A 57,671-nucleotide genomic window follows, 5' to 3' on the forward strand; every position below is an offset into this window, starting at 1 on the left:
TCATCAAGCAAATATCACATTACAAAGCAAGCTAGGAGAGGGAAGCGAATTTGTGATTGAATTTATGACTGTGATATGATAATTACCTTTTTTGTGTGGCGTAGGGTAAATTTTAATTGTATTATTTAAATAATACCCTAACAATATACAAAACATAAAACAATACAAAGTATAGTTTAACTTTCTATTTTAAAGTCTTGAGCTTTAAGATTACAAGATGTTATAAATTTTTCAAGATTTTTCCCTATGTTTTGCAGTGATGCTCCTGATATAAACCAAAACTTCCCTTCTTCACACCCTATTTCTATACTTATGCTCCCATCGCTATTGGCTTTATGTGTAGCTTTGGTTTCATCAAATGTAAAAAATGGTGGATTTTCATCACCTATAAATTTTTGGGCTTTTTCTTTATGATTTTTATAAATATAATCACAAATCGCTTTTGCTAATTCTCTCCCTGTTTTTACATTGCACTTTTCTCCATTAGGAAAATGTAAAATACGTAAAGGATAATTAGTTAAATTATCAGCTAGTGTTTTTAATAGGGGCTTTATGCGATATTCTTTTGATATATCTCTAAAAATATTTACTTCACAGAATTTTTCAGCCAAGTAAGCACTTCTTTCTTTAATATTCTCTATTCCCCAAGTATCCATATTTGTAAAATATTCATTAAGTTTTAAAGAGCCATTTTCAAGTAAAAGTTCTACTTTTTCTTTAAATGGCTTATTACCAAGTTTTTGATTCTGTCCGCTAAGAGATAGATTTCCAAAAGTATGAAGATATATACTCTCTAATCTTTCATATTCTTCCCCTACAAACTCACGCCACTCTTCTACTGGATTTTGTGGATAAAAATGTTCAATTTCAAGGTTTTCGTCTTTTGGTGGTTCAGCATTGATAAGTTTTTCTATCTCATAAAGAATAAACTTACAGTGACTTTTTAGAGAATATGCACTACATTCTTCAAAGGCTCTTTTTACTCTCTCATTATTTGGGAAAATTTCTCTTCCATCTCTTTGACCTAAAAATCTCTCTAAGCCTTCAGAACTAACATCATAGCTATTTAAAAGATTTTTATAAAGTTCATAAGTTACTTTATTTAACGCATTACTCTCAAAATTACATATCGCACGACGTGCATGATAGCTTATTAGCAATTCTAACATAGCATTAAAATTTTCAAAATCTAACTTTTCTTGCTCAAAATCATTGGCTAATTGCATAATAAATGGATAAGATACACCAAATTTTAAATTTACTATATTACTAATTTTTTGCCTTAGAATTACTAATTTTTTATCTAAAATATCACTTCTTGCTAAATTAAAATGTTCATCAATAAAAATTTGATAAATTCTAGAATAATTGCATAAGTTTTTCATAAGCCCTTCTATATCATTGCTAAAATGTTCTTTATAATGTTGCTTAAATGTATAGTAAGTATCATTTTTTTTAACTTTTGCTCCATAATAGATTCTTAAATATGCTTCAATAAAATCTTTTATTACACTCTCTTTAACTAAACATTCTTCTAATGGCTTCCAGTATCTATCATATAGGTTTTGCTGTCTATTAGAATCTTCTCCCATCATTAAAAAATTGCGTATTAAATCCACTCCTTCTAAATGCACACCCGTAGCATTTATACTCTCAAATACTACTTGTGGATCATCATCACCTTTCTCTAAGCCAATTCCTACTATTTTAAGGCGTAGAAAAGCACTATAAATTTCTTCTATGCTATAACCTTTTTCAATATATCCCCTAAGCTCTTTTATAAAAAAATGATAATTTTGCTTTATATTTGAAAAACCTGTAATTTCATTCCAACGACCCTCCATAACTAAAGCAAAAGCTTCTCTATCTCTTTTGATAGGTTTTAATCGCAGTCTATTGCTTATGCTACCATCACTTAAAAATCTAGTAATCTCATTTTTTATTTGTTCATTTGTGGATATTTGCTGCATAGCTTTAAGTAAAAGCATTATAGTAGTAATTCTTTGTTGTCCATCAATAATTACATATTCTTGAGTATTTCTTAGACTATTTTCTTCTGACACTAAGTGAATGATAAAAGTAATAGTTCCCATAAAATGTGTTTTATTTTTATCTTTTGTAATTGCCACAATATCTTCTAGCAGTTTTGCACAATGCTCTGTTGCCCAAGTATAATTCCTTTGATAAACAGGGATAGCAAATCTTGTGCTATTTAGTGAGAAAAAATTATTTATTGTATCTTGTTGAACTTTCATAAAATCTCCCTTCGTATATAATTTATCCTATAGGATATATAAAATTGAATTATATCTGTGTAAAGTTTAACAATTTATTAATCCTATAGGATAAATAGTGGGTAAAATGCAAGAAAATTTTGGTAATGCTACGCAAGATGAGGTTTTAGCATTTCATAAGCGCGTATCACACAAAATTAGAATCTTACGTGAAGAACGTGGTGTTTCTCAACTTGATTTAGCCCTTGATATTGGTATTAAATCTGTGGCGTTTTATTCTAACTGTGAAAATAATCGTTATGGTAAGCATTTTAACCTTGAACATTGTTATAAAATCGCTAAATCACTTAATGTCGATATTAAAGATTTTTTCTAAATATTTATTATTCTTGCTTTTAATAAATACAAGTTTAAAATAAATGAGTTTATCACTATGTAGTAAAATTTTAAGTAAAAACTTAATTCTAATTATTTGTTTGTATTAGCATTAAATATAGCTTAATATTTAGAGGAAAGCTGTTTTTATTTTAAAAAACTTTTAAAATTTATAGGAGGGAAATAAAAATTTTATTATAACTCATAAAATTAGATTTAAAAACTATAAAAAATTATCTAAATAATCTATAAAAAAATACTTGATAACTTTAGAGATTTAAATATCTTTCTAAGATTATCATAGCAGATAGGCTATCTAATGTACCATTTTTGCGAAGCTTCTTGCTGTTACTTCTACCTTGTATGTGATTTTCAGCTTCTTTTGTGCTTAATGTTTCATCTATAAATATTATTTCTCCACTAAATTTTGCTTGAGCAATAAAGTCATTTAAATTAGCCATTATTTCATCTTTTACTAAGCCAATTAACAAAGTTTTAATATTTTTTTGCTCTATTATAATTTTTAATTTATTTGAAGCATTAGAATCATTAATTATTGCAGGTAGAGGCAGTATTATTTTATGGCAATTCCAAGCAATTCCAATTCTCTTTAAGCCAAAATCAATAGCTAACATTTTGTCCTAATAATATTTGCTTCACGAATTAAAAGCCCTCTAAATTCATATTCTAAAATTTTATTTCCAAATTTCTCTAATGCTACTTCAAAGCTAGGAGAATCTTTACAAAAATCTAAAATTTCATCACTGTTATTTTGTATTTTATTTATACTATCTTTAAAATGTTCTCTCATAAAATCATCAATATTATATATTGCTTTTGCTTTATTTTGTGCTAATAGTGAGTTTGTAAGTTTAGATTCATTATATCTTTGAGGGATTGTAAAAATTGGTTTATTTAAATTTATTGCATATCTAGCACTTGAGCTTGTCCCGCTATTTAAATCGCCCTGTGGTAAAATCACCATATCACTTATGGCAATTACAATTCTATTTCTTTCTAAAAAACTATGTCTTTTTGGATGATATTTATTCTCATACTCACTAATTATCAGAGCCTCATTTGTAATATTTTGTATCATTTTTTTATTTTCTTTAGGGTAGATTATATCTAGGCTTGATGGAGAAATCATAATTGTATTAGGAAATGAATTTATATGTGCAATAGAATCTACTCCAATAGCCCCACCACTTATTATTACTGCATACTTTGATAGCGATTTTACTAAAGAGGCTGTAATATTTTTTGTATATTGATTTGGGTTTCTAGTGCCAACAACCGCAATTTTAAACTTTTCTAATAAACCAGTATTGCCAATATAAAAAAGTTTTTCTGGTGGATTTTCAAGCTTAGAGAGATTATTTTTTATATTAGGAAATTTATTAAATTGTAGAAGCTTTTGCATTATATAGCTTTACTTAATAGCGTTTTTTGAAAACTAAAGATTTGATTTGTTAGATTTTCAAATTCATATTTAAAGCCAAATTTTTCACAAAATTCTATAATATCATCATCTCTACCAAAAATTTGAATGTAGTTTATAATACTTTGTTCCCAATTTATAGAGGCTTTTTCAAGTTTAGCTTTTTGTTTAAACTCCTCTAAATATCCAATTTGAAATATGGATTTAATCTTATCACTCCAATAAGGTATTTTTATATAATCGCCAAAAATCTCTCCTAAATTTTCTACTTTGCCACTATATGCAGCAAATTTAGCTTCATTATAGACTTCATCAAAATCTTTGCTCATATTTTTAAACTTAGCTAGATACTGAAGATCTTCAAAATCATCTGCTAATTTGTAAGCTTCAATCTTCTTATTTTCTCTAATTAACTTTAATATTTCTAATTTTTTATCTACAATGATAATATTGTTTGTAATACTTTCTTTATAAAGTGGGAAGTTTAGTAGGAATTTTGAAAGCTTGTAGAACTCATCATAATCATCAGTATTTTTTGCATTAATTGCTTTTTCAAATAGATTCTCTCCAAGCATAAGGACTTTTTTATAAAGTTCACTATCTTTTAAATAAGCAAATTTTGAAGTTAAACTAAAATATTCTTTGAAGTTTTGCTCTTTTATAAAATTATCTGCATCTTTAAAAATATGAATATTGTTTAAAAGCTGCATAATAGCATCTTTTTTTGGGGTTCTCATAAATGGCTCAAGATAATTTTTAGCAGTTTCGATATTGGTAATATTTTCTTCCAAAAGTTTTTTTGCATTATTAAAAGCCTTATACCATAGGTTTTCTAGCTCTTCAAATTGTGTAGTTTTGTCTAAAAATTTAAATTGTAAAGACATATTGTAAGCCTCCTCAAAGGCTCTTTTATCAATCAATTCTTGAAATTTTTTAAGATAATCTTTTTGGCTTAGATAAACGCTAAAAGCATTTTTCTTAGTAATATCTTTGATAAATGGATTTACCAATTCAATTGCCTCATTAATTTTATTTTTGCTTAACATAATGACTGCTTTTTTTAAAATATCATTCCAATCTTCATCAAATACTTTAGCACAGGGTAAAAGAGATAAAAAAATATTAGATTCTAGCATTTTGCTTGCAAGAGCATAATTTTTACTATTACAAGCATTTTTAAAACTATCATTTTCATCTTTATAACCTATTATTAAAATATCTCCATTAATACTTCCTACAAATATATATCCCATATCAATGCAAATAGAGCTAATTCCAGCAATTTCTTCTAGTTTTATATGGAAAAGTAAAGAGTTTTCTTTAAGATGTATTAAATAAATCTCACTATCTCTTGAGCCAATAATTGCAATTTTTTCATCACTATCTATACAGAAAACATTTGGCCATGAGTTAAAGTGATTTTGTGTATTTATTATTTGATTTGCTCTTACATCATAAATTATTGATTGAAAATCTCTAGTAATCAAAAAAAGTTTTGAATTATTTTCAAAGAATCCTCCCCATTCAACTACTTCATTTGTATTAAAAATACTAATAGTCTTAGCTCTCTGGCAATCAAAAATCATATTTGATTTATTAAAGCAAGATGAAAACATAAATCTAGAATCATTAGAAAAATTAATAGATGATATATAATCAGGACGATATGGTAAAGATAAAATTCTAAGAAATGAGGAAGTGTCATATATATATACTCTACCATCTTCGCCACCTGTTGCAAGTAGAGAGGAATCTTTTGAGAAGTTTGAAGCACTAATATCTCTTTTATGGCTGGTGATTTTTATAATTGGCTTTATATTGTCTTGTATTTTTGCAATAGTAGCTCTCTTTGAGCCAACTTCGCATAAACATACAAAACTATCGCTTGAGCTAGATGATTTTGAGTATTTATGTGGAATTTCATTTGATATAATTAGTCTATTTAGCTTTTGTATGCTAAGAGAGGTAGAATCTATAATACAAGCTTGATAATCTTGTGTAACAACACTAACACCATCGGCAGTTTTGCTAATACTAAGAATAGAACTATTTAGGTTAAATCTATTGATTATTTTTATGTTTTCGTTCATTTAAGATTCTTTGGGCATATTGTGTTACTTTTTTATTTTTTAATATAGAATCTAATTCATCTAAATATATTACATCAACATCTTTTAAAATATGATTTTTAGCTATCTTTATAGCCTCTAAGCTTTCTTTATGAGGGTGTGCTATAAGTATTGCATATCCTCTACTTTTAGCTATATTTACACCCTCTTTTATTTGCTTATTTAATGAAGTAGAATCTAATTTATTATCAATAAATACATCCCTATATAATATTAATTTATTTTGTTCTTTTGCAATATCATTTAATACGCTATTTGGTGTAGTTTTGCTATCTACAAATTCAATTAAATAAGAATCTAAAATTGATAATAAAGTTTCTGTGCTAGTTTTGTTCTCTGTAAATTTTGAGCCTGTGTGATTATTAATATATTTTGTTTTTGGCATAATTTGTTTTATATCTTCTATTTTTGCTTTTATTCTCTCAATGCTATCATTTGTTTTTATTGTATCCAAGTCATCTGTGTATTTATGTGCTTCAAGCGGTAAATGAACCATAAAAAAATCTAGTTTTGATACTGCCTCAATCATAGCACTATCATTTTTTGCAATTGGAAATATTGATGGTGTTAGCTTTAGTTTTATATTTAAAATATCATTAAGCTGTTTTTTATTTGCAATATCATCTATTATAATTACTAATTTTGGTTTAGGCGTCTTTAAAATTTTATTATAAGATGGTTTTCTATTAGAGCGACTTTTGTTTTCTTCATTTTTGTTTTGTTCGGTTAGTATGCTATCTTGGTAGTCATTAGATTCTGATGAAATTGGTTTATTATAATCTATTCTTCTTTTGTATTGTTTAGTGTATTCATCTATGTTTTTGTTAGCTTCTTCTAAGCTTTGTATTTCTTTATCAAATGTAATTGCCTTATCATTTACTACCACTATTGTATCTGCTTTTAAAGAGGTTATAAAGGTAAATAAAGCAAAAAATAAATAAAACATTTTATATTGTTATACTAGAGTGATTTCTATTTCTAACATATTTATATTTTGATTAGAATCTGTTTTGAAATTAATTTTGTTTGCTTTGGTGTATTTTTTAATTACCTCAATTATTTCATTTCTCATTTCATTGATATATGGTATATTTGAACTTCTTTCGTGTGCTAATATTATCTTAAGTCTTTCACTTGCTTTTGAAGCAGAGTTTTTTTTATTAAAAAAGCTAAGAAAATCCATCATTTAAACAACCTTTTAATAGAATCTAAAATGCTATCATTGGGAATCTCTATGGGAATTTCTTTACCTAGAATCCTATCACAAATATCTTGGTAAGATTTTGCACTTTTTGTATTTTTATTATAAATAACAGGCACACCACTATTTGTTGCACTAATTATTTTTTCATCTTCTGGGATTAACCCAATTAGTGGAATCCCAAGTATATTTAGTACATCATCACTGCTCATCATTTCACCTTTTTTAACTAGGTCTTGCTTAATTCTATTAATAATTAATGATTTTTCTACTTCTTTCCCATCTCTTGCTTTATCACTTTTTGCATCAATTATTCCTATTACTCTATCAGCATCTCTAACGCTACTAACTTCAGGAGTAACAACTATTAAAGCTTTATCAGCCCAAAATATTGCGTGTTCAAATCCACTTTCAATCCCTGCTGGGGAATCTATCAAAATAAAATCAAAATTATTCTTTAATTCTTCAATTAGAATTTTTACCTTGTCTTTATTTAAAATATTTTTATCTTTGCTCTGTGAGGCAGGAAGAAAGTAGAGATTTTTTGATTTTTTATCATTTATTAGGGCTTGATTAAGATTGCATTTTTCTTCCATAACATCAATCACATCATACACTATTCTATTTTCAAGTCCAAGTATCATATCAAGGTTTCTAAGCCCTATATCAAAGTCAATAGCAACTACTTTTTTCCCACGATTCGCAAGCCCAACAGATATATTCCCAACAGCAGTAGATTTACCAACACCACCCTTGCCAGAAGTTATAGTAATAACAATTCCCAATTTACCACCTTATAAGTTTTTTATTGTATTATTTTTAAAGTTTTTATTAATAATGAGAATAGTATATCAAATTTTAGCTTCTTAAAGGATTAAAATTAGATGATAAATTAAGCTCCATAATTATAAAATTACAAAATCTAATCTTAAAGAGAAATAATGCAAATTAGTAACACAATTAAAATAAATAAAGCAGATTTTATTAATAATTGTCCAAAGATTAAAGCAAAAGTCCACTCCATAGAGACTTTTGGGGCAGTTGATGGACCGGGAATTCGTTTTATATTATTTCTTCAAGGTTGTCATTTAAGATGTCTTTATTGTCATAATCCTGACTCTTGGGAACTAAATGCTGGAAATGAGTTAAGTTTAAAAAGTATATTAAAAAATATTATGGCTTATAAAAAATTCTACAAAAATGGTGGTGTTACTATATCAGGGGGAGAACCACTAATTCAGCATCAATTTTTATTTGAATTTTTAAGCGCATTAGAAGTTTTAGGATTTCATAGTGCCATTGATACAAATGGTTTTATTGATTTAAAATATTCTAAAAAATGTATTGATAAGGCAAATATGCTACTTTTGGATATGAAAGAAGTTGATGAAAATGATTGTATAACACTTACAGAACATAGCAATACTAATATGTTAAAGACACTACAATATTGCCAAAGTGTTAATAAATGTGTTTGGATTCGCTATGTATGTGTGCCAAACTATACTCTAAAAGATGAAAAATTACATAAACTAGGGAAAATGATAAAAAATTATTCTTGTGTAGAAAAAATAGATTTAATCCCCTTTCATCAACTTGGTGCTTATAAATATAAAGAATTAAACATTAAATATAAACTAGAATCTACCCCAACTCCAAGTAATGAAGATATGAATAATGCAAGAGCAATTTTAAAAGAATATGGATTTTGACTAATAGTTTATAAAAGGAGAGATATGAGAATTTTGAATTTTAGCGTATTTGGCGTGGTATTTCTATTTTTATTATTAATAAATATTTTACTTCCTAGACAAAGTGATGATTTTGATGCTTTTTTTAACTCACAAAAAGGTTTTGAATCAGCAAAACGCTTTTATCTTACTTGGAATGCTAGAATAGGTGAGCTTTTTTATCAAGGATTTATTGGTGGGATAAATCCATATCTCTTTGATTTTTTAAATGCTTTAGTTGGCGTTATGTTTATATTTTCTTTTTTTATACTAGTGTTTGCTAGAGTTCCTAAAAGCTCTAAAGATGTTTCTATGCTCTTTTTAACTCTTCTTATATTGATGTTTTTTAGTGCATTTGGTTCAGATTTTGTTTGGGGAGCAGGTAGCCTAAATTATATGTGGGGATTGTTTGTAATAATAATATTTTTGCTTCCCTTTAGATTCTATTTTGCTAGGTTATTTATGGGGGGGGGTCGCATACTAATTTAGAATCTAGTTTAGAATCTCAAAATACTTTTATATTTATAGCAAGCATTTTTAAGAAGCTAAATTCCTATAAATTTTTAAAAATTATATTTTATATTTTATTTTTATCATTTTCTTTTATGGCTGGTATGGCAAGTGAACAAATTGGGATTCTTAGTATTATTAGCATTGTTTTATTAAATACAATTTCATTTTATAAAAAATATAAGCCTCCTTTGTTTTTGAATATTGCATTTATATTTTTTATAGGTGGTTGGCTTTGTCTATATTTCTCCCCTGGACACGCAAATAGAGCAAATTTATATTTTAGTGATTTTTATATGAGTATTGCTCAAGTTTTGCATTTAGATTTACTTAGTTTTTCAAAGCGTCTTTATCTAACTATTTCAAACTTTCAAAATAAAATAATAGTATTAATAGATTTTTTACTCCTTTGTTTGATATTTAAAAAACAAAATATAAAAAATATTTTTATATTTATTATTATGGCAATTTTGATATTAGCGTTATACAATAATTTGAAATTTGCTTGGTTTATTAACCTCTTTATCCTAGCAGTAATTTTTTTAATTTTATCTCTCAAGGATAGTTTTTATCGAATCTTACTTGCATTATTTTGCTTATTTATCCTTTGTATGCTATCAACTATACAATTTCCGGGTCTCCCTCATAGGGCAAGGCTTGGAGATAGCTTAATTTTAATATCTATAATTTTATTACTTTATAATAGATTTATACAAAATAAATATATGCAATTATTGACAATATCTTTTTGTGGAATTTATGCTTTATATGTTAGCTTTACATATTTAGAGTATAGAATAAAGTGGAATAATATGGTTAGCTCTATAATAGAGCAAAAGAGTAGAGGTGTAGAATATATTGAAGTAGAAAATATATTTCATAGTAGATATAAGAATTTTGGGGATTGGGTAAATCCCTCTAGTAGCGATTCTAGTATTTGGCCAAATCCTAATTATGCAAGGTATTTTGAAGTAAAAACCTTTAGTGTTAAAAAATAAGCTAGAATTTTAAAAAATTATTTAATATTTAGTTGAAAGATTATAATGGAAGATGATAGATATAAATTAGTTATGTTTGGCTTTGGTGTAAAACTAAGAGATTTAGATGAAGTGAAACTTAGATTGTCGCAGATTCCAACTCAAAGAGCAAAAGTTGAGGGACTGGAACAATGCTATTTAATAGATTTAAGTAATGCTAAAAAGTTTAATATAAATTACGATGAAAATGGATTTTTTGTAGAGTTTTGATAAAAATTAATAAATAAAGATTATAAATAATTGTAGTAAAGAATAATTTATTCTAAAAAGCTCTAAAGAGCTTTTTAGATATTAATTAAAACTCAATAGTTCCTGTTGAAGCTAGAGGAATACTTTTGTTTCCATAACCTGCAGAGTTAGCATAAGATGCACTCAAAAGCTGACAGAATGTCCCTGAACCGCTGGTACTTCCTCCTTTTCCATTAGCATTTTGTGGTTGGAATTCTAATGTTCCATTATTTGTGTTAATACCTAGTATCATACCACAACCAACTTTTCCACTTGTGCCATTTGCTAGAGTTCCATTACCTAAAGGCTCAATTCCATTGTTTTGAGTTACTCCTGTTATAGCAGTTCCACCAACTTGCCATCTGCTTCTATCTAATCCACCAACTTCAAGCAACCATTCACCCCAAGTTATTAGACCACTTTTACCTTTTGTAGGGTCATTTGGAGCTGGAACACTTGTAGCTTTTGGGTCAAGATTATCTGCAAAAACTTTAGCAACAACTGCCTTTTGAACTGAAGCTAAATCACTTCTTGCTGTTGCAACTTGTGCATCTGTCCTTGTAGCAACAAATCTTGGCACTGCTACTGCTGCTAAAACTCCTAGTATTACTATAACAAATACTAACTCTATCATACTAAAACCACTTCTTCTTTTCATCATATTGTCTCCTTTTGATGACGTTTATTTCTCTAAATATTTATTTGGCATAAAAGTTAAATAAATATTAAAGTAAATGAATTATAAATATATTTTTTGAATCTTTGCTTAAAATAACAAGAATGAATAGTAAAAATATCTAATTTGTTATGAATATGTAAGTATTAATGGGTAATCTAAATATATTATTATGACCAAAAATTTCATTATTAGATTTTAAAGTTAATGTATTTATATATTTTATAATTGACTTAAGGCTGATATATGGGATTGTGCTAAAGTTAGTTTTATAAAGCAAAGTATGAGAGTTGATAAGATTTTTTATATATTGAGTGTTGTGTATAGTAACATTACTTAATATAATCAAATCTTTGCTTTTTGGACTACTAATTTCTATGCTGTTTTTATAAGAATATGGACTTTCTTTATTTATTGCCAATATATCTTTACCATTTTTTTCATATGACCTAATATCAAAGTCATATATTTTATAAATTTTATTTAAATATTCTATAAAATATCCAACATAATATTCTGCATATAATTCTCTTCCTCTGCCTATGCCATCAAAATATATAGTTGTATTTGGTTGTTTTGCTAAATAACTTGCACTAAATTTAAGAATATCATTAAATTGAATTCCAATTGCTTTTAGATTTATAGCATTGTAGATTCCAGAAGGAATTGACGATGTAATAAAGCTAGAAATACCCAAAATAAAGCAAATTTTAATAAATAGCACTTTGATGTATTTTTCTGTGATTAAAAAATATACCATAGGCACACCACCTAAAATATAGCAGGGTAATAAATAATAACTCTCAAATATCATAAGAGCTATAAATACACATAGATATGTAAAACTAGCAGCTAATAATCCATCAAAAAATGCTAAAAATTTTTCTTTTTTAATAAATATCTTATATATCCTATAAATAAACACAGAATTAAGTAAAAATATAATTATTCCGTCATTTAACGCATAGTTTAATATTCCTCTTAAACTCTCTAAGGCTATATTTGTGTTTTCTGTATATCTAGTGTATTTTGCAGTGATATTTCCAAAAATAAAAACTATATACATTATAGGATAAACACTAGAACTAATAATGATACATAAAGAATAATAAAATTTAATTTTTTCTCTAAGATTGGAACAAATCAATAAAATCCCAAGTATAAACATTGAGATAAATATAGGTTCTTTTAAATATAAACTTAAGTTTAGTGTTAAGATTCCAATAATAAATGATGTTTTAGAGGGGTTATTTAGCATATAAAAACTACATAAAATAAATATACTTAAAAATAATATTAGCATTCTCTCTGGGTAACATATACCAAACATAACTACAACAAATCCAAGGCTTAAAGTAAAAAGTGCAACTATTAAATTGTTTAACCTTTTATTATCATTTACTAGATTTAGTATTTTTAGATAGATTAAACAAAAGCTAAACACTATTAAAGCATTAAAGCTAAAGAATAAATATGGTGAGTTAGATATTTGCATAAGGAGATTTAAATCCATACTAGCTAAAGGGAATAGCCTTCCATTTGCTGGATTAAATCCATTGTAAATTGGCTTTTTTTGATATATATCAAGCCACATCCAAATATCATCAAGATTAAAAGTATAGCGACTAAATGAGATTATAAAAGCACAATAAATAAATAAAAATAATATAAAAACTAGACTTGATTTATAACCTTGCTGCCCCCCCCTATTTAGCATTTTTACTCCTTAAAATTATAATTAAATTATGAATTTTATCAAAACTAGATTTTTTAGGAGGTAGTTATTTAAGGTTCAAATCCTTAAATGTTAGCTCTTTAATAATATATTTATATTAATTTTTTGTTAGTTTTCTTAGTTTTATGTGCATTTTTTGCCACTCATTTAATTCCATTAGAGGATGCCCTCCCCATTTTGTATTTGGAGGGAGGTTTTTCCCAACTGCTCCTCTTCCTGCTACTTGCACAAAATCACCTATATGAATATGTCCTCCTGTGCCTACCTGCCCTCCGCAAATTACATTTCTGCCTGTTGTTGTGCTTCCAGCAAAGCCAACTTGAGATACCAATATCGTATGTTCTCCAATGACGCAGTTATGTCCTATTTGAACTAAATTATCAATTTTTGCTCCATTTTTTATTATAGTGCTTTCAAATACAGCTCTATCAATGGTTACATTAGCACCAATTTCAACATTATCTTCAATTATTACATTTCCAAAATGCTCTATTTTTATATGTTCTCCTGTTTTTGTATGTGCATATCCAAAGCCATCAGAGCCAATAATACTTCCAGCATGTATTATTACATTATTGCCAATTATGGTATTTTTATAAATCACTACATTTGGATATATAGTGGTGTTATCTCCTATTTTTACATCATCGCAAATCACTACATTTGGCATAATAGTTGAATTTTCTCCAATCTCTACATTTTCTCCAATAAATGTTCCACTAAAAATTCTTACATTCTTGTTTGTTTTTGGAGTTTTATAGTTTGTATTATTAATTTGTGTGGTTTTAAAGAATTGCGAGGTATAAGCAAATGCTAGGTGAGGATTTTCTACAAATATTAAATTACTATATTGTATTTTACCTTTTAATTTTTCATTTACATAAACCGCCCCTGCATTTGAACCTTCAAGTAAGTTTAAATATTTATCTTTATCAATATAACTAATGTCATTTTTCCCAGCTAGATTTAATGGTAAAAGTGAATGCACTTCAAAGTCTTTTATATCACTTTTTATTTTGATTTTTTCTAAAATTTCATATAACCTCAAGCTTCACTCCTTCAAAATCTCTTCAATATCGTTCAATTGCTATTACACCGCTTCTAACAATCTCTTTTGGTTTAAATTTTTTTAGTGATAATATTAGGCTATCAAGTCTAGAAGGTGCGTCTGTGGCAACTATTATTATGTATTTCTCATTTGCATTTGCAATTCTTCCATTGTATGCCTTACAAATTACATCAATATCAGCTAAAGCCTCATTTATTGGAATCTTAACTAGCAAAGTTTCTTTTTCAAGCATATTTTCATCTTCTATGACACTTAAAACAGGTATTAGCTTATGTAATTGCTTTACAATTTGTTCTAAAACTTTTTCATCTCCACTTGTTGTGATAGTAATTCTTGAGAGGTTATTATCTTGCAAAGGTGCCACAGTTAGAGATTCTATATTATACCCTCTTCCTGCAAAAAGACCAGAAATTCTTGCTAAAACGCTATGTTCATTTAATACATTTACTAATATTACTCTTCGTTTTTTCACTATACTCTCCTAATTTAATATCATATTATATATAGCCTCACCACTTGGCACCATAGGGAATACAGATTCCATTCTATCTACCTTTACATCAATTAAACATACTTTATTTGAAGCTATGGAATCTTTTAGTGCTTTTATGAACTCATCTTTATTTGTGGCTATATAACCATTTGCACCAAATGATTGTGCTAATTTTATGAAATCTGGCTGCATTGATAAATCTACACTAGAATATCTCTCTTCATAAAAAAAAGTTTGCCACTGTCTAACCATACCCAAATAATTATTATTTAATATGATGTTAATTACTGCAATATTTTGTTCTACACAAGTCATTAATTCTTGAATATTCATAAGTATTGAGCCATCTCCCGTAAAATTTATAGAAGTAAGATTTGGATTTGCGATTTTCACGCCCATAGCAGCAGGTAAGCCAAAACCCATAGTTCCTAATCCACCGCTTGTTATAAATTCCCTTGAGCGAGTAAATTTATAAAATTGTGCTACCCACATTTGATGCTGCCCAACATCAGTAGAGATTATCGCCCTATCACCCAATATTTCAGAGGTTTTTTCTATAATCCATTGAGGTTTTAAAACTTTCGTAGAATCTTCATATTTAAAACTATGTTTTTTTTGATAAGATTTTATAGTATCAATCCAAGCTTTGATTTTATCATTATTAAAATTTGATAGTTTTGTAATTAAGCTACTACAAACACTTTTTATATCTCCAACTATTGGGTAATCAACGCTTATTATTTTGCTAATTGAGCTTGGATCAATATCAATATGTGCAATTTTTGCATTTTTTGCGAATTCACTTAGCTTTCCTGTTATCCTATCATCAAATCTAGCTCCCAATGATATTAATAAATCACACTCACTAATTGCCATATTTGAGGCATAGCTACCGTGCATACCAGCCATTCCTAAAAATAATTCATTATTATCATCACAAATTCCTCTAGCCATCAATGTTTCAATGCAGGGAATATTTGTTAATTTGATTAAAGTTCTAATTTCATTTGATGCGTTTATTGCACCACCACCTATATAGAATAGTGGTTTTTTAGCATTTTCTATTGCATTGCTTAGTTTTAGAATCTGCCTTGCATTTCCGTCACTAATTGGCTTATAAGTTTCTAAGTGAATTGTTTTTGGGTAGTTAAAATCGCCCATTGTATTACTTATATCTTTTGGTAAATCAATAAGCACAGGACCAGGACGTCCGCTCCTTGCAATATAAAACGCCTCTTTTATGATTCTAGGTAGCTCTTTTATGTTCTTAACTAGGTAATTATGTTTCGTGCAAGGGCGTGAAATTCCAACAGCATCAATTTCTTGGAAAGCATCTGTTCCTATTTGAGTAATTGGCACTTGTCCGCTAATTATAACAAGAGGGATAGAATCTGTGTAGGCAGTTGCTATCCCTGTAACAGCATTTGTAAATCCTGGTCCACTTGTAATAATTGCAACTCCGACTTTTCCGCTAGATCTTGCATACCCATCAGCTGCGTGTAAAGCACCCTGTTCGTGGCGAGATAATATGTGTTTGAAATATGTTTGTTTGTAAATTTCATCATATATATTTAGCACAGCACCCCCCGGATAACCAAATACTACTTCAACTCCCTCTTCTTTAAAAGCCTCTATTAACATTTTAGAACCTGTTATTTTACTTGCACTCATCTTTGGATTCACTCCTTAAAAACATTTAAAAAAGTTAGATTGTATTAAAAATAGTGTAAATAAAGCTTAAAAAAAATAAAATTTTAAATCTAGTTTATTTTAAAAGGATAAAAATGCCAAAAGCATTATCACTTAAATATCGTCCATCAAAATTTAGTGATTTAATAGGACAAGAGTCTGTATCTCAAACTCTCTCACTAGCACTTGAATTAGATAAAGTATCTCACGCATATTTATTCTCTGGGCTTAGAGGAAGTGGTAAAACCTCTAGTGCTAGAATCTTTGCTCGTGCTTTGCAGTGTGAAAAGTTTCCTACTTCTACACCTTGTGGGGAATGTAACTCTTGCTTAAGTGCTAAAAATAACTCACATATGGATATAATTGAAATGGACGCTGCATCTTCTCGTGGTATTGATGATATTAAGAATTTGATTGAGCAAATTCAATATCCACCTGCGTATGGTAGATTTAAAGTTTTTATTATTGATGAAATTCATATGCTAACTAAGGAGGCTTTTAATGCTTTTTTAAAGACTTTAGAAGAACCTCCAGAATATGTCAAATTTATCCTTGCAACAACTGATCCATTAAAACTTCCAGCGACAATTTTAAGTAGGACACAGCATTTTCGTTTTAAGAAGATTCCACAAAAAAGCATTGCAAATCACTTAAAAAATATATTAAATAAAGAGAATTTAAAGTTTGAAGATGAGGCTATTGAGCTTTTATCTAGGAATTGTAGTGGAAGTTTGAGAGATGCTATAACTATGTTGGAACAATCAATAATATTTTCAAAAGAAAATTTAACGTTGCAAAATATTTCAAGTATGTTAGGTTCCCTTAACCCTACCAAAATAGAGGCATTTTTTGAGGCGATTTTACTAAAAGATGAAAAACTTATAGATGAACTTTTAGTAGAATTTGAAATGTATGAGGTGGAAAATGTCTTAAATGAGATGATTGATTTTTTAAAAAATAAAGTCCTTGAAAAAAATCCAAAATATAATCTAGTTATAGTTGAAAGATTTTTTAAAATTTTGGGTGAGGCAAAGGTTATGTTGGGGCTGAATGCAGATTCTTCATTTGTATTACTTTTAGCTTCACTAAAACTAAAAGAATCTTTAAATATTCAAGAGATAGATAAAATTATTGCAAAAATTGAAAAAGAAATTTTACAAGAAAGTAGCAAAGAAACTAATATTTACAATCAAAATCAAGATGTAAATACAAAAGAAAATAACTCTATAAAAACAGAAAATAATCCAATAAATACTATAAATATAGATGATTCAATAAATGATATTAAAGATAGCGGAAGTATAAAATTTAATAGAGTGGTCAAAAAGATTTATGAAAGGGATTATGATTTAGGAGAATTATTTTCTAAAAATATATCTTTTGTTAATTTTGAAAATAATACTTTAACTTGGGAGTCTCGTGCAGATGAAATCACAAAAGATAAATTGAAACCATATTTTAAAATAATACAAGAAATAGTTAGAGAAATTTTTGGGGATATTAAAATTGCACTTGCAAAGGAACAATTTAATATAATAAATAAAGAAACCTCTTTAAAAGAAAATATTAATTTAGATTCTAAAGTTCTAGGTTCTACTAATGCAGATTCTACATCTCCGGAGGTTGTTAAAAACATTAAAAATATTTTTAATATATTAGAAATGGAAGTTATAAAAAGATGATTTTAAAAGCGGCATTATCTAGCTTAAGTGTAATTTGTAGAGAAATGGAATTAATAATAGATTCTAAAAATCATATTATCTTTTTATTAAGCGGTGAGGTTGGAGCAGGGAAAACTGCATTAATAAAAGAATATGTGAAGTTTAAAGGGTTAAATTATAATGTTACTTCACCTACTTTTAATATTCTTCATCAGTATGGAGAAAATTTATTTCATTATGATTTATATAATAGAAATTTAGAGGATTTATTAAACCTAGGTTTATTTGATTTATTGGGACAAGATGGCATTCACTTTGTAGAATGGGGAAATAAAGAGCTTTTTAATATGCTTTCTTTGGCTTATGATAATGTTAATTTTATTAAAATTATTAACACAACAAAGAGTAATGATTATAGAATCTATGAATTTTAAGGAATAATAATGGACACGCTAAAGGCTCAAAACTTAAGCAAACAAATCAAAAAAACAAGAATTGTAAATGATGTTTCAATAGAGATAAATACTTCTGAAGTTGTAGGGCTTTTAGGTCCAAATGGAGCAGGGAAAACTACTACATTTTATATGATTTGTGGGCTTTTAGTTCCAACTAGTGGAAAAGTTTTTTTAAATAATGATGATATTACAAAACTTCCACTTCATAAAAGATCAAATTTGGGTATAGGTTATTTGCCACAGGAATCTAGTATTTTTAAAGATTTGAGTGTAGAGGAAAATCTAGCCTTTGCTGCTGAAGTTACTATAAAAGATAATAAAGAAAGAGAAAGACGTATTGAAGAAATGCTAGAAGCATTTAATATTACATCAATTAGAAAACGTAGAGGTGTTAGTTTAAGTGGGGGTGAGAGAAGAAGGGTTGAGATTGCAAGGGCATTAATTAAAAGTCCAAAATTTATTTTATTAGATGAGCCTTTTGCAGGTGTTGATCCTATTGCTGTTATTGATATACAGCATATTATAGAAAAATTAATTGAATTAAATATTGGTGTTTTAATTACAGATCATAATGTTAGAGAAACACTATCAGTTTGTGATAGAGCCTATGTTATTAAAAGTGGTAGTTTGCTTGCAAGTGGAAATAGTGATGAAATTTATGATAATGAATTAGTTAGAATTCACTATCTTGGAGAGAATTTTAAAATATGAAGTTAAAACAAGCACAAAGCTTAAAGACTAAACTTTCTCCAACTCTAAAGAGTTGGTTTCCAATATTGCAGAGCTCAACGCTTGATTTAGAAGAGGTATTAGAAGAATTTACAAAAGAAAATCCATTTATTGAAATACAAAGCAATATTCAAGAATCTCTTCCTAATGCATCTTCTCCAACTAAGCCTATGTATAAAAATAATGTTAATTCAAAAAAATATATGAGTGAAAAAATAGAATCTATGAGTATCTATGAAAAAAGCTTGTATGAATTGCTAGAAAACCAGATTTTACCACCACTATTTCCAACACCAATTAGCCAACAAATAGCATTAAAAATTATTGATGATATTAATGAGGATGGCTATTTTGAAGGGGACATTAATGAGATTGCAATTTTTTTTAATGTAGATTTTAGTGTAGTAGAGCAAATTAGAACTAGGTTTAGTAAAATTAATCCATCTGGTATTGCTGCTTTAAACCCAATAGAATCAATGATTTTCCAGCTTGAAGACTATAATATTAGTGATGAATTATATGATTTGAGTTTTGAGATAATTAAAAATTTAAATAATCATAAAAAATATGCTAAAAATCCTTTATATAATGATTCTATGAAGATTATCTCAAGGATGAAAATACCCCCAGCATTAGATTATTTTCCAAAAGATTCTCAAATAATTCCAGATATTTTTATAAATCTTACAAGCGATGGTTTTGAGGTTAATTTAAATGACTCATATTATCCAGATATTTTTATAAATAAAACAGCTTTGAATTCAAAAAATATTCATATAAAAGATAAGCTAAAAGAGGGAAGAGATCTTATAGACGCATTATCTATGAGAAAAAGTACTATTAAAAAAATAGGGCTTATGTTATTGGAATATCAATATGATTTTTTTATAGGTGGTGATATAAAACCTTTGAAGTTAAAAGATATTGCAAAGGAGTTAGGGCATAGTCCTAGCACTATTTCTCGTGCAGTTGCGAATAAATATATAGAATGCAATAGAGGTATATACCCTATAAAAACTTTTTTTACTACTGCAATTACTGAAGAAACTTCAAATACTTCTATTAAAGATTTTATTTTAGAGTGCGTAAAACTAGAAGATAAAAAGAATCCTCTAAGTGATATAAAGATTTTAGAAATGGTAGAAGATAAATTTAAAGTAAAGATAGTAAGAAGGACTATAACAAAGTATCGAAAACAGCTAAATATAGGAAGTTCTAGCGAAAGAAAGAGACTATATGAAGTTGAATTGTAGAATGAAATTTTGTAAAATATATCTGTGTAAAAATATTTAAAAGAGTTATAGATGATAAAGAAAGAATTACTTACCAAAAAACCTACACTATTTGATATGATAAGACTTTATAAGCCATATATCTTAGCTATGATTGTATTAATACTTTTTCTATGGCATATTTTTGATTTATTAATAGGCAATAAAAGTTTGTTAGTGCTTTTAGAATTAAGAGAGCAAGAAAAAGAGTTACAAGAGAGTATTAAGTTTTATCAAAGGCAAAATGCAGTTTTACAAAAAGAAATTTTTGAGTTAGTTGGTGAATAACTTTGAAATATGTAATTTTATCAATAGTGGTATTTTCTTTTAGCATTGCAAGAGAAGATCCTTTCACACCAATAATTGAACCAAAGGATTCTATACGTCCATATTATGGTGAAACTAGGGTGTTTAAAGATGCCTCAATAGATTTACCAAGTAATGCTAGATTGATAAAAAAAATAGAGGTAACATTTCAAAATATTGATGGTTCAATAGAGACAAAAAGCATTAATGTAAGTGGAAAAGTTGATTGGAGGATTCCACTTATAATATCTCAAGTAAATAATAAAAATAAAGCTTCTATAAAAAGTACTGAAGTAAATTTAGATATTGAAGATTCTAGTAATGATAAATTTATACTTAAAAATGATAATTCTATAATTAAAAAAGATATAACAGGTATATCTCCTAAAAAAGCTTATGAAGTAGATGATAATTCTATTTTTATTGCGTATGAGGGTAAATTACAAAGACATTTTATAATGCAAAATCCTTACAGAATAGTTTTTGACTTTGATATAAATCAAAAATATTATAAAAATAATATAATAAGTATAAATAAACCATACTTTAAAAGCCTTAAATATGGGCTTCATACAGAGTTTTTGAGAATTGTATTAGAACTTGATGGAAGTTATGTTTATGAATTAAATCAAAAAAAAGGTGGAATCTTAATCAATGTCAAATAATATTGTTTTAATTGGTTTTATGGGGGCAGGAAAAACTACCATAGGTAGAGAGGTTGCAAAATTATGTAATAGTATGTTGTTTGATACTGATAAAATGATAGAAGCAAATTATGATATGTCTGTAAATGAGATTTTTGGTAGGTTTGGCGAAGAGTATTTTAGAGAATGTGAAGTTAATCTTTGTAATTTTATTAGGGATAATGTTAAAAATGCAGTAATATCAACAGGTGGTGGTATCCCTATGAGGTATAATTTAAAAAAACTAGGTGTTGTATTTTACCTAAAAGCTCCGCTTGAAGCATTGATTGAACGAGTGGAGGATGATACTATTAATATGAGACCACTTTTTAGTCGCTTTGAAATTATTGGTGATTTATATAATGATAGAATAAGAGAGTATGAAGTGCAAGCAGATTATATTATTAATGCCCTAGATGATATAAGTGAAATATCTAATAAGATATATTCATACATAAAAGGTAATTAGAAATGTATGCACTACTTAGCGTTAGTGATAAGAAAAATATTGATATTTTTGCAAAAGAGTTGATTTCTCTTGGATATGAGATTCTTAGCACAGGAGGAACTTTAAAAGTTTTAAGAAAGCATGGTATTGCCTGTATTGATATAAGCTCTTATATAGATTCTAAAGAACTCTTTGATGGTAGGGTAAAGACGCTTCACCCAAAGATTCATGGTGGAATTTTATTTAGAAGAGACAATGATAGTGATATTAAAGTTGCAAAAGATGCAAATATTTTTGCTATTAATTTAGTTTGTGTAAATTTATATCCTTTTAAAGCAATCACAAAAAAAACTAATGATTTTGATGAGATAATTGAAAATATTGATATTGGTGGTCCTAGCCTTATTCGTGCAGCAGCCAAAAACTTTAAGGATGTTGTTGTAGTGGTAAATCCAGATGATTATCAAAACATTATTCAAAATCTTAAAAATAATAATACATTAGAATTTAGAAAATCACTAATGATAAAGGCTTTTGAGCATACTGCAGAGTATGATTGCTTTATTGCAAACTATATGAATGAGCGATTTAATAATGGCTTTGGAGATAGTAAATTTATCTTTGGTAAGAAATTTATAGCTACAAAATATGGAGAAAATCCACACCAAAATGGTGCTTTGTATGAATTTGAAGACTATTGGAGTAAAAATTTTGAGATTATTAAAGGAGAGAGTAGTTTTAATAATTTTTTAGATTTATCTAATGCCTTTAAAATTGCAAATGCTTTTGACAAAAATGCTATATGTATTATAAAGCATGGGAATCCTTGTGGATTTGCACTTAAAGAAAGTCTAGTAGAATCTTACAAAGAGGCTTTAAAATGTGATAATGTATCTGCTTATGGTGGGGTAGTGGCAATTAACGGCGAGCTTGATTATTCTCTTGCAAAAATAATGAATGAAATGTTTTTTGAAGCAATTATTGCTCATTTTATAACTAAAGAAGCACTAGAGGTTTTTAATAGCAAAAAAAGGCTTAGGCTGTTTTGTTTAAACAAAAATACAAGCGATAGTTATGATTTTAGACGAATTAGTGGAGGTTTTTTGCTTCAAAATATGGATTTAATAGATGATAACGAAGTGTTACATTCAAAACAAGTTAGCAAAATTAGGGTAAGTAAAAATCAAATGCAAGACTTATTAGTAGCATATAAATTAGCGGCATTTACAAAGTCAAATTGTGTAACTTATGTAAAAGACTCTGTTCTTGTTGGTATTGGTATGGGGCTTACAAGTAGAGTAGATTCTGCAAGGTTAGCAATTCTTAAGGCAAAAGATATGGGTTTAGACTTAGAGGGTTCAAGTTTAGCTAGTGAGGCATTTTTTCCATTTAGAGATAGCGTTGATTTAGCTGCCTCTGTTGGCGTTAGTGCAATAGTTCAGCCGGGCGGGAGTATTAGAGATAATGAAGTTATAGAATCTGCAAATGAACATAATATTGCAATGTATTTTACAAATAAAAGACATTTTTTACATTAATGCAAAATATTAGAAATTTCTCTATCATAGCCCATATAGATCACGGCAAAAGCACTTTAGCAGATAGAATCATACAAGAATGTGGAGGAATTGAGAGCAGAGATATGGTATCTCAAGTATTGGATACTATGGATATTGAAAAAGAACGTGGTATTACCATTAAAGCTCAAAGTGTGAGATTAAAATATAATTTAAATGGAATAGATTATATATTAAATTTAATTGATACTCCCGGACACGTAGATTTTAGCTATGAAGTTAGTCGCTCTCTTAGTTCTTGTGAAGGTGTTTTGCTAGTTGTAGATGCAAGTCAAGGTGTAGAAGCCCAAACAATCGCAAATGTATATATAGCATTAGAAAATAATTTAGAAATTATTCCTGTAATAAATAAGATAGATCTTCCTGCTGCAAATGTCGCTAAGGTAAAAGATGAAATAGAAAATACTATTGGTATTGATTGCAGTGAGGCTTTAGAAGTGTCAGCAAAAAGTGGAATTGGAATAAAAGAGCTTCTAAAGGCTATCATAACTAAGATTCCATCACCAAGAGGGAGAGATGATTTAGCCCTTAAGGCTTTAATTTATGATTCTTGGTTTGATAATTATTTAGGTGCTTTGGCATTAGTTCGTGTTATTGATGGAAATATAAATGTAAATGATGATATTTTATTAATGAATAGCACTAAAAATCATAAAGTATTAGGGCTTATGTATCCTCACCCACTATCTCCTATAAGAAGCAATAAAATTGCTTGTGGAGAGATTGGGATAATCAATCTTGGCTTAAAACATATAAGTGATATAGCAGTAGGAGATACAATCACTACATTAAAAGATCCAGCTAAATATGCAATAGAGGGGTTTCAAAAAGCAAAGCCATTTGTTTTTGCAGGAATTTACCCTATATCTACGGATAGATTTGAGGATTTAAGAGATGCTTTATTAAAACTTCAGTTAAATGATTCTTCACTTATATTTGAGCCAGAGACTTCCATTGCTTTGGGTTTTGGTTTTAGGATAGGATTTTTAGGGCTTTTACATATGGAAGTTATTAAGGAGAGATTAGAAAGGGAATTTAATTTAGACTTGATTGCTACTTCCCCAACTGTGCCTTATAAAGTGTATTTAACTGATGGAAGTATGGTAGTTGTTGAAAATCCATCAGAGTTACCACCAGAACAGAAAATATCTAGCATACAAGAGCCTTATGTAAGGGCTAGTATTATAACCCCTAGTGAATTTTTAGGAAATGTAATTAAACTTCTTACCAATAAACGCGGTTTTCAAGAAAAAATGCAATATATCAATGAGAGTAGGGTTTTATTATCTTATTTAATTCCTACAAATGAAATTATTATGGATTTTTATGATAAATTAAAATCTTGCACAAAGGGCTATGCAAGCTTTGATTATGAAAATATAGGATATAAGGAAGGAGATTTAATTAAGCTTGATATTAAGGTCGCCGGAGATGTTGTAGATGCATTAAGTATTATTGTAGATAAGTCTAAAGCATATGAGAGAGGTAAAAAGCTAGTTAGTGCAATGAAAGAGCTAATTCCTCGTCAGCTTTTTGAAGTGGCAATACAAGCTAGCATAGGTAATAAAGTAATATCAAGAGAAACTATTAAATCAGTGGGTAAAAATGTAACTGCTAAATGCTATGGTGGGGATATAACACGAAAAAGAAAATTACTTGAAAAGCAAAAAGAGGGCAAAAAGAGGCTAAAGGCAATAGGCAAAGTCGAGCTTCCTCAAGAAGCTTTCCTTGCGGTATTGAAAATAAATTAGATCTTAAAACCCTTTTTACTAAACTCCTCCTTACCAAGTAAAAATAAATACATATCGATATTTCTAAAACTAGATTCTAATTTATAGTAATTTTTAAAGATATTTAATATCTCTAATAATTTTTCATAATCTTTTAAATCATTCTTTTTAAAACTGCTAAATTTATCTTTATTGCAAAAATAGCTCAAAACAATATTTACAAACTTATCATAAATAACAAATGTTTCATTATGTAGGGCACAATACTTTGTAGCAAATGAATATAGATTTATTTCTTTATTATCTTTATTTATTTTTGAAATGGCATTTATTATTTCGGCTTTTTCTTTGGGGCTTAAATCATTTCTCTTAAACTTAGAATCTAAATCTAGTTTTTTATTTATATCCATTATATGTTTTGCCATATCAGGATATTTAATATTTTTAGTAATTTGTGTGCTATAAAAGCTATCTCTGCAAGATATTTTTATAATTACTTCATTTAAATTAGTGTTATTTGGAAATTGCTTAACTAAATATTTAGAGGCTTTCTCTTGTGCATCATAGTATGTATTATCCCACTTTACTAAGTATTTTTTAATTTCTTCATCACTAGGTGTGTTTATCATTGTAGCTCCTTTTTGTTTAGTATAGTTTCAAGTTCTTTTCTAAAGTTTGTTGTTGCTTCTGACTATATTATATATTTTCTTTATACAAGATTAGATTCTTTATAGTATAAAAATATATAAACTTTTTAATTATTATAAGGTATTTTCTCTTTAGTCATTTTCCTATCCATTCTTCACATCCATTGTTGCTGCCGACAACGTTAAGCATAAAATCTTTCATACTTTATTCCTCCTATTTTAAAAAAATAATTATACCCCCCCCCTATATTAATAAATGCTTAAAATTATTAGACATTAATATAAACCTAACTTCTATAATCAGAGTTTATTTCTACATATTTATGCCCTAAGTCGCAACCATAAGCTATAAAGCTAGATTCTATATCCTCACTTATTCCTAAATCACAAGTTATTTTAAAGCTATCTTTTTGCATTTCTTTAGCAGCTTTAGTTTCATTTTCAAAATAGATTTTTTCACACTCATATATAGGAATTTCACCAATATATATTTTTAGTTTTTTTGCATTAGCCTTTATTCCACAAGAGCCTATTGTAGAGGCTATCCTTCCCCAATTTGGGTCTCCTCCAAAGATAGCAGTTTTTACTAAAAGTGAGTTTGAGAGAGCCTTAGAAGCTTTAATTGCCTCACTTTTATTTAGTGCATTTTTTACCTCAAATGCAACTACCTTTGTGCTTCCCTCACCATCACTTACTATATCAATTGAGAGTTTTTTCATTACCATCTCTAGGGCTATTTCAAAGGCTTCTTTATCATAAGCATTAGAGTTTTGGTTACTTAGCAAAAAGATACTATCATTTGTGCTTGTATCACCATCTACACTAATTGCATTAAAAGTTGTGCTAACACATTTATTTAAAATCGTTTTCATATCATTTTTTGGAATATTTGCATCAGTAATTATAAAGCAAAGCATAGTTGCCATATTTGGCTCTATCATTCCAGCACCCTTTGCCATTGCCGCGATTTTAAAGCTCCCACTTGGAATATTATTATCATCAAATAAATCAACCCTTAAGGCTATTTCTTTATTAAACCTATCTGTTGTTAGTATAGCATTTGAAGCATTTATTGAATTTTTGGCTTTAAGATTAAATAATTTAAAAGAATCTACTATTTTTTCTTTTGGTAAGTATTGTCCTATTACACCCGTGCTAGACATAATTGGATTAACAATTTTTGGAAAAGTTTTCTTTAACTCTTCTAAGATTTCTCCAACATCACTTTTACCTCTCTCTCCTGTCATTGCATTTGCATTTTTTGTGTTTATCAAAATAAAGTTGCTTTGTTTGTCTTTGGAATTTTCTAAAAAATACTCTATTGGTGCAGCACGAAAGAGATTATTTGTAAATATAGTTTCTACATTACAAAGATTCTTAGTATAAATAAATGCGATATCAAGAGCATTATTAGGCTTTAATCCCGCACTTACTCCATCACAATATACTTCATCTATCGCAGTTATCCCACCTTTTATTGGGGTAATATCAAACATATTTTAATTCCTCTGGTTTTTGTTTTCTCATAAGTATTTTTTTTGCTTGTCTTATATCGTTAGCAGCACCTATTAGTAAGACTTTACACTCACTAGAGATTAATACATCTCCTGTTGGCATTGAAATGTATTGTCCATCTTTTTGTCTTATCCCAACTACTGAGACTCTTACTACTTCCCTTAAATGTGCTTCTTTTAATTTTCTTAAAACTAACCAACTATATTTTGGCACGACTACCTCTTCTAGGCTTAGAGAGTTTTCATTATTGCTCATAAAGTTTTCTATTATATTTTCACTTCCGGGCTTTAAAATAATAGAGCTAATTCGTTGTGCAGTTATATTTGTAGGGGAGACTACATAATTACAACCTATTTTTTTAAGTTTATCTATTTCTTCTTCTTTGTTTGCAATTGAGATGATATTATATTTTTTTCTCTTTAATTCTTCTTGATATAGTCTAATTGAAACGATTATGGCAATATTGTCAGTAGTGTTTTTTGAAAATATTACAGCACCTTTTGCACTAGAGATATGGGATTTTAAAATAGTATTTATAGAATGTGGGTCATCATTAATATAGTAGGGGTATTTATTTTCTATTGCTTCTTTTTCAAAATGCTCTCCATTATCAATTACTACAAATGGAATTTGTGCTTTTAAAAAATGCCTTGAGAGCTGCAAAGAGAATTCATTATGATAGAATATTACATAGTGATTTTTTAGTCTTGCAATTTTATTAATCATCTTAACTTCCTTTATTATGGATATTAGCTTTCCGCCCATAATAACATTTACAACAATTGCTACACAAAAAGTAATAGTAGCAGCACCAATTAGCATTAAAACTGTTGTAAAAATAATTGTAATAGGGGTAAATTTATGTTCTTTTAGGGCACCAAATCCTGTGTTTGTGAATGTATATGAAGCTTGAAAAAATGCTTCAATTAATGTGTAGTCCTCTAATGCTAAATATCCAAGAGTTCCTATTATTAAAAATACTTGGACTACTACAAGGGGAAATCTAAAACGAGATAATTCATTTAAGAGCTCTGAGGTTAAATCAATTTCAGGTTTTTTACTCTTATCAGAGCTCCAAAACCACCTAAAGCTCTTAGCCATTTATTGCTTTAATTTAAACACTTTTTTTCATAGTTCTAAGTGTAGATGCTGCAACTTTTAGTTTTACTTTATTGCCATCATCTAAAGTAACTCTAATTGTCCTTAAGTTCGGATAAAGTCTTTTTTTTGTTTTATTGTTAGCGTGGCTTACATTATTACCAGTTATTGGCGATTTACCACTAAAGAAACATTTTCTTGCCATTTTAAAAACCTCTGTTTTGATATAAACTTGCGATTGTATTTATTTTTCATAAAAAATTAGCTTAAATTTAATTAAATTTTATTTTATGGCTTGCAATAAAAATACTAGCCGTGTGAGAACGCATTATAAGCGGGTGATTAATACTACAAGAGCATTCTTTTAGTAATTCTTTCTCTCTTTTGCTAAATCCACCCTCTGGTCCTATAATAAAACTATTTATAGAATCTATATTTTTAAGTTTTGCATTAAAATCAAGAGCAATTATATTACTGTAATTTTCTAATATAGAATCTAAGTTGTTAAATATTTCAATTTTCATTAAACTAATTCTTCCACATTGCATTGAAGAATTAATTAAAATATTTTGTAATCTTTCTATATTAATTTTATATTTTCTTTGCGAAAAATCTGCGTAAAATAGGCTAATTTTTTCTACAAAAAGCTCATTTAAAATTGGTAATATTTTTTCAAACTCGTTATTATCAATAATTGCTTGGATAATATGGGTTTTTATAGGAATTTGCGTGTTTTTAGTAGAATCTAATAGACTAAAGCTAGCTTTATTTTTGAATAAATTTATTAGTTTGTATTGATAAATAGTGTTATCTTTTAAATTTGCAAATTTAAAAATTGCTCCAATATCTTTACTCTCTCTTCTTACATTAAAAATATAGTGAAAATCTTTATTTTCTAGAAAAATATTTTCTTCTCCACTATTTTTATGAAAAATAAACTGCATTTAAAATACCAAAAAAAGTAATATTATCAATAAATAAATGATATTTAAGATTCTAGCTACTTTTATATAAGAAGTAAGATAGTTAGAATCTTGCCTTGCAATTCGTATTTTTTTTATCCTAAGAAACTCAAGTAAAAAGATAAGACTAGCAATAATCATAAATATTATTTTAATATTTATTTTAAACTTTGTTATAGCCAATACGCTAATACCACTTAAAATATCAATAAAGAGAAATCCAAATAATAATGGTGTTAAAAAAAAAGATATTTTGTTAATCTTAACAAAATCTTTAGTAAAAAATAGTGTAATTAGATTTATGCAAACTATAATTAATAGTGAGTAGTTGATAAATATATGGAATGATATAGCTTGTTTTAATGAAAATGCTTCCATTGACTGCACCTAAGTTGAGATTATCTTATTTAAGAAAATTTATTATATCATTCCATTTTTTAAAGGAAGTAAATTTGAGCAATTTACATAATAAGTCTTATAATGAAGCCGTTGTTTTATTGAATATGGGCGGTCCGAATAATTTGTTTGAAGTTGAAGTTTTTTTAAAGAATATGTTTAATGATCCATTAATTCTTAGGATAAAAAATAAACTTATTCAAAAAATAGTATCTAGTATGATTATAAATACTAGAATAGATAAAGTTAAGAGTAATTACAAGTATATAGGCTCAAAATCGCCTTTAGTAGAATCTACTTTTAAATTAACGCAGGTTTTACAAGAGCTAGATAAAGATAGATTCTATACTTATGCTATGCGTTATACACCACCATTTTCTTCATCTGTTGTAGAGGAATTAAAGTCAAAAAATATATCAAAAATAACACTCTTTAGTATGTATCCACAATATTCATCAACCACCACGTTATCATCAGTTAGGGATTTTTTAACATCTATAAAAGATATTTCTTATGATGTTGAGATAAATATAGTAGAAAGCTATCCTGTTGATAAAGGATATATAGAAACTTGTATTGAAAAAATCAAAGAATCAAAAGAGTATTTTGAAAACAATGAAACTTTTGATGACTTTGTGCTACTTTTATCCACTCATTCAGTTCCTCAAAGTATAATTAATGATGGTGATGTTTATGAAAAAGAAGTAATAAAAAGCGTGGATTGTCTAAAAGAATCGTTAAAAAATAATAATATTAATTTTAAAGATATACAGCTATGTTATCAATCAAAATTAGGTCCTATAAAGTGGCTTGAACCAAGCACAATAGATATGATAAAAAAATATAAAAATGAAAATATTATAGTTTATCCATTATCTTTTAGTATTGATAATTATGAAACAGATTTTGAATTAGATATTGAAAATAGGAAATTTGCAAATGAAATAGGAGTTAGTAAATATATTGTATGTAAATGTCCAAATTACTCCATCTCATTTGCTAAAGCTATAATTAATCTTATAAACTCGAAAGGAAAAAGTATCAATGAAGCAAATATTTAGTATTTTAATAATTGGTATATTTTTTATTGCTTGTAGTGATGATATAGATTCTAATGTTATATCATCAGGCTCTGTAATGAGTGAAAAAGCAATAAAAGATTCAGAGAATTTAGATAAACAAAGTTATATAGAGTTAGCAGACTTCTTTTTAGATACTAAAAACATTGATTTTAGTAAAGATATTTTTATCATATTTGGGAAGAATAATTGCGATTACTGCGATCACCTTAAAGATAGCATAAAAAAAGATGAAAAATTAAGAACTTTAATAAAAGATAATTTCAATCCATATTACATTAATATATCTTATGACAAAATTCATAATATTGATTTTAAAACTAGAGAGGCAAAAGCAAATACACAAAATTTTTCTAATATCTTTGGAGTTAATTTAACTCCTACAATAGTCTTTTTAAATAAAGATGGTAGTGTAAAGTATATATTCACAGGATTTACAACAAAGCTTTATTCAATGATAGAAGATGTGATTTCTAAAAATAATTCTATGGGTAACTATGTAGATATTGATAAGAAGATTCATTCTTTGTAGGAGCAAATTATGAAGTTATTGAAAATTTTATTTGCATCATTGTATATAGCAATTCCTCTTATGGGGATTTATGCTATTTTAATTGGAGTTGCAACTTTTATAGAAAATGATTATGGCTCTAATACAGCAAGGTCTTTAATTTATAACACTTGGTTTTTTAATATATTACATGTTTGGATTCTAGTATGTTTAGTTGGTGTGATTATAAGATATAAATTATTGCAACAAAAAAAATATGCCTCATTTATTTTGCACTTATCTTTTATTGTGATAATTATTGGTGCGGGTATTACTAGATTTTTTGGTAATGAGGGGCTTATGCACATTAGGGAAGGAGAGAGTGTTTCTACCTACACAAGTAGTGATAATTATCTAAATATTATAATTTCCACAAAAGATAATAAATATAATATTCATATTCCAACAGATATTAATTATGCCTCAAATAAAGCCTTAGATGAAAAAATTGTATTTGGAGATAATAGTTTTTATATTAAATCAAACTCTATTGTTAAAATAAATAATGATAAATCAGATTCTACCTCATTGTTAAATGCCTCAGTTTTTTATAAAGATAAAGAATATCCTTTGAATATTGTGGGTGGAAAAGATATTGGAAAAGATGAGGTTATTAGTTTTGATGATGGGACAAATATGATAATTAATTGGGGTAGTAGAGATATAGATTTAGGATTCTCACTTAGGCTTGATGATTTTATATTAGATAGATATCCGGGTTCCATGTCTCCATCATCTTATAAATCTAAAGTTACTTTACAAGATGGTGATACACAAATGCCTTATGAAATCTTTATGAATAATACACTTGATTATAAGGGATATAGATTTTTTCAATCTTTTTATGATAAAGATGAAAAAGGAACAATCTTAAGTGTCAATAATGACCCTGGCAAAATTCCTACTTATATAGGCTATTTTTTACTTATCATTGGCTCAATTGGAGTTTTATTTACTAAAAATGGTAGGTTTAAAAAATTAAGCAAATATTTAAAATCTCAAAACATTTATAGTTTTATCCTTATATGTTTTCTTAGCTTGTGTAATACAAATTTAATGGCAAATGATTCTGAAAATAATTCTATATTAGATAATTCTTCACAAACAAAGATAAAGGAGTTTTTAAAAACATTTAAAGATACTTCAAAAGAGCATTCAAAATTATTTGGAGCATTGCAAGTTCAAAGTAGTGAGGCTAGTAGTTATGGTAGAGTTCAACCTATGGATACTTTAACTTCAGATTTAGTGCATAAAATGACAAAAAGCAATAATTTCTTAGGTTTTACAAATAATCAAATTGTATTAGGAATGTTACTTTATCCAAATGATTGGAAGCATGTTAAAATGATAAGAATTTCTACTCCCAAGTTAAGGGAGTTAATAGGTATTCCTAAAAATGAGAAATATGCCTCATTTATGGATTTTTTTATTCAAGGAAAAGATAGGGATAATATTGGAGAATATAAGCTTAAAAATTATATTGAAGAAGCAAATAGAAAAAAACCATCAAATAGGAGTAAATTTGATGATGATATTATTGAAGTAGATGAGAGAGTAAATATTGCTTATGGCATCTATACTTCACAGCTATTAAAACTACTTCCTATCCCTAGTAATGGTCAAATGTGGATTTCTCCTGTTGAGATGATAACTTTTGGAGGTGAAGAGTTGTCAAAAAAGATTGATTCTATACTTTCAAATTATTATGATAGTGTTGATTTTGCATTGAAAAACAATGAATGGAGAGCAGCAAATGAAGCTTTAGCTAAAATTAGTTCTTATCAGAAAGAATTTAGTGATAAGTCAATCTATCTTGGTAATACTAGGTTAAAAATAGAGATTTTTTTTAATAACGCAAGTTTCTTTAAACAGCTTATTTTCCCATATATAGTAGTTGGAAGTTTGATGTTTATGCTTATATTTGCTTATATTTTTAATGCTAAGCCATTAATAAAAAAGTTATTAAAAGGCTTATATTATATTTCGTTAGTTATTGTTGCTATTCACCTGTTAGCATTGATTTTGAGATGGTATATATCAGGGCATGCACCTTGGAGTAATGCTTATGAATCTATGCTTTATATTGCATTTACTTTGGGCATTGTTGGGGTAGTGTTTTTTAGAAAATCTTACTTGGCATTATCATCATCCACATTTCTTGCTGGCATATCTCTATTTGTGGCAAATTTGGGTTTTATGAATCCTCAAATAACCAATTTAATGCCTGTATTAAAATCATATTGGCTAAATATACATGTGTCTGTTATTACTGCAAGTTACGGCTTTTTGGGGCTTTGTTTTTTTCTTGGAATAATCACATTGCTTTTAATGGCTATAAAAATATTTTTAACATCCCTAAAAGATAATAAAATAGATTTTACTATTAATTCAGTTACAGTAATTAATGAAATGTCTATGATATTTGGTTTGCTATTACTTACTGTTGGGAATTTCTTAGGCGCAATTTGGGCAAATGAATCTTGGGGTAGGTATTGGGGTTGGGACCCAAAAGAAACTTGGGCATTAGCCTCTATTGGAGTTTATGCTATTATTTTACACTTAAGATTCATCTTTAAGAAAAATATGCAATATATATTTGCAGTTGCTAGTGTTGTGGGCTTTTTTAGTATTTTAATGACTTATTTTGGAGTTAATTATTATTTATCAGGGCTTCATTCTTATGCTGCTGGAGATCCTTTACCTATACCAAAATTCTTGTATTTTGGTATAGCTTTTGTGATATTACTTATTGTTTGTTCATTTTTTAAACGAAATATGGAATCTTTAAAAATCTAATAAAAAGGGTTAGTATGAAAAAATTTTTTATGTGGTTGTTTGCTATTATAGTGGTAATTTTGTTATTGCTGTTTATATTGCTATTTACTTCATTTGGCAATAGTATTTTAAAGCCGTATATTCAAGCACAAATTGATAAATATTCTCCTATACCAGCAACCCTTGATGTCTTTAGCCTTAGATTTGGCAGCTTTGAAGTAGAGCTTAACGCACTAAATAGTATTAATGTTTCCTCAAGTGGAACATTTTCACTTTTTAGTCAAAATATTGATGGAATATTAAATATTAATTTAAAAAATCCATCAAACATTAAGCAATTAGAGGGTATAAATCTTAGTGATAATTTTTTAATAGAAAATATTATTAGAGGTAAGATTAACGATTTTGTTATAAATACAAGTAGCAATATAGCAGATGGTGTATTTAAAATTGATACACAAATTACAAGCTTTTCTCCAAAAAAAATATTTGCAAATATCAGTAATGTAAAGATAGAATCTCTTTTGAATATAATAGGACAAAAGCCTTATGCAACAGGTGTTTTAAATATTAAAGCAGATATTGATGGTGATAGTAATATGAACTTTACAGGAAGTGCAGATGCAGAAGTTGTAAATGGTAATGTTTCTAAGAGTTTGGTTAAAAAAGACTTTAAGATAGATATTCCAAATACAAATTTTATAACAAATCTTAATATTGCATTTAATGGTAAAGAGGCAAATCATAAGTTAAGCTTCTTATCTAATGTAGGGAATATTAGTTCTAATGGAAGCACTATAATTAATGGATTAAAGACAAATTCTGCTTATAGAATTGATATAAAAGATTTATCTCCTCTAACTCCATTTGCAGGAATACCATTAAGAGGAAATTTTAGGACAAATGGCAAGATTGTTGGAAACTCAACTTGGTTAAATATAGATGGGGTTACAGATTTTGCCTCTAGTGATACATCTTATTCAATATCATTGGAAGGATATGTTAAGCCAAAAGATGCTTTAGTTACAATCAAAAACCTAAAAATTGAGGATATATTATATACCATTACCCAGCCAATATATGCTAAAGCATTACTTAATGCTAAAATAAACTTAAAAGAAATTTCAAGCTTTATAAGTGGAAGTTATAATCATAACATTAAGGGTAGTATCCAAGAAAATGCAATTAAGCAAAATTTTGACTTAGATATTCTTAATAATATTCCATTTTCTCATAATGCAGATATTGTATTTAATAAAGGTATAGGTAGTATAGATTCTTCTATACTAAGCGATATAATAAATATTAATATTTCTAAAGCAATTTTAAATCTTGATAGCTTACACTTAGAAGCACCATATGATATTAACATTAAAGATCTAAAGAAGTTAGCTTTTGTTACTTCAAAGGAATTAAAGGGTAGTTTAGAAGCTAAAGGCAAGGTTAAATATAATAAATTAGGACTTCTTTATGCAGATATGAAGAGTGATATTTTTAGTGGAAGTTTTGATGCTAAGTTAAATAGAAATATAATAGATATGAATCTAACAAATATTAGTTCATTAGGTGTATTAGATATGCTTCAATATCCACAATTTTTTAATACAGATATTAATGGAAATGTTAAGTATGATATTTTAACTCAAAAAGGAAATTTAGAATTACTTGCATCTAATGGGTCTTTTACTAAAAATAAGCTAATGGACTTACTTAACTCAACAATTAGGTTTGATGCAACAAAAGAGGTTTATGATAGCATTAAAATAACAGGAGATATTGATAAGAAAATAATAAATGGTAATTTAAATATGACTAGCAATAATACTTCTTTGACTTCAAAGAATGCAAAAATAGACTTAGATAGAGATAATATTAATGCATATTTAACATTAAAAATTAAAAATAATTCACTAGGTGCATCTATTAGTGGAAAAGTAAGTGATCCTAAAGTTAGTCTTGATACTAAGAAATTGGCAAATGATTTGATAAAAAATATAATAAGTAATGATAAAGTGCAAGAGCAAAAACAAAAATTAGAAGAAAAGCTAGACGAGCAAAAAGGTAAAATTAATGATAAGATAAACAATGTAATTAGCAATGGATTAAATAAATTATTTAAGAAATGATACATCAGCCAGTTTTGCTAAATGAGGTTAGAGAATTTTTTAGTGGAATAAGTGGTGTATTTATAGATGCTACATTGGGGCTTGGTGGCCATTCTTATTTTATTTTGAGAGATAATCCTAATGTAAAATGCATTGGAATTGATAGAGATAGAATTTCTCTTGATTTTGCAAAAAAAAGACTATCTTGCTTTAGTGATAGATTTATTGCACTAAATGGAAGCTTTTCAGCTGAGATTAAAAATATATTAGCTTCCACTTCTAAAGTTAATGGAATTCTAGCCGATATAGGTGTATCTTCACCACAATTAGACAACTTAGATAGAGGATTTAGCTTTGAGAGCGATAACTTAGATATGAGAATGAGTTTAGATTCTACTCTTAATGCAAAAATAGTAATTAATTCTTATCCAAAAAATGAATTAAATAGGATATTTAGAGATTTTGGAGAGATTAGTAACTATGAAGCAATAACAAAGCTTATACTTGATTATCGTAAAAATAAAAAAATAGAAAGTGCAAAAGAATTATGCCAAATATTAGAATCTAAGATTAAACATAGAGGTTTAATTAATCCTGCTACTTTGGTATTTCAGGCTATTAGAATAGAAGTTAATGATGAATTAAATGAATTAAAAAAATTTTTAAATAATATAGAGAAACTAAGAGGCACAAAAGTTGCTATAATTTCATTTCATTCACTTGAGGATAAAATTATAAAGAATACTTTTAGAAATTGGGCTAGAGATTGCATTTGTAGTTCAAATGTAATGAAATGTGAGTGTGGTGGTGGTAATGCAAAAGGTAAGATTCTTACAAAAAAGCCTATTATTCCAACAGATTTAGAGATCTCACAAAATAGACGCTCAAGAAGTGCAAAAATGAGGGGCTTTATATTTAATGAATAAAGAAGAAGAGATAAAAGATGGTTACTCAATTAATGATTTTGGGATTATATTAAATGAGGATAATGAATCTAATAATATAAACTTTACTCCAATAGATAACAATTTTAATCAATCACATTATGTAACATCACAAGAAAAAGAGTTATTAATAATATCTCAAGAAAAAAATCATAGTGATATTAGTATGATATTTATTGCTTATGGAGTGTTTTTTTTTATTATTATTATATTTATGCCTCAAATTTATCTTGCAAATAATATTTATTATGCAAGTAAAAATATTAATTATCTTAAATCCCAAAGAGAAGCTTTAAGGGATGAAAACTCTGAACTACAACAAAAGTTAGAAAGCCTTAAGTTTAACTTCTTAACTTTAGAGATTGAGGAAATTAAATAATTATATAAATCTCCATACAAACCACGCAAATGCACTAACAAGAGCTATACAAAGTATATTTAGACAGATTCCAACTTTAACCATTTCAGATTGTTTTATATGACCCGTTCCAAATACTATTGCATTTGGAGGTGTTGCAACAGGTAGCATAAATGCACAGCTAGCACCAAAGCCAATTACTAGTGTAAGTAAGGCTATGGGCATACCAATGGATTCTCCAACTGTTGCAAATAGTGGAACCAATAATGCAGCACTTGCAGTATTTGAAGTAAATTCTGTTAGAAATATTATGAATGTAGCCACAGCAATTATTATAATTATCCAGCTGTCAAACTCATTTCCAAAAATACTACTCATTCCTCTAGCCATAACATCACTAGCACCAGAATCTTTTAAAATTTTACTTAGTGCTAAACCTCCACCAAATAGCCATAAAACACCCCATTCAGTATTTTTTTGTATTTGATTCCACGATGCCACCCCGCTAAATCCAATTGCCACTGCTGCTGCAATTGCAATAAGAGCGTCTAAATCATCTATTTTGCCAAAATATGAGCTAATTTTGGTGCTAAAAATCCAAGCTAATGCTGTTAGAATAAAAATTATTATGGTAATGATTTTTTGAATATTCCAAGTTTGATGCTCTACTTGTAAATTAAAAGTCTTATTTAGTTTTGGACGAATAACTAGATACATTAGAAAAATACAGCTAGGAAGAGTTACTATCATAAAAGGAATTCCAATTTTCATCCAATCAAAAAAATTCATTCCAATAGCTTGTGCAGCTATGGCATTTGGTGGACTTCCAACTAATGTTCCAAAACCACCTATACTAGCACTATATGCAATTCCAAGTAGAACGAATACAAATGTTTTTCTATCTTTTTCTTGATCTAAATTAGATAAGATACCAAGTCCTAATGGTAACATAATTGCAGCTGTTGCAGTGTTACTAATCCACATAGATAGAAATGCAGTAGTTAAAAATAGCATAATAATTGCAAGCCACATTTTTCCTTTTGCAATAGCTATCATCTTGTTTGCAATATACCTATCAAGTCCTTGAATGTGCAAAGCAGTAGCAAGTGCAAATCCACCAAAAAATAAAAATATAATAGGGTCTGCAAAAGCTTTTAATGCGGTATTTGCATTAAGTAAATTCAAAGCTACTGCAAGTAGTGGTATTAATAGGGCTGTTATAGTTACATGTATTGCTTCAGTTAGCCATAATATTCCAACAAATATTAATAAACAAATTCCAGAAGTAGCTTTTTGACTGATATTTGTAATATTTGGCAATAATAGATAAAGGGCAGTTACTACAATAACATTTAATAATATTATTATAAACGCCCTTTTTGGTGAATGCGTTCCAATAGCTGGAGTTAGAGGCGTTATATCCATTATTGTTCCTTTTAAGAGTTATTTGATTTATTTTGGTGCTTTATACTTTGCTACTAAAAATAATCCAAGTGATACTAAACAAACTACACCAATTGTTAAAAATGCATCAGCATAAGTAACTTTTTGAGTTAGATTAAAAAACTTATATCCAAGTATTTCAAAGCCCATACTAAATTCCTTAAAAGTATATATTTTTATCTAATATTAATGATAATAAAACTATATCACATAGTAGTTATTTTAACAAAAAGTAACAATCATAAAATATGTGATTAATATCAAATAACTATATTAATTAATAGAAAAAATAGTTAAATAATTTTAGTATTTTTAGATAATGTTATACAATAAAATCCTGAAATATAAAGAATAAAATTTTAACTTAGAATATAAATTCATTATCAAAGTTTGTATTTGTATTTGGCAGCTTTGATTTATCTGTATAGTAATATTCTATTCCATTTATAGTTCTTTTATAGGTATTTTCTGGAATATCAAAGTTTCTTTTTAAGCCCGGCTCAATTTTTAAAATATTTTTAAAGAAATCATTTACAACAGGTGCTGAAATAACTCCTCCTGTTTCATTGCTACCAATAGGTGTGTTATCATCCCTCCCATACCAAACAACTACTTGTAATGTAGGAGAGAATCCACTAAACCACGAATCAATATTTTGATTAGAAGTTCCTGTTTTGCCTGCTATTTCAATACCTGGAGTTTTAGCCCTATATCCTGTTCCTGTATTTACTACTTCTTTTAAAATATCAATAGTTAGATATGCTTGTGATGGCTCTGTGATAAGTGTAGAGTTAGATTCATCCTGTTTAAATATTTCTTCATTATTTGGATTAATAATACTTCTAATAATTTTTGGTTCAACCATACTACCATAATTTGCAAATATAGAGTAATATTTTGCTGCCTCTAGTGGCGATAGCACAAAACTCCCTAATGCAATAGACATATCTTGTGGAATATTATTGAATCCATAATTATTCATTTCATTATAAACTTTTCTAAAGCCAATCATATCCACTAAATTTACTGTTGCAAGGTTAAGAGATAGTCTTAGTGCCTTTTTCAGAGGAACTAGTCCATTAAAGCTTCTTGTATAGTTTTTTGGACGCCATACTTCCTCTTCCTCTTCTCTTTGAACATCTTCATCGTTTTGTTGCAATGCTTGTGATTTTGTTAAATCTACTTCTTTTTGCCCAAAGCTCCTGGCAACATCAGATATTAATGTAGCTTGCGAATAACCCATATCAAATGCTATTTGGTATATAAATGGCTTAACAGTGCTACCGAATTGCCTTTTTGCCTGAGTGGCACGATTAAAGTTACTTTTTGTATAGTCTATTCCTCCAACTAGAGCTAAGATATTTCCTGTTTTGCTTTGAGTAACAACAATAGCACCATTTAAACTTTCAATATTAGTTTCTTTATTTTCTTTTTTGTTTCTAGAATCTAGCCTTTTTATTATATTATTGTAGCCATTGTTTAGAGCATTTTGTGCCACTTGCTGATAGTCTAAATCAATATTTAGTTTTACTATATACCCTCCAGTCTTTAAGTCTTTAATATTTGTAAGTTGCTTTAATACTTCATCAACAATATATGGAGCAAGATTCTGTGTTAATGTCTTATTATACACCTTTGGAGTTTCTTTTAATGCAGTCTCATACTCATTTTTATCAATCCAGCCGAGAGAATACAATCTTTCTATAATAGTATTAGCTCGAGCGATAGAGGCTTGAAAATTTGTAATAGGGTTGTAATATGATGGTGCTTTTGGCAGAGCCATAAGCATAGCAATTTCTTTTAAAGTTAGATTTGAAAGCTCTTTATCAAAATATCCATAAGCAGCTGTTTTGATGCCATAGAATCCATTACCAAGAAATATGTAATTTAAGTATTTTTCTAGTATTTCTTCTTTATTTAATAGCTTTTCAACCTGTAAAGTAATTACTGCTTCTTTTAGCTTTCTATCTATTGTTCTATCTTTAGTTAGTGAAATATTTTTTACTAGCTGTTGGGTAATAGTGCTGCCCCCTTCATTTAACCCACCACTTTTAATATTCTTAAGCATTGCCCTCATAATTGCATCAAGGTTTATGCCACTGTGTTCAAAAAACATTGTATCTTCAACTGCAAGTAGTGTTTCTATCACCTTTGGTGGAATCTCATCAAAATTAGCATAATATCTAAATTCATTTTCAAATACATTTGCAATAAGCCTATCTTTTCTGTCTAGTATTTTTAATGCAATATTTGGTTTATAATTTACTACTTGAATTACTTTACTTTGTGTGTCATAAACGGCTATACTAATTATTCCTACAACAAAAATAATGATTAGTATAAAAGCTGTTAGAAATATCTTCTTGTTTATTTTTTTAATAAATTGCATAGATTGTAAATATCCTTTTTGTTATGTTTAAGTGATAAAATAACTCTTAAAGTAGGCATATTAACCGTTGGTTTTCTTATGGCACCAACTAAAAAATTATGCTTTTTTAAAAAATTAGCTTTTTTTATCATTTCTTCTTGATTATGAAATTTTATAGAAAATATTTGAGAGTCTAATTTAATTTGTATATTTTTTAAAATGATTTTTTTTATAATTTTTAATTTATTATTAAAGTGTTTTTTGTTCTTTTGAATATATTTGATATTAACCAATGCTAGCGCAGTATCAAAAGCACTTAAGGCGGTAGAATATATAATAGGCTTTGCCCTGCTTTGTAGGTAATCATTAATATGCTTACTCGATAATATGTAAGCCCCATAGCTACCATAAGCTTTACTTAAAGTTCCCATTTTAATAAAATTTGGTTTTATATCTATATTATAAAAGTCAAAATATCCTAGTAAATTATCTCCCAAAGTCCCACTACTATGGGCTTCATCAACTATTAATATAGCATTATATTTTATAGCAATTTTTGTAAATTCTTTTTTTGCTATATCACCGCTCATAGAATATATACCTTCTATTGCAATTAAGATTCTATTGTATTTTATATCTTTTGAATATTGTTTGATTTTAGTTTCTAAGTCTCTACAATCATTATGTTTGAAAAAGCATACATTTTTTATAAGCTTTGTAGCTAATATTCCACTTGCGTGATATTCCTCATCAATAAATAATATATCTTTTTTTCTAACCAATGTTTCAAATAATGCTATATTTGCTAGGAATCCACTTCCTAATAAAATACAGGATTGAAAATTATTAATCTTAGATAGGGTAGATTCTAGTTTTTTATGCAAAATTGAATATCCATTTATAAGCATAGAGGCTCTAGGAGAGTTAAGTTTTTTATTTACCACTAATTTGTAGGCTTTTTTTATAGATGTTTTATTATAGGAAAGTCCTAAGTAATCATTAGAAGCAAAGTCTAAATAAGAGTTGGAAAATATTCTTCTAACTCTTAGAGTTTTATTTTTATTTAGTAAATCTAATTCTTGTTTGTAAAACAATGGTTATTTAGCTTGACTTATTTTGTTGCATAGTTTGTAATATTGTTTGCATTTGAGAATTTGTTGCTGATAGTTTTTCATTTAGCATTTCATCAATTGCACTAAAAATATGATTTCCAGATTCCTCTACTATCTTAATTTTATCATCTATAAAATGTTTTGGCGTAGTCTTATTTGTATCCAAAAGACTTGATGCAAGGGTATTTGCTTCATTGTGAATTGTTAAGTGTGGTAATTCAATTTTTTTGTAAGAAGAGGTGTTTGAGAATTCTTTTTTACCATTTCCTTCATAATACCATTTTCCAAACCTGCAAGAAGTTCCATCAACTTGTTTAAATTCATTTGACATTCCAAAAACTAATGAATATAGTGCTTGTTTGTATAATAAGTGGTCTATTTTAGCAAGTCCACAGAATACTCTATCATTAGAGCAAGAAATTTTTAATTTTGCAATCGTTGCAATATCTCTAAATTCTTTCACCATTCCATGCAAAACATCTACATTTTCTTTTACATTTTCTGTTACTTCATTAATTTCTTCGGTGCTAGTTTGTATATCGCTTGCCTCTTGTTGCATTGATTTTACAACAATAGCAATCTCTTTTGTGGCTTTTTGAGTTTTTTCAGCTAGTTTTCTAACCTCATCAGCAACAACTGCAAATCCCCTTCCGTGTTCCCCAGCTCTTGCTGCCTCAATAGCTGCATTAAGTGCTAATAAATTTGTTTGTTCTGCTATATCATCAATTAATGAAATTACATTTGTAATTTCATTGCTTCTTTGTGTAAGTGAGCTCACTAGGTTAGTTGCATTTTGCATTTTTTCATACAATATATTTATTTTTTGTGAAGAATTATCTGCAATATCTAATCCTTTTGACATACCCTCAACTGCATTTGAAGCATTATCAAAAATATTTTTTAATTCTTCTACTAATTCTACAAAAGTATTTTGAGATGAAATTGTCCCACTTTTAATACAGTCATTATAAGCTTGAAGTATGTCTAATCCACCACTACTTAATCTTGGATTAACTTCAATTAAAGAATAAATTGTTATATCATTTACTCTTTTTGATTTTACTATTAAGTCATAATCATCAGTAGTAATTTTGTTAATATCTTCTTTTAGTTCAGCTCTAATTGCCTCTAGGTTTTTTAGTGAGGATGTTTTGTCATTTTTAAAAATGATTTCATTGTTTTGTATTGCAATTATATTTTCACTTTGTGAAAAGCCAGATATAGCTTTGTAAATTTCACACTCTTTTTTTAGAGTTTCTATTTCTTTTTTTAGAGCTTCTATTTGCCCGTTATGATTATCATTAGACCTTGAACCAAACATTTTATCCTCCTATATTTATGTTAAGATTATTAAAAATTTTACGAATTTTAGCAATATTTCATTGAATCTAGTATAATTTTAGACAATTTATTTTATAAAAGCGGGAATGTGCGATGGTATCAGATAATATAAAAATTAAAAGAACAGAATCTCTAGATTCTGTTATGTCAAGATTGCAGAGAGTAGTTATGGCAAAGAGATTAAAAACTAGCAAACAAAGAGAATATGTATTATCTTTAATTTATAATAGCAAGATTCATCTAAGCCCTGAAGAAATAGCCTTAAAGCTTAAAAATGACAATAAAGATTCATCTCTTTCTTCTGTATATAGAATTTTGCAATTTTTAGAAACTTATGGTTTTGTTACTTCTATTGAAGCTGATAAAAGCGGTAAAAGATATGAAATAGCCGCTAAAGAACATCATTATCATATTATTTGTCTTGATTGTGGGAATATTATGGAATTTATTGATGATGATATTAGAAATAAACAAGTTGAAATTGCCAAATCTCTCCAATGTGAGCTTGTTAGTGATAATCTAAGAATTTTTGTGCTTTGTGATAAATGTTTAAACAAGAAGAATAAGAAAGATATAATTTATTAAATATTATAAGTGTATATTTTTATAATCTTTAAGATTATAAAAATATTTTAAAGATTTATTCTTCGATATTTTCTTCTTCATCCATATCATTAATAGTATTTTTGTCTTGTGTATTAATGTCTAATGCTATGATAAAATTTTCTTTTGATAACAATATTTCATTACCATTATTTGTAATTATAAAATTTCCATCCAAATTTTTTAAGTATTTATACTCAAAATTATTTGCTTCATCATCAGAACACATCATTTTAGTAGAACCTGCTTGAGAAATATCTATGCTATTTGAATCTCTCCAGCTTATACCAGCAAAATATCTATTACAACCAGCATTACCGTATATCCTATCATTTTCAAATCCTAGTGTTGCTACATTTTCATTTAATGGAGCTATTATTGTTTCTCCATTTTGCGATATATATTTAATCTTATATAGCTTACTTTCTACTATATTTGATATATTTCCACTTCCTGCACAACCTACTACAAATATCCCTATTGCAAGTAATAATATAATTTTTAGTATTTTTTTCATTATATTTTTTTAATCTCCTCTAATATTTGGCTTTTTGATTTTGGCTCTACAAGCCTATTCCCAACTTCTTTTCCATCTTTGAAAAATATCAATGTAGGAATCCTCTGAATCCCAAACTCATTTGATAGATTCTCATTTTCATCAATATTAATTTTATGAATATTGTATTCTTTACCTAGTTCTTTTAATATAGGCTCTATTCTAACACAATCGCCACACCAAGGTGCATAAAAATCAACAATTGTAAATCCATTGTTAATTTCTTTTTTAAAGTTTTCTAATACTTCCATAATATTTTCCTTATAATTTTGTTACTACTAAAAATTTAAGTATAGCAAGAAAAATAAATAATTCAATAGACAAAATATTTTAAGTTCAATTTAAATGACCAATATAATCACCTAAAACCAAAAATAGCATATTATTTATATATTTAAACCAACAATAAATAACTTTATATTATAATTTTCTCTATGGTGTAGTGGGCGATTGCTTAATATCTTTAAGAGGAAAGTCCGGACTACAATGGAGCGGGATTCCATCTAACAGATGGCTATCGTAAGGTAAGGGAAAGTGCAACAGAAAATAAACCACTAAATATTTTAGTAAGGGTGAAATGGCGAGGTAAGAGCTCACCGGATTTTAAGTAATTAAAATCGCAATGCAAACCCAATTCGTAGCAAGAAGAGTAGGTTATAAGCTCCATATTTTTAGCTCTTTGCTGAAATGTTATTGTGAAATAGCATTTAGATAAATAATCGCTTTTAACAGAATCCGGCTTATAGCTACACCTTATAATTTTATTTCCATTCCCCATATATAATCTATTACAATCCAATCTTTTGGCAGTATATGTTTTACTTTTGGGTTTGTATCATCATAGAAAAATGCAGATGGAGTAATTACAATTTTATTTTTATTATCCATTAAATATGCAGCCCACCAACTAAAAGTAGAGTTGGCTATGATTGCATTTTGACACATTTTCATTAATTCCATTTCTTCACTAGCATTTCCTTCATCATTGCCTTCAATAAAGCTAAATTCCATATTTTTAATGATATTAGAATCTAGGCTTTTAATTAGATTATTTTTGCAAAACTCTATATCATTACTAAATACAAAAATATGTGGATTATCTAGCCTCTCTTTGATTATCCTAAGAGCACCATTATAATACCCAGCTCCTAGTTTTACAAAACAATAATTATTGTTTGTTAGATAATCACCCCTTCTAATATGCAAAAATACAGAATTCCTAGTCTCTAAAATATTCTTTTTTAATTTTTCATTATTTTTTGATAGTGGAGTTTTTAAGCTAAATTCATTTTTAAGTATGGGGGTGATTGTTTTAAAACAATTTAGGTTTTGAAAACAACCTATAAAATAATTTTTATTATTCATTTGCTTAACAATACTAATAATATTTTCATCATTTAATTTTAAATTACTTTCAGATATTTTAAATATAAAATAATCTCTTTCATCTTTCATAAGTTTATATATTAAAATTTTATAGATTGATTTTAAATTAATAGGAGGTTTTTGCTAATTTTTAAACTTATATTAAAGTTTTCAATCTCACATTTTCTAACTGACTTAATCCCCCCCCCCATTTTTTCATTTATATTATATAGTTTTAATTTTTCGTTATCTAATAATATATTTCTAGTAGTATTATAGTTGTATAAACTACCATCAATTACTATATCACAGCCCTCTTTATGTAAAGCCTTTGCAAAAGCATATATAAACATTTGATTACCAAGCCCACCTAAAAGCCTAAATATCATTTATTTTCTCCAATACTTTATCTATAATTTGTTTTGCTCCATTAGCTGAGATTATAGTAGATAATCCTCTGCTAATTTTTCTTAAATTAATAGAATCTAAATATTTTAAAAATATATCTTTATTTAAATCTTTTTGTTCTATAACTTCACATAAATTCAGCTTTTTTAAAAATAGTGCATTGAAGTATTGATGATTTTTTGCAGCAAATGGATAGGGAATAAAGAAAGTAGGAAGATTATTTGCACATAGCTCCCAAAGGCTACTTGCACCAGCTCTACTAACGCAAAAATCAGCCTCTGTCATTCTATTAATTAAAGCATTATCAAAAGAAAATAGAGATATTTTAGAATCTAATCCCATTTTTTGATACTCTTTCTTTACTCTATTAAAATCATTTATTCCACATTGATGAATTATTTTTATATTTCTTTTAAGCAAATCATTAGCAAGATTGATGGCAAAATCATTTATTGCCATAGCCCCTTGAGAACCACCTAAAAACAATATAGTCTTTATTTGTTCTCTTTTTCTTGCATATTTAAAGAATTCATCATTGATTGGATATGAAGTTTTAATAAATTTATTAGACTTTATTTCAAAAGAGCTAAAGACATTTTTTGCAAATGGGCTTAATATAGAATTTAGCTTTCCAAAGATTGCATTTTGCTCGTGTATAAAAAGTGGTATTTTATTTATTATGGCGGCTATTGCTCCACCTCCCGCACTAAATCCACCCACACTAATTACTGCATTAATATTATTTTGTTTTAGAATCTTTTTAGATTCTAGTATTGCTTTTAGCATTAAGTTTAGAGCATTTATTTTCTTAACACCTTTTTTATTAACAATGCCTGTTGTGTTTAGAAAATATGTTTTAGTAAAATTTTCATTATTGTCAAACCAAAGTTTATCTTGCCCACTTGTAGAGCCAATATAAAATACATTTATTCCTCTATTTTTGCACTCAAAAGCTAGAGTCCTTGCAATACTTAGATGCCCTCCAGTCCCTCCGCCTGTTATTAGGAGATTCATATAATAATTCCTATTTTTTTAAATGCCATTATAAGTAATACAATTCCAAATCCTAAAAATACAATAGAACAAACTTTATCTATTATATTAAATAGTTTATTTGTGATAAAACCTCTAAAATAAATGGCAATCATTATTACCATTAGAAATGCAGAGCTTAATCCACAAAATAATAATATTAAGTTTATTATAGGACTTCTATCCATATACGGTGCAATAATAGCACTAAAAAATATTATTGCTTTTGGGTTTGATAGATTAACCAAAAGCCCTTTTAGGTAGATATTTTTCTTACCTTTATTATCTAGTTTAAGTTTTTTTCCTTCTAAATCTATATCATTTGTTTTTACACTAAATAATAGATAAGATAAATATATTAGATAGATTCCACCACAAAATCCAAGTATAATTTGGGCAATATCACCTTTTATAATATGTGCAAAGCCAAAGTATAGAATTGTTAAAAATATTATCCACCCACTAGCAATTCCACAAAGCGTATAAAACGCATTTAAAAAGCCATCTTTTAAAGCCATTCTTAAAACTAATATAATATCAGGTCCCGGGGTAATAGCCCCTAAAAATGCAATTATAAAAATCATCTTATATAATCTCTCTTAGTTTATTTGCGTTATTCATCCATTCTCTTAGTTTTTCAAAATCATCTTTTTGTATTAGTGTTTTTGCTATATTTAATTCATCTTCAAATAACTCTATTGACTTCAGAATCTCACTTTTATTTTGTTTTGCAACAGCACTCCACATAACACCACTGCTTTTTGAGATCCTACTCATTGATTTAAATCCTCCACCAGCTATTGATACAATATCTTGTGGGTTTTCTTGCTTGAGTACCATATTTGCTAGAGCATAACTTAAAATATGAGGCATATGGCTAATGAATGCAGTATGTCTATCGTGGCTTTTAGAATCCATTTTTATAATATTCATTTCAAGTTGTATGCAAATATTTTTTGCTAGGTCTATTTGATACTCACCACTATTAATAATATCAACAAAAATCATAATTTGATTTTTGTATAAATCTTTAAAAGCTGCCTTTGGACCAAAGTTTTCAGTTCCACACATAGGGTGAAGTGAGATGAAATTTTTTCTTAATTTTTTTGGTATGGCTTTAATTATTTCTCTTTTTGTTCCACCAAAGTCAATTATTGTTTGATTTGCTTTTAGAGATTTTATATTTTTTATAATATCAACTATTGCATTTACGGGTGTGCATATAAAAACTACATCACATTGTATTATTTCTTCCATATCCAAGCATTCATCTACAAGCCCTAAATACAATGCTTGTCGTCTATGAAACTCATTTATATCACTTCCAGCTATCATACTAGCTATTCTTTTTTCTTTTAGTGCTAGTCCAAGCGAGCCACCCATAAGCCCAAGCCCAATTATTCCAATTTTCATTTTAATAATATCCTTGCATTTAACAATATCTTTAAAAATATTTGTAATTACTTGATAAATTTCAAGTAAAATTATAACTCTTTTATATTTAAAGTATAATTATCATTTTAATTTTTTAATAAGGCTAAAAGGCTTATTTTGATGAAAATTTTTATTGCAATATTGTTTTTGATTTCGTTATGTATTTCAGATGAAATAAAAGCTATTAAATATGATGGCTTAATTAGAATGTCTAATTTAATAGCAAATGAAGTATCTGGATTAAAAGTAGGTGATAAACTAGATTCTAAAAAAATTAATCAAGCAATTATTGCATTTTATAAACAAGATTATTTCAATGATGTTTATGCTAGTTTTGATAATGGAGTGCTAACTTTTAGTTTTGTTGAAAAGCCCGGAATTAGCAATATTGAAATAAAAGGTTTTGGAAATGAGCAAGAAACAGAAGAAATTACAAAACAAATAAATATCAAAAAAGGCGATACTTATGATATTTATAAAGAAAAACACGCTAAAGAAGTGATTATAAATGCACTAGAAGAAAAGGGTTTATATGGTTCTGTTGTTGAAGTAGATACAGCTAAAATAGAAGATTCTATTAGCCTTACTTTTAATGTTAATAAGGGTGAAAATATTATTATTAGAAAATCTTATTATGAAGGCTCAACTTTAGATAAAAGCGATATAGAGGCTTTTAGTGCAAATAGAGAAAGGCATAGTTGGTTAGGTTGGCTTCCTTGGTGGCCAAGCGGGGAGTTAAAATTAAAAGAATTAGAATATGATAATTTAAGAATCCAAGATGTTTATATGCAAAAAGGTTATCTTGATGCAAATGTTTCTACACCTCTTTTGAATGCTAATTTTTCAAACTATGATGCAACTTTGCTCTATAAGATAAATGAGGGAGAGAGATACAAGGTTAGCCAAATTATTATCAAAAAAAATGATGATATTGAAAATCTATTTAAAGAAGAGGATATAAAAAATCTTTTAAAAATAGAGATTGGAGAATTTTTTAATGTCCAAACTTTAAGGCAAGATGTAGAATCTATTAAGTCTTATATTATGGATAAAGGTTATGCTTTTGTTGTAGTTTCACCAGATTTAAATAAGAATGTAGAAAACAGAGAGGTTGCAATAACTTATAATATCAATATAGGCAAAAAAGTTCATATTAATGATATTATTATTACAGGAAATACTACAAGTAGCGATAGAATTATAAGACGTGAGATGATAATTGCTCCTGGAGATATTTATAATATTACAAATATTAGAAAGAGTGAAAATGCACTTCGTCGTAGTGGTTTTTTTGATAAAGTAAATATTAGTGAAATTAGAATAGATGAGACTTCTATGAATCTTTTAGTTGAGGTAGTAGAGGGTAGGACAGGCGAGATTATGGCAGGGATTGGTTATGGTAGTTATGATAAATTGATGATAAATGGTTCTATTAGAGAGAGAAATCTCTTTGGAACAGGCGTTGGTGTGCAATTACAAGTTAATTGGAGTAAGTATAATCAGCTTTATAACATAGGTCTTAGCAATCCTAGAATACTAGATTCTGAATATAGTGGTTCAATAAATGTATTTAGAAGTTATTTTGATAATTATGATTATATTGAGAATTCAACAGGTTTTAATATAGGAGTGGGGCGAAACCTAACTGATGAATTAAGCATAAATTTAACTTATGGATTAGCAAAATCAAAGCTATATGACTATAAAGATGTGCTATATTCAGGACTTTATCCAAGAAATGGTATTTTAAAAAGCACATTAACTCCGGGAATTTATTTTGATAATACAGATGACTATTATTTTCCTAAAAATGGTGCTATTTTACAAGCTACAAGTGAGTTTGCAGGGCTTGGAGGAAATGCAAAATACATTAAACTCTATGGGAAAGCAGGGTTTTATTATCATTTAAAAAACTTAGTTGATTTTGATTTGATTTTAAGATATAAAGCCCAAATTGGAGCTATATTTGATATAGGTTATATTCCATTTACAGAGACATTCTATATGGGTGGTATAGGGACAGTTAGAGGCTTTAGGACTTATTCTATAAGCCCCAGAAATGATAAAAATTTAAGAGTTGGTGGGAATTATATGTTTACAAATAGTGTTGAAATAAGTTATGGTATTATAGAAGCTATAAATATGCGTGTTGCAATGTTTTTTGACTTTGGAATGCTAGGGGTTAGAAACTTTAATGATTCTGATTTATCAAGAATGAGTTGGGGCTTTGCATTAGAGTGGGTATCGCCTATTGGACCACTAGTGTTTGTTTTCCCTATTGCTATTAAGCCAAAAAGTTATGATGATGTATCAAGATTTGAATTTACTATGGGAACTAGATTTTAAATGGAGGTAAAACTTTGAGTAGAATTAATGAAAATGAGATTTTAAAGCATCTAAAAGAAACTCCTCTAAAAGCACTAGGAAAGAGGGCTTATGAGATTAAAAATACTCTTCATAGCGATAAGATTACGACTTTTATAATTGATAGAAATATAAACTATACAAATATTTGCTGGGTTGATTGTAAATTTTGTGCGTTTAAGAGGCGTATAAATGAAGAGGGTAGTTATATTTTAAGTTTTGAAGAGATTGATAAAAAAATCGATGAGTTAATTGCTATTGGTGGGACACAGATATTATTTCAAGGTGGTGTTCATCCCACATTAAAGCTAGATTGGTATGAGAGCTTAGTTAGCCATATACACAATAAATATCCAAATATTACAATACATGGATTTTCTGCAATAGAAATTGATTATATCTCAAAAGTATCTAAAGTTTCTATTAAAGAAACTTTAGAAAGTTTAAAAAAAGCAGGACTTAGCTCGATACCTGGAGCTGGAGCAGAGGTATTAAGTGATAGGGTTAGAGATATAATTGCCCCAAAAAAGTTAGATTCATTAGAATGGATTGAGATACATAAGCAAGCTCATTACTTAGATATGAAAACTACTGCTACAATGATGTTTGGAAGTGTAGATAATGAAGAGGACATAATCAATCATTTTAGATTAATTAGAGAACTTCAAGATGAGACAAATGGCTTTAGAGCCTTTATATTGTGGAGTTTTCAACCTGATAATACTCCTCTTCAAAGTGAATTCCCACATATTAAAAAAGCATCTTCAAATAGATATTTAAGATACCTTAGTGCTTCTAGAATCTATCTTGATAATTTTAAAAATATTCAAAGTAGTTGGGTTACTCAGGGTTCATTTGTAGGTCAGCTTGCATTGTCATTTGGTGCTAATGATTTAGGAAGCACTATGATGGAAGAAAATGTTGTAGCTTCTGCTGGGGCTAGAAATAAAATGAATACTGATGAGATGATTAAAGTTATCCGTGATGCAGGTGAGATACCTGCGATTCGCGATACTGCTTATAATATTTTAAAAATGTGTTAATAGCAAAATAGAGAAGAGAAAAGTAATGTTTAGAGTTTTTATAATATCTTTTATGATTATAAATTTAGTGTGTGCTTTAGAGCCTAAAAAGGAGCATAGTATGGTAAAAGAATTAAATGATGGGCTAACTTATATAGATATTAATAATGTTAAGATTCCTGTAATTTATGAGATTTCAAATTTACTTCCAATAGGAAGGATTAGTGTTATATTTTATGGTGGAGGAAGTGTGTATGAAAAAAAGGTAGCACTAAGTTCATTTAGTGCAGATATGCTAGAGAGGGGAACTAAAAGTAAAGGAGAAATTAAGTTTGCAGATGAGTTAGAATCTAACGCTATTAGCTTAAATGTCGGTAGTGGTTTAGAAACTCTGAAGTTTAATTTAGAATTTCTAAAAGAAAAGAAAGATGAAGCATTAAGTGCTTTGAGGGATTTGCTTATTGACTCAAACTTAACAAAAGAAGCCTACAATCAAACAAAATTAAACTTAATCAATTATATTTTATCTAAAGAAAATGACTTTGATTATATTGCCTCTTATAATCTAAATAAAATGATTTTTAAAAATACTCCATTAGAAAATAGCTCATTTGGTGAAATAAAAGATATTAATAATATTTTTCTTAGCGATGTTAAGGATTATGTTAAAGATACTCTAACATTAGAAAATATGGTAGTTTTAGTTGGTGGAGATTTAGATTTAGAGAGTATTAAATTAGAATTATCAAATTCTTTAGCATTTTTAAAGCATGGCAAAAAGATTGAGCCAAAAACTTACTTGCCAAAGATAGACAGAAATAGTGAGATTTCTATTGTTAAGCCAACAAAACAAGCTTATATTTACTTTGCTTCACCATTTAACTTTAGTAGTTATGAAGCAGATTTACATAAGGCTCAAGTTATGAGCTTTATTATGGGTAGTTCAGGCTTTGGCTCAAGGATAATGGAAGAGATACGAGTAAAGAGAGGATTGGCATATTCTGCATATTTTTATAATTCTATAAATAACATTACTTCTAATACCATAGGTTATTTACAAACAAAAATAGAAAATAAAGATGAAGCAATTAAAGCAGTTAAAGAAACTATTGCAAATTTCATTGCAAATGGTGTATCACAAAAAGAGCTAGACGATGCAAAGGCATATATATTAGGTTCTAGGGTTTTAAGTAATGAAACCCTTTCTCAAAGACTTAACAAAAAATATATTAATTTCAATAGAGGGCTAAATTTAAATTATGATGATATATTAACTAAAAAGATAGGTGAATTAAGCCTAAAGGAGCTAAATTCTTATATTAAATCGCATAAAGAAGTTAATAATCTAGGCTTTAGTATAGTAATTAATGAATGAAATTCTTAATAAAATTGGTATTTTTAATTTATTTGAAGCTATTTTATATACTCCAAAATCATATACAAATACATTTTTAATTACTAATTTAAGCGAGCAGAGTGGAGCTTTAAGAGTTAGAATCACAGATAAAAAGAAATTTAATAAAATCTTAAAACTTAGAGCTTTAATGCTTGATTTTGATAGCTTTTTAGAGATTAATATATTTTCTCCAAAGCCTTTTCATAGCCTTATTTTTAGGCTTGATAAGGAGATTTATATTTTAGGTAAATTGGAGTTTAATAATGCTTGGCAGATGAATCAACCAAAAATAATTAATAATATTAATCAAATTTTAATGAATTTTCCCACTATAAAAATAAAGCAAAATACATTAAATGAAGTTTTTAAAAAAATAATTAATAAACATGATTTAAAGACATTAGGCTTAGATGCTGTCTGTATTAATGCTATTTATGAGATATTTCACCCAAATAAAGAGTTTGTGAATAATTTTCAAAACAAGGGAGGCTTTTTTGGAATTTATTTAGAGGCATTAAAATTTGTTGAAATATATTATTATATGCAGGGTTTAAAGAGCAGGAAAAGAGAGTTTATTGCTACAAATGTATTAAATGGAAATTATTTAGATTTTATAAAAAGTCTTCCATTTTCTTTAACAAAGGGACAAAGTAATTGCATAGATTTTTTAAAATCTAAGTTAAGTAGTAATAAGGCTACTAGATGTGTTGTAATGGGAGATGTTGGATGTGGAAAAACCATTATAATACTTACTTGTGTAATGATGGCATATCCTAAAAAATCTCTGCTTTTAGCTCCTACTACTATTCTTGCAAATCAGCTTTATGTTGAGGCAAAGAAATTTTTACCAAAAAATGTTAGAATAGAGATTGCATTGAAAGATTCTATTATTAATGATTGTGATTTTTTAATAGGTACACACACACTTTTGTATAGAGAACTAAGCGAGTTTGATTTATTTATGACAGATGAACAGCATAGATTTGGCACAAATCAAAGATTAAGATTAGAGCAAATGTTAAGCATTGAGGGTAAAAAACCTCATTGTATTCAATTTTCTGCTACACCAATTCCTAGGACTATGGCAATGATAGAATCTAATTTAGTTGATTTTTGTTTTATTAAAGATTTACCATTTAAAAAAGATATAACTACTAAAATTATCACTAAGAAAGATTTTAATAACCTATTAAGCCATATTAAAAATGATATTAAATCTAATAAACAAGTGGCTATCATTTATCCCTTAGTTGAAAAAAGTGATAGTATTTCTTATCAGTCAATAGAGGAGGGAAAAGCATTTTGGCAGAAAAATTTTAGTAATGTTTATTTTACACACGGAAAAGATAAGATGAAAGAAGAGATTTTAGAGGAATTTAGAGATAAAGGTTCTCTGCTTATTGCAACTACGCTTTTTGAAGTTGGAATCTCACTTCCTAGATTATCAAGTATTATTATAGTGGGGGCTGAAAGACTAGGTTTTGCAACACTTCATCAGCTTCGTGGTAGAGTTAGTAGAAATGGAATGAAGGGGTATTGTTTTTTATATACTAATAATGCAAATTCTCTTAGATTGAAAGATTTTGTTAGCACTATTAGCGGGTTTGAAATAGCAGAACTTGATTTAAAGTATCGTAATAGTGGAGATATATTAAGGGGAGTGCGTCAAAGTGGAGAACAATTTAAGTATTTTGATATGTATGAGGATAAAAAAATAGCATTTAGGGCATCTAAGATTTTAAAGTATCATTAGATTGTCTTTAGTATAAGTAGAATAAATTTTTTAAGGAGTGATTATGAAGTTAGGTGTAAATATAGACCATATAGCTACATTAAGAGAGGCTAGAAAAATAAATGAACCAGATATCCTAGAGGCTATTTTTATACTAAAAAATGCGGGTGCAAATCAAATTACAGCTCATTTACGAGAAGATAGAAGACATATGAATGATTGGGATATTAAAAGGATAATAGACTCATCTCATATCCCTATAAATATAGAATCCAGCATTAATAAAGAGATTATCAATTACTTAATTTCTCTTAAGCCTCATACAATTACTCTTGTGCCAGAAAATAGACTTGAAGTAACCACCGAAGGAGGACTTTTAGTAAATGATAGACTAAAACCTGTTATTAATAAAATTAAAGATAATGGGATAAGGGTTTCATTATTTATAGATGCAAATAAAGATGATATAAAGAGATCAAAAGATTTAGGGGCTGATGCAATAGAGATTCATACAGGAGCATTTGCAAACTTATTTTTAGTATTAAATACAAATCTTAATAAAACCCCAAATAAGCTTGATATAGATAATCCAAAAGAAAAGTATAATATTATTTTACAAAATATCTTTTCGGGTGCAAAGTTAGCTAGAGATTTAGGACTTGATGTATATGCTGGACATGGGTTAAATTATCAAAATGTTGTAGAAATAGTCAAAATTAAGGAAATTACAGAACTAAACATCGGGCATAGCATTATTGCTAGAGCAGTATTTTGTGGCTTAGAATGTGCTATAAAAGAAATGTTAATTAGACTTAAGAGATGAAAAAAATAGCAATTAGTGTAGGAGATGTCAATGGCATAGGGCTTGAGATATTACTAAAGGCTCATAATAGAGTTAAAAATCTAATCAAACCCTTTTATGTTATTGATTTTGAGGTTTTAGAATGTGGTGCAAAGATATTAAAATATAATATTCCAAAAGATTTAGAGATTATTCCTATAAAAGAATTTTGTTCTACAAATTTAAAGAATTCTATTAATAATAACACTTTAATTAAGCCTTCAATATTAAGCAAGGAGAGTGGAGAATACAGCTTTATTAGTTTTAAAGAGGCTCTCAATTTAGCAATAGAAAAAAAAATTGATGGAATCCTAACTTTGCCGATTAATAAATTTGCTTGGAATAAGGCTGGTGTTAATTTTCTCGGGCATACAGAGTATTTAAGCTATAAGTTTAACAAAAAAGGGATTATGATGTTAGGTTGTAAGGAGATGTTTGTAGCTCTCTTTAGCGATCATATTCCACTAAAAGATGTTAGTAGAAGTATTACATTTCAATCTCTTAGCGATTTTTTACTTGATTTTAAGAGAAGTTTTACTTTTAAAGAAGCCCTAGTTTTAGGTTTAAATCCTCACGCAGGTGATGGTGGGATTTTAGGTAATGAAGATTTTATTATCAAAGAGGCAATTGACTTTGTAAATAAAAAATTAAATTCTAAGATATTTATAGGACCTATTTCTCCAGATAGTGCTTTTAATCCAAATAATCGTTCTAAATATAATATTTTTGTATCTATGTATCACGATCAAGGCTTAGCCCCACTTAAGGCATTATATTTTGAAAAGAGTATTAATGTAACATTAGGTATCCCTATTTTA

General features: G+C 27.8%; 57 protein-coding genes, 1 other RNA gene and 1 pseudogene (1 of these 59 running past the window's edge). 28 read left to right on the forward strand and 31 right to left on the reverse strand.

The genetic code is table 11. The annotated features are described in order from the left end of the window. Positions 1-176 precede the first annotated feature (176 nt). Positions 177-2,255 (reverse strand): DUF262 domain-containing protein, encoded by a 2,079-nt coding sequence (locus tag CQA44_RS02685; RefSeq protein ID WP_115545747.1) that lies wholly within the window; start codon positions 2,253-2,255, stop codon positions 177-179. 106 nt (positions 2,256-2,361) lie between these two features. On the opposite strand from CQA44_RS02685, the gene CQA44_RS02690 reads away from it, so the two are divergent. Then, on the forward strand, positions 2,362-2,610 hold the full coding sequence (locus tag CQA44_RS02690) for a helix-turn-helix transcriptional regulator (RefSeq protein ID WP_115545972.1): 249 nt from the start codon (positions 2,362-2,364) through the stop codon (positions 2,608-2,610). Positions 2,611-2,878: 268 nt separating this feature from the next. Here the strand turns inward: CQA44_RS02690 and ruvX are convergent, their stop codons facing one another. From ruvX to minD, 6 genes are all read right to left on the reverse strand, one after another. Further along, complete coding sequence (gene ruvX, locus CQA44_RS02695) at positions 2,879-3,244, reverse strand: Holliday junction resolvase RuvX (RefSeq protein WP_115545748.1); 366 nt, start codon at positions 3,242-3,244, stop codon at positions 2,879-2,881. After that, the gene (locus tag CQA44_RS02700; RefSeq protein ID WP_115545749.1) at positions 3,238-4,032 is read right to left on the reverse strand and encodes a DNA-processing protein DprA; all 795 of its coding nucleotides are present in this window, start codon (positions 4,030-4,032) and stop codon (positions 3,238-3,240) included. The genes ruvX and CQA44_RS02700 overlap by 7 nt, the downstream gene beginning before the upstream one ends. Beyond that, positions 4,032-6,140: a WD40 repeat domain-containing protein gene (locus CQA44_RS02705; protein WP_115545750.1), complete on the reverse strand. Its 2,109-nt coding sequence runs from the start codon at positions 6,138-6,140 to the stop codon at positions 4,032-4,034. The genes CQA44_RS02700 and CQA44_RS02705 overlap by 1 nt, the downstream gene beginning before the upstream one ends. Continuing rightward, on the reverse strand, positions 6,112-7,065 hold the full coding sequence (locus CQA44_RS02710) for a divergent polysaccharide deacetylase family protein (RefSeq protein ID WP_181881754.1): 954 nt from the start codon (positions 7,063-7,065) through the stop codon (positions 6,112-6,114). Before CQA44_RS02710 ends, CQA44_RS02705 begins: the two co-directional genes overlap by 29 nt. A gap of 69 nt (positions 7,066-7,134) precedes the next feature. Further along, positions 7,135-7,365 (reverse strand): cell division topological specificity factor MinE, encoded by a 231-nt coding sequence (gene minE / locus CQA44_RS02715; RefSeq protein WP_408941374.1) that lies wholly within the window; start codon positions 7,363-7,365, stop codon positions 7,135-7,137. Continuing rightward, positions 7,362-8,165: a septum site-determining protein MinD gene (gene minD / locus CQA44_RS02720; protein WP_115545752.1), complete on the reverse strand. Its 804-nt coding sequence runs from the start codon at positions 8,163-8,165 to the stop codon at positions 7,362-7,364. The genes minE and minD overlap by 4 nt, the downstream gene beginning before the upstream one ends. A gap of 156 nt (positions 8,166-8,321) precedes the next feature. Between minD and pflA the strand changes: the two genes are divergently transcribed. From pflA to CQA44_RS02740, 4 genes are read left to right on the forward strand one after another with little or no spacing between them, the layout of a single operon-like run. Next, complete coding sequence (gene pflA, locus CQA44_RS02725) at positions 8,322-9,092, forward strand: pyruvate formate-lyase-activating protein (RefSeq protein WP_115545753.1); 771 nt, start codon at positions 8,322-8,324, stop codon at positions 9,090-9,092. A 24-nt stretch (positions 9,093-9,116) separates the two neighbouring features. Next, positions 9,117-9,599: a DUF6056 family protein gene (locus tag CQA44_RS02730; RefSeq protein WP_115545754.1), complete on the forward strand. Its 483-nt coding sequence runs from the start codon at positions 9,117-9,119 to the stop codon at positions 9,597-9,599. 44 nt (positions 9,600-9,643) lie between these two features. After that, the gene (locus tag CQA44_RS02735) at positions 9,644-10,618 is read left to right on the forward strand and encodes a DUF6056 family protein (protein ID WP_258864890.1); all 975 of its coding nucleotides are present in this window, start codon (positions 9,644-9,646) and stop codon (positions 10,616-10,618) included. Between the two features lie 45 nt (positions 10,619-10,663). Beyond that, positions 10,664-10,867: a hypothetical protein gene (locus CQA44_RS02740; protein WP_115545756.1), complete on the forward strand. Its 204-nt coding sequence runs from the start codon at positions 10,664-10,666 to the stop codon at positions 10,865-10,867. Positions 10,868-10,952: 85 nt separating this feature from the next. Here the strand turns inward: CQA44_RS02740 and CQA44_RS02745 are convergent, their stop codons facing one another. The 5 genes from CQA44_RS02745 to CQA44_RS02765 form a co-directional block, all read right to left on the reverse strand. After that, a complete protein-coding gene (locus tag CQA44_RS02745) occupies positions 10,953-11,546 on the reverse strand; it encodes a type II secretion system protein (RefSeq protein WP_115545757.1) in 594 nt (197 codons plus the stop codon). Between the two features lie 136 nt (positions 11,547-11,682). After that, a complete protein-coding gene (locus tag CQA44_RS02750) occupies positions 11,683-13,278 on the reverse strand; it encodes a hypothetical protein (protein ID WP_115545758.1) in 1,596 nt (531 codons plus the stop codon). A gap of 115 nt (positions 13,279-13,393) precedes the next feature. Next, complete coding sequence (gene lpxD / locus CQA44_RS02755; protein ID WP_115545759.1) at positions 13,394-14,344, reverse strand: UDP-3-O-(3-hydroxymyristoyl)glucosamine N-acyltransferase; 951 nt, start codon at positions 14,342-14,344, stop codon at positions 13,394-13,396. A 22-nt stretch (positions 14,345-14,366) separates the two neighbouring features. Continuing rightward, positions 14,367-14,837 (reverse strand): acetolactate synthase small subunit, encoded by a 471-nt coding sequence (ilvN, locus tag CQA44_RS02760; protein WP_115545760.1) that lies wholly within the window; start codon positions 14,835-14,837, stop codon positions 14,367-14,369. 9 nt (positions 14,838-14,846) lie between these two features. Next, a complete protein-coding gene (locus CQA44_RS02765) occupies positions 14,847-16,529 on the reverse strand; it encodes an acetolactate synthase large subunit (RefSeq protein ID WP_115545761.1) in 1,683 nt (560 codons plus the stop codon). Positions 16,530-16,642: 113 nt separating this feature from the next. Here CQA44_RS02765 and CQA44_RS02770 point away from each other — a divergent pair, with 113 nt between their 5' ends. From CQA44_RS02770 to lepA, 9 genes are read left to right on the forward strand one after another with little or no spacing between them, the layout of a single operon-like run. After that, a complete protein-coding gene (locus CQA44_RS02770) occupies positions 16,643-18,229 on the forward strand; it encodes a DNA polymerase III subunit gamma/tau (RefSeq protein ID WP_115545762.1) in 1,587 nt (528 codons plus the stop codon). After that, entirely contained in the window at positions 18,226-18,642 is a 417-nt protein-coding gene (gene tsaE, locus CQA44_RS02775; protein WP_115545763.1) for a tRNA (adenosine(37)-N6)-threonylcarbamoyltransferase complex ATPase subunit type 1 TsaE, read from the forward strand. The genes CQA44_RS02770 and tsaE overlap by 4 nt, the downstream gene beginning before the upstream one ends. A 9-nt stretch (positions 18,643-18,651) precedes the next feature. Beyond that, a complete protein-coding gene (lptB, locus tag CQA44_RS02780) occupies positions 18,652-19,374 on the forward strand; it encodes an LPS export ABC transporter ATP-binding protein (protein WP_115545764.1) in 723 nt (240 codons plus the stop codon). Then, positions 19,371-20,645: an RNA polymerase factor sigma-54 gene (locus tag CQA44_RS02785; RefSeq protein WP_115545765.1), complete on the forward strand. Its 1,275-nt coding sequence runs from the start codon at positions 19,371-19,373 to the stop codon at positions 20,643-20,645. The genes lptB and CQA44_RS02785 overlap by 4 nt, the downstream gene beginning before the upstream one ends. Before the next feature lie 51 nt (positions 20,646-20,696). Continuing rightward, the gene (locus CQA44_RS02790) at positions 20,697-20,951 is read left to right on the forward strand and encodes a hypothetical protein (RefSeq protein ID WP_115545766.1); all 255 of its coding nucleotides are present in this window, start codon (positions 20,697-20,699) and stop codon (positions 20,949-20,951) included. A 2-nt stretch (positions 20,952-20,953) separates the two neighbouring features. Next, positions 20,954-21,634, forward strand: a complete 681-nt coding sequence (locus tag CQA44_RS02795; protein ID WP_115545767.1) for an AMIN domain-containing protein — start codon at positions 20,954-20,956, stop codon at positions 21,632-21,634. Then, the gene (locus CQA44_RS02800) at positions 21,624-22,121 is read left to right on the forward strand and encodes a shikimate kinase (RefSeq protein WP_115545768.1); all 498 of its coding nucleotides are present in this window, start codon (positions 21,624-21,626) and stop codon (positions 22,119-22,121) included. The genes CQA44_RS02795 and CQA44_RS02800 overlap by 11 nt, the downstream gene beginning before the upstream one ends. Before the next feature lie 2 nt (positions 22,122-22,123). Beyond that, a complete protein-coding gene (gene purH, locus CQA44_RS02805; RefSeq protein ID WP_115545769.1) occupies positions 22,124-23,638 on the forward strand; it encodes a bifunctional phosphoribosylaminoimidazolecarboxamide formyltransferase/IMP cyclohydrolase in 1,515 nt (504 codons plus the stop codon). After that, on the forward strand, positions 23,638-25,428 hold the full coding sequence (gene lepA, locus CQA44_RS02810; protein WP_115545770.1) for a translation elongation factor 4: 1,791 nt from the start codon (positions 23,638-23,640) through the stop codon (positions 25,426-25,428). Before purH ends, lepA begins: the two co-directional genes overlap by 1 nt. Here the strand turns inward: lepA and CQA44_RS02815 are convergent. The 6 genes from CQA44_RS02815 to CQA44_RS02840 all read right to left on the reverse strand — a co-directional run bounded on the left by CQA44_RS02815 (position 25,425) and on the right by CQA44_RS02840 (position 30,007). After that, a complete protein-coding gene (locus CQA44_RS02815; RefSeq protein ID WP_115545771.1) occupies positions 25,425-26,036 on the reverse strand; it encodes a hypothetical protein in 612 nt (203 codons plus the stop codon). The two genes, lepA and CQA44_RS02815, sit on opposite strands and share 4 nt — an antisense overlap. 305 nt (positions 26,037-26,341) lie before the next feature. After that, complete coding sequence (argJ, locus tag CQA44_RS02820; RefSeq protein ID WP_115545772.1) at positions 26,342-27,550, reverse strand: bifunctional glutamate N-acetyltransferase/amino-acid acetyltransferase ArgJ; 1,209 nt, start codon at positions 27,548-27,550, stop codon at positions 26,342-26,344. Then, positions 27,543-28,670, reverse strand: a complete 1,128-nt coding sequence (locus tag CQA44_RS02825) for a TrkA family potassium uptake protein (protein ID WP_115545773.1) — start codon at positions 28,668-28,670, stop codon at positions 27,543-27,545. Before CQA44_RS02825 ends, argJ begins: the two co-directional genes overlap by 8 nt. A gap of 13 nt (positions 28,671-28,683) precedes the next feature. After that, entirely contained in the window at positions 28,684-28,872 is a 189-nt protein-coding gene (gene rpmB / locus CQA44_RS02830; protein ID WP_115545774.1) for a 50S ribosomal protein L28, read from the reverse strand. A gap of 67 nt (positions 28,873-28,939) precedes the next feature. Then, positions 28,940-29,611, reverse strand: a complete 672-nt coding sequence (locus CQA44_RS02835; RefSeq protein ID WP_115545775.1) for an RsmE family RNA methyltransferase — start codon at positions 29,609-29,611, stop codon at positions 28,940-28,942. Then, positions 29,612-30,007: a hypothetical protein gene (locus CQA44_RS02840; protein WP_115545776.1), complete on the reverse strand. Its 396-nt coding sequence runs from the start codon at positions 30,005-30,007 to the stop codon at positions 29,612-29,614. It abuts the gene before it with no gap. 74 nt (positions 30,008-30,081) lie between these two features. Between CQA44_RS02840 and hemH the strand changes: the two genes are divergently transcribed. From hemH to CQA44_RS02870, 6 genes are read left to right on the forward strand one after another with little or no spacing between them, the layout of a single operon-like run. Next, a complete protein-coding gene (gene hemH / locus CQA44_RS02845; protein WP_258864880.1) occupies positions 30,082-31,086 on the forward strand; it encodes a ferrochelatase in 1,005 nt (334 codons plus the stop codon). Next, a complete protein-coding gene (locus CQA44_RS02850) occupies positions 31,070-31,636 on the forward strand; it encodes a thioredoxin fold domain-containing protein (protein ID WP_115545777.1) in 567 nt (188 codons plus the stop codon). The genes hemH and CQA44_RS02850 overlap by 17 nt, the downstream gene beginning before the upstream one ends. 9 nt (positions 31,637-31,645) lie before the next feature. Further along, complete coding sequence (gene ccsA / locus CQA44_RS02855) at positions 31,646-34,450, forward strand: cytochrome c biogenesis protein (protein ID WP_115545778.1); 2,805 nt, start codon at positions 31,646-31,648, stop codon at positions 34,448-34,450. 14 nt (positions 34,451-34,464) lie between these two features. Further along, on the forward strand, positions 34,465-36,555 hold the full coding sequence (locus tag CQA44_RS02860; protein WP_115545779.1) for a hypothetical protein: 2,091 nt from the start codon (positions 34,465-34,467) through the stop codon (positions 36,553-36,555). Beyond that, positions 36,552-37,460, forward strand: a complete 909-nt coding sequence (gene rsmH, locus CQA44_RS02865; protein ID WP_115545780.1) for a 16S rRNA (cytosine(1402)-N(4))-methyltransferase RsmH — start codon at positions 36,552-36,554, stop codon at positions 37,458-37,460. The genes CQA44_RS02860 and rsmH overlap by 4 nt, the downstream gene beginning before the upstream one ends. Further along, positions 37,453-37,857 (forward strand): hypothetical protein, encoded by a 405-nt coding sequence (locus CQA44_RS02870; RefSeq protein WP_115545781.1) that lies wholly within the window; start codon positions 37,453-37,455, stop codon positions 37,855-37,857. The genes rsmH and CQA44_RS02870 overlap by 8 nt, the downstream gene beginning before the upstream one ends. On the opposite strand, the gene CQA44_RS02875 is transcribed toward CQA44_RS02870, so the two are convergent. The 6 genes and pseudogenes from CQA44_RS02875 to CQA44_RS13480 all read right to left on the reverse strand — a co-directional run. Further along, positions 37,858-39,261 (reverse strand): DASS family sodium-coupled anion symporter, encoded by a 1,404-nt coding sequence (locus CQA44_RS02875; protein ID WP_115545782.1) that lies wholly within the window; start codon positions 39,259-39,261, stop codon positions 37,858-37,860. It abuts the gene before it with no gap. A 27-nt stretch (positions 39,262-39,288) separates the two neighbouring features. Continuing rightward, the gene (locus CQA44_RS12470) at positions 39,289-39,429 is read right to left on the reverse strand and encodes a hypothetical protein (RefSeq protein ID WP_181881755.1); all 141 of its coding nucleotides are present in this window, start codon (positions 39,427-39,429) and stop codon (positions 39,289-39,291) included. A 214-nt stretch (positions 39,430-39,643) separates the two neighbouring features. Then, the gene (locus CQA44_RS02880) at positions 39,644-41,650 is read right to left on the reverse strand and encodes a transglycosylase domain-containing protein (RefSeq protein WP_408941377.1); all 2,007 of its coding nucleotides are present in this window, start codon (positions 41,648-41,650) and stop codon (positions 39,644-39,646) included. Then, positions 41,647-42,741: a pyridoxal phosphate-dependent aminotransferase family protein gene (locus CQA44_RS02885; protein ID WP_115545784.1), complete on the reverse strand. Its 1,095-nt coding sequence runs from the start codon at positions 42,739-42,741 to the stop codon at positions 41,647-41,649. The genes CQA44_RS02880 and CQA44_RS02885 overlap by 4 nt, the downstream gene beginning before the upstream one ends. Positions 42,742-42,748: 7 nt before the next feature. Beyond that, complete coding sequence (locus tag CQA44_RS13475) at positions 42,749-43,225, reverse strand: CZB domain-containing protein (RefSeq protein ID WP_258864891.1); 477 nt, start codon at positions 43,223-43,225, stop codon at positions 42,749-42,751. 24 nt (positions 43,226-43,249) lie between these two features. After that, positions 43,250-44,080 (reverse strand): annotated as a pseudogene (locus CQA44_RS13480) (methyl-accepting chemotaxis protein); the annotation flags it as partial. Between the two features lie 113 nt (positions 44,081-44,193). Here CQA44_RS13480 and CQA44_RS02895 point away from each other — a divergent pair. Beyond that, complete coding sequence (locus CQA44_RS02895) at positions 44,194-44,685, forward strand: Fur family transcriptional regulator (RefSeq protein WP_115545786.1); 492 nt, start codon at positions 44,194-44,196, stop codon at positions 44,683-44,685. Positions 44,686-44,740: 55 nt separating this feature from the next. On the opposite strand, the gene CQA44_RS02900 is transcribed toward CQA44_RS02895, so the two are convergent. Further along, a complete protein-coding gene (locus CQA44_RS02900) occupies positions 44,741-45,220 on the reverse strand; it encodes an META domain-containing protein (RefSeq protein WP_115545787.1) in 480 nt (159 codons plus the stop codon). Next, positions 45,220-45,510: a co-chaperone YbbN gene (locus CQA44_RS02905; protein WP_115545788.1), complete on the reverse strand. Its 291-nt coding sequence runs from the start codon at positions 45,508-45,510 to the stop codon at positions 45,220-45,222. The genes CQA44_RS02900 and CQA44_RS02905 overlap by 1 nt, the downstream gene beginning before the upstream one ends. A 183-nt stretch (positions 45,511-45,693) precedes the next feature. Between CQA44_RS02905 and rnpB the strand changes: the two genes are divergently transcribed. Continuing rightward, positions 45,694-46,018, forward strand: an RNA gene (gene rnpB, locus CQA44_RS02910) — RNase P RNA component class A. On the opposite strand, the gene CQA44_RS02915 is transcribed toward rnpB, so the two are convergent. From CQA44_RS02915 to CQA44_RS02935, 5 genes are read right to left on the reverse strand one after another with little or no spacing between them, the layout of a single operon-like run. After that, positions 46,013-46,756 (reverse strand): alpha-1,2-fucosyltransferase, encoded by a 744-nt coding sequence (locus CQA44_RS02915; RefSeq protein WP_309544879.1) that lies wholly within the window; start codon positions 46,754-46,756, stop codon positions 46,013-46,015. The two genes, rnpB and CQA44_RS02915, sit on opposite strands and share 6 nt — an antisense overlap. Further along, complete coding sequence (locus CQA44_RS02920; RefSeq protein ID WP_115545790.1) at positions 46,747-47,013, reverse strand: hypothetical protein; 267 nt, start codon at positions 47,011-47,013, stop codon at positions 46,747-46,749. The genes CQA44_RS02915 and CQA44_RS02920 overlap by 10 nt, the downstream gene beginning before the upstream one ends. Continuing rightward, a complete protein-coding gene (gene murG / locus CQA44_RS02925) occupies positions 47,003-48,046 on the reverse strand; it encodes an undecaprenyldiphospho-muramoylpentapeptide beta-N-acetylglucosaminyltransferase (RefSeq protein ID WP_115545791.1) in 1,044 nt (347 codons plus the stop codon). The genes CQA44_RS02920 and murG overlap by 11 nt, the downstream gene beginning before the upstream one ends. Then, positions 48,043-48,648, reverse strand: coding sequence for a LysE family translocator (locus CQA44_RS02930; RefSeq protein ID WP_115545792.1), 606 nt, complete (start codon positions 48,646-48,648; stop codon positions 48,043-48,045). The genes murG and CQA44_RS02930 overlap by 4 nt, the downstream gene beginning before the upstream one ends. A gap of 1 nt (position 48,649) precedes the next feature. After that, positions 48,650-49,477 (reverse strand): prephenate dehydrogenase, encoded by an 828-nt coding sequence (locus tag CQA44_RS02935; RefSeq protein WP_115545793.1) that lies wholly within the window; start codon positions 49,475-49,477, stop codon positions 48,650-48,652. 141 nt (positions 49,478-49,618) lie between these two features. On the opposite strand from CQA44_RS02935, the gene bamA reads away from it, so the two are divergent. The 6 genes from bamA to pdxA form a co-directional block, all read left to right on the forward strand. Beyond that, positions 49,619-51,844: an outer membrane protein assembly factor BamA gene (bamA, locus tag CQA44_RS02940; protein WP_258864881.1), complete on the forward strand. Its 2,226-nt coding sequence runs from the start codon at positions 49,619-49,621 to the stop codon at positions 51,842-51,844. A gap of 14 nt (positions 51,845-51,858) precedes the next feature. Next, positions 51,859-52,905, forward strand: a complete 1,047-nt coding sequence (locus CQA44_RS02945; protein ID WP_115545795.1) for a dehypoxanthine futalosine cyclase — start codon at positions 51,859-51,861, stop codon at positions 52,903-52,905. A 100-nt stretch (positions 52,906-53,005) separates the two neighbouring features. Next, complete coding sequence (locus CQA44_RS02950; RefSeq protein ID WP_181881756.1) at positions 53,006-54,259, forward strand: pitrilysin family protein; 1,254 nt, start codon at positions 53,006-53,008, stop codon at positions 54,257-54,259. After that, positions 54,252-56,033 (forward strand): ATP-dependent DNA helicase RecG, encoded by a 1,782-nt coding sequence (gene recG / locus CQA44_RS02955; RefSeq protein ID WP_115545797.1) that lies wholly within the window; start codon positions 54,252-54,254, stop codon positions 56,031-56,033. The genes CQA44_RS02950 and recG overlap by 8 nt, the downstream gene beginning before the upstream one ends. Before the next feature lie 43 nt (positions 56,034-56,076). Next, entirely contained in the window at positions 56,077-56,835 is a 759-nt protein-coding gene (locus tag CQA44_RS02960) for a pyridoxine 5'-phosphate synthase (RefSeq protein ID WP_115545798.1), read from the forward strand. Then, positions 56,832-57,671, forward strand: partial view of a 4-hydroxythreonine-4-phosphate dehydrogenase gene (pdxA, locus tag CQA44_RS02965; RefSeq protein WP_115545799.1) — the 5' portion only. 117 nt of this gene lie beyond the right edge of the window; the window shows 840 of its 957 coding nt (coding positions 1-840); its start codon is at positions 56,832-56,834; its stop codon lies off the right edge, out of view. Before CQA44_RS02960 ends, pdxA begins: the two co-directional genes overlap by 4 nt.

The organism is Helicobacter sp. MIT 14-3879 (assembly GCF_003364125.1).

Excerpts from the sequence above, each read along its gene's own strand:
- CQA44_RS02920 (WP_115545790.1), bottom strand. The coding sequence starts at position 47,013 with ATGATATTTAGGCTTTTAGGTGGGCTTGGTAATCAAATGTTTATATAT.
- CQA44_RS02935 (WP_115545793.1), bottom strand. The coding sequence starts at position 49,477 with ATGAAAATTGGAATAATTGGGCTTGGGCTTATGGGTGGCTCGCTTGGA.
- ccsA (WP_115545778.1), top strand. The coding sequence starts at position 31,646 with ATGAAGTTATTGAAAATTTTATTTGCATCATTGTATATAGCAATTCCT.
- ruvX (WP_115545748.1), bottom strand. The coding sequence starts at position 3,244 with ATGTTAGCTATTGATTTTGGCTTAAAGAGAATTGGAATTGCTTGGAAT.
- CQA44_RS02905 (WP_115545788.1), bottom strand. The coding sequence starts at position 45,510 with ATGGAAGTATTAGAAAACTTTAAAAAAGAAATTAACAATGGATTTACA.
- CQA44_RS02700 (WP_115545749.1), bottom strand. The coding sequence starts at position 4,032 with ATGCAAAAGCTTCTACAATTTAATAAATTTCCTAATATAAAAAATAAT.
- CQA44_RS02960 (WP_115545798.1), top strand. The coding sequence starts at position 56,077 with ATGAAGTTAGGTGTAAATATAGACCATATAGCTACATTAAGAGAGGCT.
- CQA44_RS02685 (WP_115545747.1), bottom strand. The coding sequence starts at position 2,255 with ATGAAAGTTCAACAAGATACAATAAATAATTTTTTCTCACTAAATAGC.
- CQA44_RS02740 (WP_115545756.1), top strand. The coding sequence starts at position 10,664 with ATGGAAGATGATAGATATAAATTAGTTATGTTTGGCTTTGGTGTAAAA.
- CQA44_RS02870 (WP_115545781.1), top strand. The coding sequence starts at position 37,453 with ATGAATAAAGAAGAAGAGATAAAAGATGGTTACTCAATTAATGATTTT.
- CQA44_RS02690 (WP_115545972.1), top strand. The coding sequence starts at position 2,362 with ATGCAAGAAAATTTTGGTAATGCTACGCAAGATGAGGTTTTAGCATTT.
- recG (WP_115545797.1), top strand. The coding sequence starts at position 54,252 with ATGAATGAAATTCTTAATAAAATTGGTATTTTTAATTTATTTGAAGCT.
- minE (WP_408941374.1), bottom strand. The coding sequence starts at position 7,365 with ATGATGGATTTTCTTAGCTTTTTTAATAAAAAAAACTCTGCTTCAAAA.
- CQA44_RS02705 (WP_115545750.1), bottom strand. The coding sequence starts at position 6,140 with ATGAACGAAAACATAAAAATAATCAATAGATTTAACCTAAATAGTTCT.
- CQA44_RS02815 (WP_115545771.1), bottom strand. The coding sequence starts at position 26,036 with ATGATAAACACACCTAGTGATGAAGAAATTAAAAAATACTTAGTAAAG.
- rpmB (WP_115545774.1), bottom strand. The coding sequence starts at position 28,872 with ATGGCAAGAAAATGTTTCTTTAGTGGTAAATCGCCAATAACTGGTAAT.
- CQA44_RS02800 (WP_115545768.1), top strand. The coding sequence starts at position 21,624 with ATGTCAAATAATATTGTTTTAATTGGTTTTATGGGGGCAGGAAAAACT.
- CQA44_RS02875 (WP_115545782.1), bottom strand. The coding sequence starts at position 39,261 with ATGGATATAACGCCTCTAACTCCAGCTATTGGAACGCATTCACCAAAA.
- CQA44_RS02950 (WP_181881756.1), top strand. The coding sequence starts at position 53,006 with ATGGTAAAAGAATTAAATGATGGGCTAACTTATATAGATATTAATAAT.
- CQA44_RS02730 (WP_115545754.1), top strand. The coding sequence starts at position 9,117 with ATGAGAATTTTGAATTTTAGCGTATTTGGCGTGGTATTTCTATTTTTA.
- tsaE (WP_115545763.1), top strand. The coding sequence starts at position 18,226 with ATGATTTTAAAAGCGGCATTATCTAGCTTAAGTGTAATTTGTAGAGAA.
- murG (WP_115545791.1), bottom strand. The coding sequence starts at position 48,046 with ATGAATCTCCTAATAACAGGCGGAGGGACTGGAGGGCATCTAAGTATT.
- CQA44_RS02840 (WP_115545776.1), bottom strand. The coding sequence starts at position 30,007 with ATGGAAGCATTTTCATTAAAACAAGCTATATCATTCCATATATTTATC.
- CQA44_RS02790 (WP_115545766.1), top strand. The coding sequence starts at position 20,697 with ATGATAAAGAAAGAATTACTTACCAAAAAACCTACACTATTTGATATG.
- CQA44_RS02750 (WP_115545758.1), bottom strand. The coding sequence starts at position 13,278 with ATGCTAAATAGGGGGGGGCAGCAAGGTTATAAATCAAGTCTAGTTTTT.
- CQA44_RS02770 (WP_115545762.1), top strand. The coding sequence starts at position 16,643 with ATGCCAAAAGCATTATCACTTAAATATCGTCCATCAAAATTTAGTGAT.
- purH (WP_115545769.1), top strand. The coding sequence starts at position 22,124 with ATGTATGCACTACTTAGCGTTAGTGATAAGAAAAATATTGATATTTTT.
- CQA44_RS02745 (WP_115545757.1), bottom strand. The coding sequence starts at position 11,546 with ATGATGAAAAGAAGAAGTGGTTTTAGTATGATAGAGTTAGTATTTGTT.
- argJ (WP_115545772.1), bottom strand. The coding sequence starts at position 27,550 with ATGTTTGATATTACCCCAATAAAAGGTGGGATAACTGCGATAGATGAA.
- CQA44_RS12470 (WP_181881755.1), bottom strand. The coding sequence starts at position 39,429 with ATGGGCTTTGAAATACTTGGATATAAGTTTTTTAATCTAACTCAAAAA.
- CQA44_RS02825 (WP_115545773.1), bottom strand. The coding sequence starts at position 28,670 with ATGGCTAAGAGCTTTAGGTGGTTTTGGAGCTCTGATAAGAGTAAAAAA.
- CQA44_RS02895 (WP_115545786.1), top strand. The coding sequence starts at position 44,194 with ATGGTATCAGATAATATAAAAATTAAAAGAACAGAATCTCTAGATTCT.
- bamA (WP_258864881.1), top strand. The coding sequence starts at position 49,619 with ATGAAAATTTTTATTGCAATATTGTTTTTGATTTCGTTATGTATTTCA.
- lepA (WP_115545770.1), top strand. The coding sequence starts at position 23,638 with ATGCAAAATATTAGAAATTTCTCTATCATAGCCCATATAGATCACGGC.
- CQA44_RS02835 (WP_115545775.1), bottom strand. The coding sequence starts at position 29,611 with ATGCAGTTTATTTTTCATAAAAATAGTGGAGAAGAAAATATTTTTCTA.
- CQA44_RS13475 (WP_258864891.1), bottom strand. The coding sequence starts at position 43,225 with ATGGTGAAAGAATTTAGAGATATTGCAACGATTGCAAAATTAAAAATT.
- CQA44_RS02765 (WP_115545761.1), bottom strand. The coding sequence starts at position 16,529 with ATGAGTGCAAGTAAAATAACAGGTTCTAAAATGTTAATAGAGGCTTTT.
- rsmH (WP_115545780.1), top strand. The coding sequence starts at position 36,552 with ATGATACATCAGCCAGTTTTGCTAAATGAGGTTAGAGAATTTTTTAGT.
- pflA (WP_115545753.1), top strand. The coding sequence starts at position 8,322 with ATGCAAATTAGTAACACAATTAAAATAAATAAAGCAGATTTTATTAAT.
- CQA44_RS02850 (WP_115545777.1), top strand. The coding sequence starts at position 31,070 with ATGAAGCAAATATTTAGTATTTTAATAATTGGTATATTTTTTATTGCT.
- CQA44_RS02785 (WP_115545765.1), top strand. The coding sequence starts at position 19,371 with ATGAAGTTAAAACAAGCACAAAGCTTAAAGACTAAACTTTCTCCAACT.
- lptB (WP_115545764.1), top strand. The coding sequence starts at position 18,652 with ATGGACACGCTAAAGGCTCAAAACTTAAGCAAACAAATCAAAAAAACA.
- CQA44_RS02900 (WP_115545787.1), bottom strand. The coding sequence starts at position 45,220 with ATGAAAAAAATACTAAAAATTATATTATTACTTGCAATAGGGATATTT.
- CQA44_RS02860 (WP_115545779.1), top strand. The coding sequence starts at position 34,465 with ATGAAAAAATTTTTTATGTGGTTGTTTGCTATTATAGTGGTAATTTTG.
- CQA44_RS02930 (WP_115545792.1), bottom strand. The coding sequence starts at position 48,648 with ATGATTTTTATAATTGCATTTTTAGGGGCTATTACCCCGGGACCTGAT.